This window comes from Citrobacter sp. Cpa228, assembly GCF_030333085.1.
GTDB classification, from domain to species: Bacteria; Pseudomonadota; Gammaproteobacteria; order Enterobacterales; family Enterobacteriaceae; genus Citrobacter; species Citrobacter pasteurii.
Map to the genome: position 1 here is coordinate 285,028 of NZ_JAOWGQ010000056.1, position 51,318 is coordinate 336,345.

At 51.7% G+C, this 51,318-nt stretch carries 52 protein-coding genes (1 of these 52 only partly in view); 14 read left to right on the forward strand and 38 right to left on the reverse strand.

Annotated elements, in window-relative coordinates:
- The 6 genes from ruvB to aspS form a co-directional block, all read right to left on the reverse strand.
- Positions 1-519, reverse strand: partial view of a Holliday junction branch migration DNA helicase RuvB gene (gene ruvB, locus OGX91_RS23270; protein ID WP_005120696.1) — the 5' portion only. Its footprint begins 492 nt before the window's first position; 519 of the gene's 1,011 nt are visible here — the first part of the coding sequence; the start codon lies at positions 517-519; its stop codon lies off the left edge, out of view.
- An 8-nt stretch (positions 520-527) separates the two neighbouring features.
- On the reverse strand, positions 528-1,139 hold the full coding sequence (gene ruvA / locus OGX91_RS23275; RefSeq protein WP_005120694.1) for a Holliday junction branch migration protein RuvA: 612 nt from the start codon (positions 1,137-1,139) through the stop codon (positions 528-530).
- 80 nt (positions 1,140-1,219) lie between these two features.
- Complete coding sequence (gene ruvC, locus OGX91_RS23280; RefSeq protein ID WP_003034867.1) at positions 1,220-1,741, reverse strand: crossover junction endodeoxyribonuclease RuvC; 522 nt, start codon at positions 1,739-1,741, stop codon at positions 1,220-1,222.
- Positions 1,742-1,775: 34 nt separating this feature from the next.
- Positions 1,776-2,519, reverse strand: a complete 744-nt coding sequence (locus OGX91_RS23285) for a YebC/PmpR family DNA-binding transcriptional regulator (protein WP_003833836.1) — start codon at positions 2,517-2,519, stop codon at positions 1,776-1,778.
- Positions 2,520-2,547: 28 nt separating this feature from the next.
- A complete protein-coding gene (gene nudB, locus OGX91_RS23290) occupies positions 2,548-2,991 on the reverse strand; it encodes a dihydroneopterin triphosphate diphosphatase (RefSeq protein WP_286627428.1) in 444 nt (147 codons plus the stop codon).
- Position 2,992: 1 nt separating this feature from the next.
- Positions 2,993-4,765, reverse strand: coding sequence for an aspartate--tRNA ligase (gene aspS, locus OGX91_RS23295; RefSeq protein WP_061068079.1), 1,773 nt, complete (start codon positions 4,763-4,765; stop codon positions 2,993-2,995).
- Between the two features lie 285 nt (positions 4,766-5,050).
- Between aspS and OGX91_RS23300 the strand changes: the two genes are divergently transcribed.
- The 5 genes from OGX91_RS23300 to cmoB are packed head-to-tail and all read left to right on the forward strand — an operon-like array spanning position 5,051 to position 8,629.
- On the forward strand, positions 5,051-5,617 hold the full coding sequence (locus OGX91_RS23300) for a hydrolase (protein WP_005120683.1): 567 nt from the start codon (positions 5,051-5,053) through the stop codon (positions 5,615-5,617).
- Positions 5,614-6,432 carry a DUF72 domain-containing protein gene (locus OGX91_RS23305; protein ID WP_286627429.1) on the forward strand — a complete coding sequence of 273 codons (819 nt, stop codon included), beginning with the start codon at positions 5,614-5,616 and terminating at the stop codon, positions 6,430-6,432. The genes OGX91_RS23300 and OGX91_RS23305 overlap by 4 nt, the downstream gene beginning before the upstream one ends.
- A 52-nt stretch (positions 6,433-6,484) precedes the next feature.
- Positions 6,485-6,880, forward strand: coding sequence for an MAPEG family protein (locus OGX91_RS23310; protein ID WP_003833847.1), 396 nt, complete (start codon positions 6,485-6,487; stop codon positions 6,878-6,880).
- Positions 6,881-6,920: 40 nt separating this feature from the next.
- Positions 6,921-7,664 carry a carboxy-S-adenosyl-L-methionine synthase CmoA gene (gene cmoA / locus OGX91_RS23315; protein ID WP_005127669.1) on the forward strand — a complete coding sequence of 248 codons (744 nt, stop codon included), beginning with the start codon at positions 6,921-6,923 and terminating at the stop codon, positions 7,662-7,664.
- Positions 7,661-8,629 (forward strand): tRNA 5-methoxyuridine(34)/uridine 5-oxyacetic acid(34) synthase CmoB, encoded by a 969-nt coding sequence (gene cmoB, locus OGX91_RS23320; RefSeq protein ID WP_286627430.1) that lies wholly within the window; start codon positions 7,661-7,663, stop codon positions 8,627-8,629. The genes cmoA and cmoB overlap by 4 nt, the downstream gene beginning before the upstream one ends.
- Positions 8,630-8,784: 155 nt before the next feature.
- On the opposite strand, the gene cutC is transcribed toward cmoB, so the two are convergent.
- Both cutC and OGX91_RS23330 read right to left on the reverse strand, forming a co-directional pair.
- Entirely contained in the window at positions 8,785-9,531 is a 747-nt protein-coding gene (gene cutC, locus OGX91_RS23325; RefSeq protein ID WP_286627431.1) for a copper homeostasis protein CutC, read from the reverse strand.
- A gap of 3 nt (positions 9,532-9,534) precedes the next feature.
- Complete coding sequence (locus OGX91_RS23330; protein ID WP_005127672.1) at positions 9,535-10,101, reverse strand: VOC family protein; 567 nt, start codon at positions 10,099-10,101, stop codon at positions 9,535-9,537.
- A 238-nt stretch (positions 10,102-10,339) separates the two neighbouring features.
- On the opposite strand from OGX91_RS23330, the gene argS reads away from it, so the two are divergent.
- Together argS and mrdA2 are read left to right on the forward strand one after the other, a co-directional pair.
- Entirely contained in the window at positions 10,340-12,073 is a 1,734-nt protein-coding gene (gene argS / locus OGX91_RS23335; RefSeq protein WP_005127674.1) for an arginine--tRNA ligase, read from the forward strand.
- A gap of 287 nt (positions 12,074-12,360) precedes the next feature.
- Positions 12,361-14,289, forward strand: coding sequence for a peptidoglycan DD-transpeptidase MrdA2 (gene mrdA2, locus OGX91_RS23340; RefSeq protein WP_286627432.1), 1,929 nt, complete (start codon positions 12,361-12,363; stop codon positions 14,287-14,289).
- Here the strand turns inward: mrdA2 and bglB are convergent.
- The 10 genes from bglB to tar form a co-directional block, all read right to left on the reverse strand.
- On the reverse strand, positions 14,261-15,400 hold the full coding sequence (gene bglB, locus OGX91_RS23345; RefSeq protein ID WP_005127676.1) for a beta-galactosidase BglB: 1,140 nt from the start codon (positions 15,398-15,400) through the stop codon (positions 14,261-14,263). The two genes, mrdA2 and bglB, sit on opposite strands and share 29 nt — an antisense overlap.
- A gap of 329 nt (positions 15,401-15,729) precedes the next feature.
- The gene (gene flhE / locus OGX91_RS23350; protein WP_005127678.1) at positions 15,730-16,122 is read right to left on the reverse strand and encodes a flagellar protein FlhE; all 393 of its coding nucleotides are present in this window, start codon (positions 16,120-16,122) and stop codon (positions 15,730-15,732) included.
- Entirely contained in the window at positions 16,122-18,200 is a 2,079-nt protein-coding gene (gene flhA, locus OGX91_RS23355; protein WP_005127679.1) for a flagellar biosynthesis protein FlhA, read from the reverse strand. Before flhA ends, flhE begins: the two co-directional genes overlap by 1 nt.
- The gene (gene flhB / locus OGX91_RS23360; protein WP_005127680.1) at positions 18,193-19,344 is read right to left on the reverse strand and encodes a flagellar biosynthesis protein FlhB; all 1,152 of its coding nucleotides are present in this window, start codon (positions 19,342-19,344) and stop codon (positions 18,193-18,195) included. The genes flhA and flhB overlap by 8 nt, the downstream gene beginning before the upstream one ends.
- A gap of 168 nt (positions 19,345-19,512) precedes the next feature.
- On the reverse strand, positions 19,513-20,157 hold the full coding sequence (gene cheZ, locus OGX91_RS23365; RefSeq protein ID WP_040232409.1) for a protein phosphatase CheZ: 645 nt from the start codon (positions 20,155-20,157) through the stop codon (positions 19,513-19,515).
- Between the two features lie 10 nt (positions 20,158-20,167).
- A complete protein-coding gene (gene cheY / locus OGX91_RS23370) occupies positions 20,168-20,557 on the reverse strand; it encodes a chemotaxis response regulator CheY (protein WP_005127682.1) in 390 nt (129 codons plus the stop codon).
- Between the two features lie 17 nt (positions 20,558-20,574).
- Entirely contained in the window at positions 20,575-21,624 is a 1,050-nt protein-coding gene (locus OGX91_RS23375) for a protein-glutamate methylesterase/protein-glutamine glutaminase (RefSeq protein WP_005127683.1), read from the reverse strand.
- Positions 21,621-22,487 carry a protein-glutamate O-methyltransferase CheR gene (gene cheR / locus OGX91_RS23380; protein WP_005127684.1) on the reverse strand — a complete coding sequence of 289 codons (867 nt, stop codon included), beginning with the start codon at positions 22,485-22,487 and terminating at the stop codon, positions 21,621-21,623. The genes OGX91_RS23375 and cheR overlap by 4 nt, the downstream gene beginning before the upstream one ends.
- 19 nt (positions 22,488-22,506) lie before the next feature.
- A complete protein-coding gene (tap, locus tag OGX91_RS23385; protein WP_182290285.1) occupies positions 22,507-24,108 on the reverse strand; it encodes a methyl-accepting chemotaxis protein IV in 1,602 nt (533 codons plus the stop codon).
- 43 nt (positions 24,109-24,151) lie between these two features.
- Positions 24,152-25,813, reverse strand: a complete 1,662-nt coding sequence (gene tar / locus OGX91_RS23390; RefSeq protein WP_005127686.1) for a methyl-accepting chemotaxis protein II — start codon at positions 25,811-25,813, stop codon at positions 24,152-24,154.
- Positions 25,814-26,219: 406 nt separating this feature from the next.
- On the opposite strand from tar, the gene OGX91_RS23395 reads away from it, so the two are divergent.
- Positions 26,220-27,479, forward strand: coding sequence for a dicarboxylate/amino acid:cation symporter (locus tag OGX91_RS23395; RefSeq protein ID WP_005127687.1), 1,260 nt, complete (start codon positions 26,220-26,222; stop codon positions 27,477-27,479).
- A gap of 77 nt (positions 27,480-27,556) precedes the next feature.
- Here the strand turns inward: OGX91_RS23395 and cheW are convergent, their stop codons facing one another.
- From cheW to flhD, 6 genes are all read right to left on the reverse strand, one after another.
- The gene (gene cheW, locus OGX91_RS23400; protein ID WP_003034638.1) at positions 27,557-28,060 is read right to left on the reverse strand and encodes a chemotaxis protein CheW; all 504 of its coding nucleotides are present in this window, start codon (positions 28,058-28,060) and stop codon (positions 27,557-27,559) included.
- 21 nt (positions 28,061-28,081) lie between these two features.
- Entirely contained in the window at positions 28,082-30,130 is a 2,049-nt protein-coding gene (gene cheA, locus OGX91_RS23405) for a chemotaxis protein CheA (protein ID WP_040232412.1), read from the reverse strand.
- Positions 30,131-30,134: 4 nt separating this feature from the next.
- Entirely contained in the window at positions 30,135-31,064 is a 930-nt protein-coding gene (gene motB, locus OGX91_RS23410; protein ID WP_005127690.1) for a flagellar motor protein MotB, read from the reverse strand.
- Complete coding sequence (gene motA / locus OGX91_RS23415) at positions 31,061-31,948, reverse strand: flagellar motor stator protein MotA (RefSeq protein WP_005127691.1); 888 nt, start codon at positions 31,946-31,948, stop codon at positions 31,061-31,063. The genes motB and motA overlap by 4 nt, the downstream gene beginning before the upstream one ends.
- 124 nt (positions 31,949-32,072) lie before the next feature.
- Entirely contained in the window at positions 32,073-32,651 is a 579-nt protein-coding gene (gene flhC / locus OGX91_RS23420) for a flagellar transcriptional regulator FlhC (RefSeq protein WP_005127694.1), read from the reverse strand.
- A 2-nt stretch (positions 32,652-32,653) separates the two neighbouring features.
- Positions 32,654-32,995 (reverse strand): flagellar transcriptional regulator FlhD, encoded by a 342-nt coding sequence (flhD, locus tag OGX91_RS23425; RefSeq protein WP_040232414.1) that lies wholly within the window; start codon positions 32,993-32,995, stop codon positions 32,654-32,656.
- Between the two features lie 796 nt (positions 32,996-33,791).
- Between flhD and uspC the strand changes: the two genes are divergently transcribed.
- Positions 33,792-34,220 carry a universal stress protein UspC gene (uspC, locus tag OGX91_RS23430; protein WP_040232415.1) on the forward strand — a complete coding sequence of 143 codons (429 nt, stop codon included), beginning with the start codon at positions 33,792-33,794 and terminating at the stop codon, positions 34,218-34,220.
- On the opposite strand, the gene otsA is transcribed toward uspC, so the two are convergent.
- The 6 genes from otsA to OGX91_RS23460 all read right to left on the reverse strand — a co-directional run bounded on the left by otsA (position 34,221) and on the right by OGX91_RS23460 (position 41,082).
- Complete coding sequence (gene otsA, locus OGX91_RS23435; RefSeq protein ID WP_149691559.1) at positions 34,221-35,642, reverse strand: alpha,alpha-trehalose-phosphate synthase; 1,422 nt, start codon at positions 35,640-35,642, stop codon at positions 34,221-34,223.
- Positions 35,617-36,420 carry a trehalose-phosphatase gene (gene otsB, locus OGX91_RS23440; RefSeq protein ID WP_040232418.1) on the reverse strand — a complete coding sequence of 268 codons (804 nt, stop codon included), beginning with the start codon at positions 36,418-36,420 and terminating at the stop codon, positions 35,617-35,619. Before otsB ends, otsA begins: the two co-directional genes overlap by 26 nt.
- A 175-nt stretch (positions 36,421-36,595) precedes the next feature.
- Complete coding sequence (gene araH / locus OGX91_RS23445) at positions 36,596-37,582, reverse strand: arabinose ABC transporter permease AraH (RefSeq protein ID WP_005127703.1); 987 nt, start codon at positions 37,580-37,582, stop codon at positions 36,596-36,598.
- Between the two features lie 14 nt (positions 37,583-37,596).
- On the reverse strand, positions 37,597-39,111 hold the full coding sequence (gene araG, locus OGX91_RS23450) for an arabinose ABC transporter ATP-binding protein AraG (RefSeq protein ID WP_005127704.1): 1,515 nt from the start codon (positions 39,109-39,111) through the stop codon (positions 37,597-37,599).
- Positions 39,112-39,216: 105 nt separating this feature from the next.
- Entirely contained in the window at positions 39,217-40,206 is a 990-nt protein-coding gene (locus OGX91_RS23455; RefSeq protein ID WP_005127705.1) for an arabinose ABC transporter substrate-binding protein, read from the reverse strand.
- 318 nt (positions 40,207-40,524) lie between these two features.
- Positions 40,525-41,082, reverse strand: coding sequence for a DJ-1/PfpI family protein (locus OGX91_RS23460; protein WP_040232420.1), 558 nt, complete (start codon positions 41,080-41,082; stop codon positions 40,525-40,527).
- Between the two features lie 545 nt (positions 41,083-41,627).
- On the opposite strand from OGX91_RS23460, the gene OGX91_RS23465 reads away from it, so the two are divergent.
- Complete coding sequence (locus OGX91_RS23465; RefSeq protein WP_005127707.1) at positions 41,628-42,131, forward strand: non-heme ferritin-like protein; 504 nt, start codon at positions 41,628-41,630, stop codon at positions 42,129-42,131.
- 80 nt (positions 42,132-42,211) lie between these two features.
- Here OGX91_RS23465 and OGX91_RS23470 read toward each other — a convergent pair whose 3' ends face one another.
- Entirely contained in the window at positions 42,212-42,463 is a 252-nt protein-coding gene (locus OGX91_RS23470) for a DUF2766 family protein (RefSeq protein WP_005127709.1), read from the reverse strand.
- A 131-nt stretch (positions 42,464-42,594) separates the two neighbouring features.
- Here OGX91_RS23470 and OGX91_RS23475 point away from each other — a divergent pair, with 131 nt between their 5' ends.
- Entirely contained in the window at positions 42,595-44,016 is a 1,422-nt protein-coding gene (locus tag OGX91_RS23475) for an MFS transporter (protein ID WP_005127711.1), read from the forward strand.
- A gap of 33 nt (positions 44,017-44,049) precedes the next feature.
- Here the strand turns inward: OGX91_RS23475 and OGX91_RS23480 are convergent, their stop codons facing one another.
- The gene (locus OGX91_RS23480; protein WP_005127717.1) at positions 44,050-44,688 is read right to left on the reverse strand and encodes an RpiB/LacA/LacB family sugar-phosphate isomerase; all 639 of its coding nucleotides are present in this window, start codon (positions 44,686-44,688) and stop codon (positions 44,050-44,052) included.
- 269 nt (positions 44,689-44,957) lie between these two features.
- Here OGX91_RS23480 and yecR point away from each other — a divergent pair, with 269 nt between their 5' ends.
- Together yecR and ftnA are read left to right on the forward strand one after the other, a co-directional pair.
- Complete coding sequence (gene yecR / locus OGX91_RS23485) at positions 44,958-45,293, forward strand: YecR family lipoprotein (protein WP_040232424.1); 336 nt, start codon at positions 44,958-44,960, stop codon at positions 45,291-45,293.
- A gap of 192 nt (positions 45,294-45,485) precedes the next feature.
- Positions 45,486-45,983 carry a non-heme ferritin gene (gene ftnA, locus OGX91_RS23490; protein ID WP_005127719.1) on the forward strand — a complete coding sequence of 166 codons (498 nt, stop codon included), beginning with the start codon at positions 45,486-45,488 and terminating at the stop codon, positions 45,981-45,983.
- Positions 45,984-46,028: 45 nt separating this feature from the next.
- On the opposite strand, the gene OGX91_RS23495 is transcribed toward ftnA, so the two are convergent.
- Positions 46,029-46,268, reverse strand: coding sequence for a YecH family metal-binding protein (locus OGX91_RS23495; protein WP_005127720.1), 240 nt, complete (start codon positions 46,266-46,268; stop codon positions 46,029-46,031).
- Between the two features lie 233 nt (positions 46,269-46,501).
- Between OGX91_RS23495 and tyrP the strand changes: the two genes are divergently transcribed.
- Positions 46,502-47,713: a tyrosine transporter TyrP gene (gene tyrP / locus OGX91_RS23500; protein ID WP_005127721.1), complete on the forward strand. Its 1,212-nt coding sequence runs from the start codon at positions 46,502-46,504 to the stop codon at positions 47,711-47,713.
- 93 nt (positions 47,714-47,806) lie between these two features.
- On the opposite strand, the gene OGX91_RS23505 is transcribed toward tyrP, so the two are convergent.
- From OGX91_RS23505 to OGX91_RS23525, 5 genes are all read right to left on the reverse strand, one after another.
- Positions 47,807-48,472, reverse strand: a complete 666-nt coding sequence (locus OGX91_RS23505) for a YecA/YgfB family protein (RefSeq protein ID WP_005127722.1) — start codon at positions 48,470-48,472, stop codon at positions 47,807-47,809.
- 207 nt (positions 48,473-48,679) lie between these two features.
- Positions 48,680-48,961, reverse strand: coding sequence for a heavy-metal-associated domain-containing protein (locus OGX91_RS23510; protein WP_005127723.1), 282 nt, complete (start codon positions 48,959-48,961; stop codon positions 48,680-48,682).
- Positions 48,958-49,314, reverse strand: a complete 357-nt coding sequence (locus OGX91_RS23515; protein WP_040232426.1) for a mercuric transporter MerT family protein — start codon at positions 49,312-49,314, stop codon at positions 48,958-48,960. The genes OGX91_RS23510 and OGX91_RS23515 overlap by 4 nt, the downstream gene beginning before the upstream one ends.
- Positions 49,292-50,434 carry a transglutaminase-like domain-containing protein gene (locus OGX91_RS23520; RefSeq protein WP_040232429.1) on the reverse strand — a complete coding sequence of 381 codons (1,143 nt, stop codon included), beginning with the start codon at positions 50,432-50,434 and terminating at the stop codon, positions 49,292-49,294. Before OGX91_RS23520 ends, OGX91_RS23515 begins: the two co-directional genes overlap by 23 nt.
- A gap of 131 nt (positions 50,435-50,565) precedes the next feature.
- Positions 50,566-51,263, reverse strand: a protein-coding gene (locus OGX91_RS23525) for an IS1-like element IS1A family transposase (RefSeq protein ID WP_103215986.1) whose coding sequence is annotated in 2 segments (ribosomal slippage) — positions 50,566-51,014 and positions 51,014-51,263 — 699 coding nt in all. Because the reading frame shifts where the segments join, the coding sequence is not laid out codon by codon here.
- Between the last annotated feature and the right edge of the window lie 55 nt (positions 51,264-51,318).

Here is a 51,318-nt window from a genome sequence, read left to right on the forward strand (position 1 = left end):
GTCACGCAACGGAGACGTTAACGAACCCGCACGCGTTGTGGCGCCGATTAGCGTAAACGGCGGCAGATCGATTTTAATTGAACGCGCAGCCGGGCCTTCGCCAATCATGATATCCAGCTGATAGTCTTCCATTGCCGGATACAACACTTCTTCCACCACCGGTGACAGACGATGGATTTCATCGATAAACAACACATCGTGTGGTTCAAGGTTGGTGAGCATTGCCGCCAGATCGCCTGCTTTTTCCAGTACCGGGCCGGACGTAGTGCGCAGGTTGACGCCCATTTCATTGGCAACAATATTGGCAAGCGTGGTTTTACCGAGACCCGGAGGACCAAAAATCAGCAGGTGATCGAGGGCATCGCCGCGCAGCTTCGCCGCCTGGATAAAAATCTCCATTTGCGAACGCACCTGCGGCTGACCAATGTACTCTTCCAGCAATTTAGGGCGGATCGCACGATCCACCAGATCTTCAGGGGTCGTGCTGACAGCCGAAATCAGACGGTCTGCTTCAATCATCCTCTACCTCACAGCGCAGCGCGAAGCGCTTCACGAATCAGGGTTTCACTGCTGGCATCAGGGCGGGCAATTTTGCTTACCATGCGGCTGGCTTCCTGTGGTTTATAGCCTAACGCTACCAGCGCAGCAACCGCTTCCTGCTCGGCATCATCGGTTACCGGACTGGCAGGTGATGTCAGCACCAGATCTGCCGCCGGGGTAAAGAGATCGCCATGCAGTCCTTTAAAGCGGTCTTTCATTTCGACGATCAATCGCTCCGCCGTTTTCTTACCGATACCCGGTAGTTTGACCAGCGCCCCCAGTTCTTCACGTTCTACGGCATTGACAAACTGCTGCGCTGACATGCCGGAGAGGATCGCCAGCGCCAGCTTCGGCCCCACGCCGTTGGTTTTAATTAGCTCTTTAAACAGCGTGCGCTCCTGCTTATTGTTAAAGCCATACAGCAGCTGTGCGTCTTCGCGCACCACAAAATGCGTGAAGATGATCGCTTCCTGCCCGGCTTCCGGCAGCTCGTAGAAACAGGTCATCGGCATATGCACTTCATAGCCTACCCCGCCCGTTTCCAGAAGGACCAGTGGGGGTTGTTTTTCAAGAATGATGCCTCTGAGTCTGCCTATCACATGACGCTCCTGCGTTAAGGGCTAAAAGGTAATGCGCTATCATAAAAAAAGGCTGGATAGATATCCAGCCTCATTTGTCACTAACGTAACCTACCGCGCGCTAAATTCAACCTCGACTCACTCATTTGCATGGCGTTCTGGCTGACATGGCAGTGGGTAATGGCAATCGCCAGCGCATCCGCAGCATCCGCCTGCGGGTTAGCCGGGAGTTTGAGCAGCGTACGCACCATGTGCTGTACCTGGCTTTTTTCTGCGCTGCCGATACCGACGACGGTCTGTTTAACCTGTCGGGCAGCATACTCAAACACCGGAAGATCCTGATTGGTCGCAGCAACAATCGCTACGCCGCGCGCCTGTCCCAGCTTCAGCGCCGAATCGGCATTTTTCGCCATAAAGACCTGCTCGATGGCAAAATAATCCGGCTGGAACTGAGTGATGATTTCCGTCACCCCCGCGTATATTAATTTCAGCCGTGACGGGAGATCGTCAACTTTGGTGCGAATACAACCACTGCCGAGGTAGGTCAACTGTCTGCCGACCTGACGGATTACGCCATAACCGGTAATGCGCGACCCCGGATCAATGCCGAGAATAATAGACATCACGCATCTCCTGTTATTTTATGGCTTAACCACATCATTCTAACGTAGCTGCAACCTCATCGGAGATTTCGCCGTTGTGGTAAACTTCCTGCACGTCATCGCAATCTTCCAGCATATCGATCAGACGCATCAGTTTCGGCGCTGTTTCTGCATCCATATCCGCTTTGGTGGATGGGATCATAGAAACTTCAGCCGCGTCCGCTTTCAGACCTGCCGCTTCCAGCGCATCACGAACTTTACCCATCTCTTCCCACGCGGTGTATACGTCAATCGCGCCGTCGTCGAAGGTTACAACATCTTCAGCACCGGCTTCCAGTGCCGCTTCCATGATGGCGTCTTCGTCGCCTTGCTCAAAGGAGATCACGCCTTTCTTGCTGAACAGGTATGCGACGGAACCGTCGGTACCGAGGTTGCCGCCTGTTTTAGTGAATGCGTGGCGCACTTCTGCAACGGTACGGTTACGGTTGTCAGACAGACATTCAATCATCACGGCTGTACCGCCAGGACCGTAACCTTCATAGATGATGGTTTCCATGTTGGAATCTTCATCACCACCCACACCGCGCGCGATTGCACGGTTCAGAGTGTCACGAGTCATGTTGTTTGCCAGCGCTTTATCAACCGCTGCGCGCAGACGTGGGTTGGCATCCGGATCGCCACCACCCAATTTAGCCGCCGTCACCAGCTCACGAATGATTTTGGTGAAGATCTTACCGCGCTTAGCATCCTGCGCTGCTTTACGATGTCTGGTGTTGGCCCATTTACTATGACCTGCCATAAATAATCTCTCCAAAAAGCGCGCCTTCTCAGGCGACGTTAATTACAAACTCTTCAATCGCCTGCCGGTTACTCCACGACTTGGTTAACTGTGCAGCCTCGTGCGCATTAACCCAACGGTAGGTCAAATGTTCGGTGAACACGATCTCTCGTTCAGTGGGCAGTGCCAGGCAAAACCAGGACTCCGTATTACGTACAATTCCTGGCGCATAGCGATGACGTAAATGACTAAAAATCTCAAACTCCACCGTGCGCAGGCAGTCAATTAAGGTCAGCTGCTCACGCGCAACATCAATGGCGACCTCTTCCTTTACTTCACGCAGGGCGGCTTGCGACGCGGTTTCACCTTCTTCAAGGCTGCCGGTGACCGACTGCCAAAAATCAGGATCGTCGCGTCGCTGTAACATCAGCACTCTCCCGGTGTCCTTTGCATAAATCACGACTAACACCGAGACAGGCTGTTTATATGCCATATCAGTTATTCTCGGCCTTCTTAACAACCTGAATACTCAGTTCCGCCAGCGCAGCTTCGTTGGCCAGGCTCGGCGCTTCGGTCATCAGACACGCGGCAGCCGTCGTTTTCGGGAAAGCAATAACGTCACGGATGTTATCAGTACCGGTCAGCAGCATGGTCAGACGATCCAGACCAAACGCCAGGCCCGCGTGCGGCGGCGTACCGTATTTTAACGCATCGAGCAGGAAGCCGAATTTCTCGCGCTGCTCTTGTTCGTTGATACCCAGAATACCGAATACGGTCTGCTGCATATCACCGTTATGGATACGTACAGAACCACCGCCTACTTCGTAGCCGTTGATAACCATATCGTACGCATTGGCAACCGCATCTTCGGGCGCAGCTTTCAGCTCAGCCGCCGTCATGTCTTTCGGCGAGGTGAACGGGTGGTGCATCGCGGTCAGACCGCCTTCACCATCGTCTTCAAACATTGGGAAGTCGATAACCCACAACGGCGCCCATTTGGATTCGTCGGTCAGGTTCAGGTCTTTACCCAGTTTGAGGCGCAGAGCCCCCATCGCGTCGGCAACCACTTTCTTGTTGTCGGCACCGAAGAAGATCATATCGCCGTCTTGTGCGCCAGTACGTTCCAGAATGGCTTCAATGATTTCAGCATTCAGGAACTTGGCCACCGGGCTGGTTACCCCTTCCAGACCTTTCGCACGCTCGGTGACTTTAATGTATGCCAGACCTTTCGCGCCGTAGATCTTAATGAAGTTACCGTAATCGTCGATCTGCTTACGGCTAAGTGCAGCGCCGCCAGGTACGCGCAGAGCCGCTACACGCCCTTTCGGATCGTTAGCCGGGCCAGAGAACACGGCGAATTCAACAGATTTCAGCAAATCAGCAACGTCCACCAGCTCCATCGGGTTACGCAGATCCGGCTTATCGGAACCGTAGCGACGCTCAGCTTCAGCAAAGGTCATGATCGGGAAATCGCCCAGGTCCACACCTTTTACTTCCAGCCACAGATTACGCACCAGCGCTTCCATCACTTCACGCACCTGCGGTGCGGTCATGAAGGAGGTCTCAACATCGATCTGAGTAAATTCAGGCTGGCGGTCAGCACGTAAGTCTTCGTCACGGAAGCATTTTACGATCTGGTAGTAACGGTCGAAGCCAGACATCATCAGCAGCTGTTTGAACAACTGAGGAGACTGTGGCAGCGCGTAGAATTTACCTTTATGTACGCGAGACGGTACCAGGTAGTCACGCGCACCTTCTGGCGTCGCTTTCGTCAGCATCGGCGTTTCGATGTCGAGGAAGCCATGGTCGTCCATAAAACGACGCACCAGACTGGTAATTTTGGCACGCGTTTTCAGGCGCTGCGCCATTTCAGGGCGACGCAGATCGAGGTAGCGATACTTCAGACGAGCTTCTTCAGTATTTACGTGGTTAGAGTCGAGCGGCAGTGAATCTGAACGGTTGATAATGACCAGATCGGAGGCCAGCACTTCAATTTCGCCAGTCGCCATATCGGCGTTGACGTTTTTCGCATCACGCGCACGCACGGTGCCCGTAACCTGGATGCAGAACTCATTACGCAGTTCGGAGGCCAGCTTTAACGCGTCCGCACGGTCCGGATCGAAAAATACCTGCACGATACCTTCGCGGTCGCGCATATCGATAAAGATCAGGCTACCAAGATCACGACGACGGTTGACCCAACCACACAGAGTCACCTGCTGCCCCTCGTGGGACAGACGTAGCTGTCCGCAATATTCTGTACGCATGAGATATCCCTTAACTTTGCCGCAGGCGGATTGTCACCTGCCCGGCAGATGACGAAGTCGCAGCTTTAGCTGAATGTCACAACTGAATGAAAAAAGGCGGCTATTATACTGGAAATTCTGCCGCACGATAAGAGCCTACTGGGATAGACTCTCAGTCCGGTACTGACTGTACGCATGTTTCCTAAGCGGGTATTGCGTAATCTCACAAAAAATAACAAAAATTGTCGCCCCTTTCACACAGATTCGCGATTAAGGTGTAACGGAAATCTTTTTACTGGAGTCACCATGCTGGAACTGAACGCAAAAACAACCGCTCTTGTCGTCATCGATCTACAGGAAGGGATCCTGCCTTTCGCGGGTGGACCTCATTCGGCAAACAACGTGGTCGAGCGCGCCGCACAACTGGCGGAAAAATTCCGTACCAACGGTTCACCGGTGGTGATGGTTCGTGTCGGCTGGTCTGCGGATTATGCCGAAGCGCTAAAACAACCGGTTGATGCTCAGACTCCGGCCAAAGCATTACCCGAAAACTGGTGGGAATACCCGCAAGCGCTGGGAAAATGTGCGACAGACCTGGAGGTCACCAAGCGCCAGTGGGGAGCATTCTACGGTACTGACCTGGAACTGCAATTGCGCCGTCGTGGTATCGACACCATCGTCCTTTGCGGGATCTCCACCAATATCGGCGTCGAGTCCACCGCGCGTAATGCCTGGGAGCTGGGTTTTAGCCTGATCGTTGCCGAAGACGCCTGCAGTGCCGCCAGCGCCGACCAGCATCAGGGCAGCATGACGCATATTTTCCCACGTATTGCCCGTGTACGTCGCGTTGACGAGATCCTGCAAGCGTTATGATCTATATCGGCTTACCTCAGTGGTCACACCCGAAATGGATGCGTCTGGGGATCACCAGCCTTGAAGAGTATGCCCGCCACTTTAACTGCGTGGAGGGCAACACCACGCTGTACGCCCTGCCAAAAGCCGAGATTGTTGCGCGTTGGCATGCACAGACCACCGATGCGTTTCGATTCTGTTTTAAGTTTCCGGCCACCATTTCACATCAGGCTGCGCTGCGTAATTGTGATGACCTGGTACTGGAATTTTTCGCGCGCATGTCGCCGCTGGAATCACGCATTGGACAATACTGGCTGCAATTACCCGCGACTTTTGGCCCGCGTGACCTCCCTGCCCTGTGGCAATTCCTCGATGCCCTCCCTAAAACGTTTACCTACGGTGTCGAGGTTCGTCATCCGGATTTCTTTGCGAAAGGTGAATCAGAGATCCAGTTCAATCGGGGTCTGCATGAACGCGGGATTAATCGGGTCATTTTAGACAGTCGTCCGGTCCATGCCGCGATCCCACACACGGAAGCGATACGCGATGCTCAACGTAAGAAACCGAAGGTCCCGGTCCATGCGGTAGTCACGGCAAACCACCCGATGGTCCGTTTTATCGGTAGTGATAACATGACACAAAATAGGCAGTTCTTTGCCGCCTGGCTGGAAAAGTTGCCACTCTGGCAACAGACCACCACGCCATATCTGTTTTTGCACACGCCGGATATCGCACAGGCTCCTGAGCTGGTAGACACGCTATGGGCAGATTTACGTAGTGCCCTGCCAGAGATCGGATCAGCGCCCTCGATTCCACAGCAATCTTCTCTTTTCTGAAAATGCCACCTATCATAGTCAATGCCAGCAGCCATTTTAAAAGGGAGTTTGTATGGTAAGCGCGCTTTATGCCGTCCTGGGTGCGTTATTGTTAATAAAGTTCTCCTTTGACGTCGTTCGCCTGCGCATGCAATATCGCGTTGCCTATGGTGATGGCGGCTTTAGTGAGCTGCAAAGCGCCATCCGCATTCACGGTAATGCAGTGGAATATATTCCCGTTGCATTAGTGCTGCTGCTTTTTATGGAAATGAACGGCGCAGAAACGTGGATGGTGCATATTTGCGGGCTGATGTTGATTGCCGGGCGACTGATGCATTATTACGGATTCCACCACCGGCTTTTCCGCTGGCGCCGTTCCGGCATGAGCGCCACCTGGTGTTCACTGTTGCTCATGGTGCTGGCGAATCTTTGGTATATGCCCTGGGAGTTGGTTTTCTCCCTGCATTAGCGCACAATACGCCACTTTATTTTTCCCGGATTTTTACGTTATGTCTCACCGCGACACGCTTTTTTCTGCGCCTATCGCCAGTCTGGGTGACTGGACCTTTGATGAACGGGTAGCTGAAGTCTTCCCGGATATGATCCAGCGTTCCGTTCCGGGCTACTCCAACATCATTTCGATGATTGGTATGCTGGCCGAACGTTTCGTGCAACCCAACACGCAGGTCTACGATCTGGGCTGTTCTCTGGGCGCGGCGACGCTCTCGGTGCGTCGCAATATTCATCATGAGAATTGCAAAATTATTGCCGTCGATAACTCCCCGGCCATGGTTGAGCGCTGCCGTCGTCACATCGATGCCTATAAAGCCCCCACGCCTGTTGACGTGGTCGAAGGCGATATTCGCAACATAACTATCGAAAACGCCTCGATGGTGGTGCTGAATTTTACCCTGCAATTCCTTGAACCACCTGAGCGCCAGGCATTGTTGGATAAGATTTATCAGGGGTTAAACCCCGGCGGTGCATTGGTGCTGTCAGAGAAGTTCAGCTTCGAAGATGCCAAAGTTGGCGAACTGCTGTTCAACATGCACCACGACTTCAAACGCGCCAATGGCTATAGCGAACTGGAAATCAGCCAGAAGCGCAGCATGCTGGAAAACGTGATGCTCACCGATTCGGTCGAAACGCATAAAGCGCGACTGCATCAGGCAGGTTTTGAGCACAGTGAACTGTGGTTCCAGTGCTTCAACTTTGGTTCTCTGGTGGCATTGAAAGCTGAGGCTAGCGCATGATCGACTTTGGTAACTTTTATCAGCTGATTGCCAAAAACCATCTTTCCCATTGGCTGGAAACGCTGCCAGCGCAAATCGCGACCTGGCAGCGCGATCAGCACGGCTTGTTTAAGCAGTGGTCGAATGCCGTCGAGTTTCTGCCGGAACTGACGCCGCATCGTCTGGATTTACTGCATAGCGTGACTGCCGAAAGCGAGGAGCCGCTCAGCGAAGGGCAGATCAAACGGATTGATACGCTGATGCGTCATCTCATGCCGTGGCGCAAAGGTCCATATTCGCTGTACGGCGTCAATATTGATACCGAATGGCGTTCCGACTGGAAGTGGGATCGCGTTCTGCCGCATTTATCCGATCTGACCGGGCGTACCATTCTCGACGTGGGCTGCGGCAGCGGATACCACATGTGGCGCATGATTGGCGCGGGGGCACATCTGGCCGTCGGTATCGATCCTACGCAGCTGTTCCTGTGTCAGTTTGAAGCGGTGCGTAAACTGCTGGGCAATGACCAGCGCGCACATCTGTTGCCGTTGGGTATTGAGCAGCTTCCGGCGCTCAACGCCTTTGATACCGTATTCTCCATGGGTGTGCTTTATCACCGCCGTTCGCCGCTGGAACATCTCTGGCAGTTGAAAGATCAACTGGTAAAAGACGGAGAGCTGGTGCTGGAAACGCTGGTGGTCGAAGGTGATGAAAATACCGTTCTGGTACCAGGCGATCGCTACGCGCAAATGCGTAATGTCTACTTTATTCCGTCTGCGCTGGCGTTAAAAAACTGGCTGGAAAAATGCGGATTTGTCGATGTTCGTATCGCCGACGTGTGTGTGACCACTACCGAAGAACAGCGTCGCACCGAATGGATGATAACCGAATCGCTGGCCGATTTCCTCGCCCCGAACGACCACAGCAAAACGATCGAAGGCTACCCCGCCCCACTGCGTGCGGTATTGATTGCGCGTAAGCCGTGATGGTTTGCCCGGTGGCGCTACGCTTACCGAGCAGTAGGCCTGATAAGGCATCGCCGCCATCAGGCATAATAAGGATAAAAAAAGGCCCCTGTTGAAATTGCAGGGGCCTGGTACGAGCAAGCATCATATTGGGCGACATGATGCAACGGTAAAAATCAGCTGGCCTGGTGGTGCGCAATGATTGCCTTCATTTCAGCAACCGCCGCCCCGTCTACCGCATAGCGTGAATACTCATCCGCCTGCGAATCCGAAGACATCGACAACCCCGAATTGCGATACCGCATGGGTGAAGCCAGCCATACTCCGGCAGAACTGTGGACTTCCTGCACTCCGGCATTAAGGAACAGGGACAAATTCGCGGCGCGACCCCCCGCTCCGGCCATAATGATTGGAGCATCTGCCTGCGCAATAAGTTCCATTATTTTTGTTAAACCTTGCGCTGCATCTGATTTTTGCCCGGAAGTCAGCACTCTGGCGACACCTAAATCGGACAATTTATTCAGCGCATTTAATGGGTTGGCACACATATCGAAGGCCCGATGAAACGTGACATTTAGCGGGCCCGCAGCAACCATTATTTTTTCCATACGTGGCATATCGACATTCCCGTCCACATCGAGAATGCCGGTCACCAGCCCTGAAAAACCCAAATCTCTGACCATCGCGATATCATCAAGCATCGCGGCAAATTCACCGTCGGTGTAACAAAAATCGCCCCCACGCGGACGGATAATGGGATTAACGGGAATAGAGACATGCTGGCGTACAGAGCGCAACACCCCCAGCGACGGCGTTAAGCCTCCTTCTTTAGGCGCTGAACAAAGCTCAATGCGATCCGCACCGTTTTGCTGCGCGGTGCGTGCGCACTCCATGCTGTAACAGCAGATTTCCAGTAATGCCATCACTCACTCCTGTTGCTCGCTTGCGACAATCGCTTCAATTGACCACGGATGAAATTTGAGGGTGACGCAGCCATCACTGACCGCCAGCGTCGGATTCGGTAAACGCTCACGCTCTCCTTTTGGCGAGCTGGTTTTCACGAAAATCCCCGGCTGACTCAATCCTTCATCAGAAAGCAGCGCCAGCGCTCGTGCATTCAACGTCTCCACGTCACCCGGCAGTACTATTTCCACATGTTCCCAGCCTTCATGCGGATAGCGTTTTTCGCCCGGCCATGGCAGTTCTACGATCGTAAATTGCCAGTGTTGCACACAAACGGGTTCATCAAGCTTGAACAAGCAAATCGGTCGGCCATTAATGATATTTTCTGACAACAATTCGCCACACTGTTCAAAACCACGACGCCAGCGCTCTGCGGTGGTATTTTGATGACAGCGCAGAGAAATGTGATCGGCTTCAAGCGATGAGACATCCAGCCCAAGTCGAGTGGAAAGATCCGTTAACGCCTGAATGAAATGCGGTAAATCTGCGGAAATATCATGCAGTTCTGCAACTGCTTGCCAGTTCGCCATAATGAAAGCTCATATCCTTGTTCAAAGCGGCTAATTTACCCTGTTGCGCTGCCCCAACCAACAGCTGATTTTCTTAAGCGCGATATGAATAATTATACGTAATAACAATGTTTATATTTCAGGCTGCTGGCGGTACTCGCAATGCTGACGGCAACGGGCATTTGCAGTATACTCCCGCCCTTAATTCTTAAACTGGTGCGGTCAATTTTAAGCCGCTTCATAAATGTAAGGTATTCCGGTGAATATTCAGGCTCTTCTCTCAGAAAAAGTCAGTCAGGCCATGATTGCTGCAGGCGCGCCTGCAGATTGCGAACCGCAGGTTCGTCAGTCAGCAAAAGTACAGTTCGGCGACTATCAGGCCAACGGCATGATGGCTGTCGCGAAAAAACTGGGTATGGCCCCGCGACAACTGGCTGAGCAGGTGCTGACTCATCTGGATCTCAACGGGATCGCCAGCAAAGTTGAAATTGCAGGCCCGGGCTTTATCAACATTTTTCTCGATCCGGCATTTCTGGCGCAACACGTTCAGCAGGCGCTGGCCTCCGATCGTCTGGGCGTCACCCAACCGGCTAAACAAACCGTTGTGGTTGACTACTCCGCACCTAACGTCGCGAAAGAAATGCACGTGGGTCACCTGCGTTCCACCATCATCGGTGACGCTGCGGTGCGTACGCTGGAGTTCCTTGGCCACAATGTTATCCGCGCTAACCACGTCGGCGACTGGGGCACTCAGTTCGGGATGCTCATCGCATGGCTGGAAAAACAGCAGCAGGAAAATGCCGGCGAGATGGCGCTGGCCGATCTGGAAGGTTTCTACCGTGATGCGAAAAAACATTACGACGAAGATGAAGCTTTCGCAGAACGCGCCCGTAGCTATGTTGTGAAGCTGCAAGGCGGCGATGAGTACTTCCGTGAAATGTGGCGCAAGCTGGTCGACATTACCATGTCGCAAAACCAGTTAACCTACGATCGCCTGAACGTCACCCTGACCCGTGACGACGTCATGGGTGAAAGCCTGTACAACCCAATGCTGCCTGGCATTGTGGCCGATCTCAAAGCGAAAGGCCTGGCTGTTGAAAGCGAAGGCGCTACCGTCGTATTCCTTGATGAGTATAAGAACAAGGAAGGCGAACCGATGGGCGTTATCATTCAGAAGAAAGATGGCGGCTATCTCTACACCACGACCGACATCGCCTGCGCCAAGTATCGTTATGAAACGCTGCATGCCGATCGCGTACTGTATTACATCGACTCCCGTCAGCATCAGCACTTAATGCAGGCCTGGACCATCGTGCGTAAAGCCGGCTATGTGCCGGACTCCGTACCGCTGGAACACCATATGTTCGGTATGATGCTGGGTAAAGACGGTAAGCCGTTCAAAACGCGCGCTGGCGGCACGGTTAAACTGGCCGATCTGCTGGATGAAGCACTGGAACGTGCGCGTCGTCTGGTGGCAGAGAAGAACCCGGACATGTCTGCTGATGAGCTGGAAAAACTGGCGAATGCCGTTGGTATCGGCGCGGTTAAATATGCGGATCTGTCGAAAAACCGTACCACCGACTACATCTTCGACTGGGACAACATGCTGGCATTCGAAGGCAATACCGCGCCGTACATGCAGTATGCTTACACCCGAGTCCTGTCAGTGTTCCGCAAAGCAGACATCGACGAAAGCGCGCTGGCAAATGCGCAGGTGATTATCAACGAAGATCGCGAGGCCCAACTGGCTGCGCGTCTGCTGCAGTTTGAAGAAACGCTGACCGTTGTGGCACGTGAAGGTACGCCGCACGTGATGTGTGCTTACCTGTACGACGTTGCCGGTCTGTTCTCTGGCTTCTACGAACACTGCCCTATCCTTAGCGCTGAAAACGAAGAAATTCGTAACAGCCGCCTGAAACTGGCGCAACTGACGGCGAAAACCCTGAAGCTGGGTCTGGATACGCTGGGTATCGAAACCGTAGAACGCATGTAATCACCTCGAGTGATGTGAAAGCCTGCGCTATGTCGTGGGCTTTTTTATTTTCCCGAATGACCTCCCTCGTAGGCCTGATAAGCGAAGCGCCATCAGGCGGTCAGGCGCACCTTGCCGGATGGCGGCGTAAACGCCTTATCCGGCCTACGAGAAACGACTACGTTCACTGTAATTTGTAACAACTCACAAGGAATGACACATTTCCGTAGAGGGATGGAACATTTTTTGCCTGTCATCCCGTTTACGCCTCCGTATCATTAGGCGGCGAATTAATCGGGTACGGGTCAATGACATTCAGAGATTTTGAGGCGGAAGAAAAACTTTTCCAGCGGCGTGTAATGGTGGCCTTTGGCCTGGTCGTCATCTGTTTTGGCATCCTGATTTATAACCTCTATAACTTACAAATCCGTCAACACCAGTATTACACCACCCGATCGGATGCAAACGACATCAAAATGCTGCCCGTCGCCCCAACGCGCGGTATCATTTATGATCGCAACGGTATCCCGCTGGTACGAAATGTCACCTGGTACGACATTTCTGTTACGCCTTATAAAATCAGCGATATGGACGCCCTGCTGAAGCAACTCACACCGATTGTTGACCTCACCCCAGATGATATTGACCAGTTTCGCCATGAGCTGAAGGCCAGTAGCCGCTATCGCCCGGTGGTGCTAAAAAATGCGCTAACCGATGTAGAAATTGCCCGTTTTTCTGTGAATCAGTTCCATTTCAGCGGTGTGACCATCAATAGCTACGAAGATCGCCAGTATCCTTATGGGGCGGCGCTGGCACATGTACTTGGCTACGTATCAAAAATCAACGATAGCGATCTGAAAGCACTGGATAAAAAAGGGCTGGCAGAGAACTACGCCGCCGATCACAACATTGGTAAACAAGGCATTGAGCACTACTACGAGAATGATCTGCACGGCAAAACGGGTTATCAGGAAGTGGAAGTTGATAATCACGGGCGTATTGTACGTTTGATTAAAGACGTCCCCCCTGTCGCCGGCAAAGATATCCATCTGACGCTGGATTTACACTTGCAGGAATACATTGAAAGCCTGCTGGTGGGCCAACGCGCCGCGGTGTTGGTGGAAGATCCCCATGATGGCTCCGTGCTGGCAATGGTCTCAAATCCCAGCTATGACCCCAACCCGTTTGTCAAAGGCATCAGCTACCAGGACTACAACACGCTGTTGCAGGATAAAAACCTGCCATTAATTAACCGCGTCACCCAGGGGTTATATCCTCCTGCCTCAACGGTAAAACCGTACATGGCGATGTCAGCCTTACTGGACGGTGTGATCACGCCGCAGACCAGCTTCTTCGGCGCGGCCACCTGGACGCTCCCCGGCACCGAGCGACATTACCGCGACTGGAAAAAAACGGGTCACGGTATGCTGGATGTCACCAAAGCGATTGAAGAGTCTGCTGACACGTTCTTTTATCAGGTCGCGTATATGATGGGAATTGACCGGATTAACAGCATGCTCGGCCAGTTTGGCTATGGCAAACCGACCGGCATCGATCTTGATGAGGAGTATAACGGCCTGCTCCCGAGTCGCGAATGGAAGCAGAAAGTGCATAAAAAAGCCTGGTATCAGGGAGATACCATTTCGGTTGGCATCGGTCAGGGCTACTGGATTGCCACGCCGATCCAGATGGTAAAAGCCATGGTCGCGCTGATTAACAACGGCAAGGTTATTGCCCCTCACCTGCTACTTGATGAAGAGAGCGGGAAAGCCATCACGCCGTATCAGGCTCCCGAAGCACCCACACAAATTGCTTCGGCTTCATCACCCTATTGGGGACTGGTGCGTCAGGCGATGTTCGGCATGGCGAATGCACCAAACGGTACCGGGTATAAATTTTTCCATACGGCACCTTATGGCATCGCGGCCAAAAGCGGGACATCACAGGTCTTTAGCCTGAAAGAAAACCAGACTTACAATGCGAAGATGATCCCCATACGCCTGCGCGACCACGTATTCTATACCGCGTTTGCGCCGTATAAGAACCCAAAAGTCGCCATCGCATTAATTCTGGAAAACGGCGGCAGCGACGGGGTTACCGCCGCGCCGGTCATGCGCCAAATCATGGATCATCTGTTTGCGCCGCCCGGGCAACCCGATGCCGCAGAACAACCAGATCCGGTCAGTACAGCATCAGCGGGAGACACGATTAATAGTACTTACGCAAATATTCGGTAAGGCACAGCATTGCCATAGCCTGCCCGTAAGGCATAGAGGTGAGAGGGATGTTGTGGTAGAAATCGAGATTGTGCCCCATGCCGGTGCCAAACGAGGTATGCAGCAATTCACCTTCCGGTGAAATATGTTGCACAATACCTCTGATGGCTTTTTCGGCTACTGCTGCATAGTCTTGTCCGACATAGCGTTTACGTACCGCCTTGAGGATCCCATAAGCAAATCCGGCGGTAGCCGATGCTTCCAGATATGACTGCGGGTCGTCCAGCAAGGTGTGCCACAGCCCACTTTCATCCTGGCATTCCGCCAGGGCTGCAATTTGCGCATTCAGAACCTGCACCAGATAGCGATGCACGGCGTTGTTTGCCGGCAAATTCAGTAGTTCAAGGAAGTCCGGGATTACAATCGTAAGCCAACTATTACCCCGCGCCCAGCGGGCGTTGGCGAAGTTATGCTGCCCCACATAGCTCCAGCCGTGGAACCACAGCCCCGTTTTCTTATCCATCAGATTTTGTACATGCAGCAGAAACTGATACGTGGCCTCTTCGATATACTCAGGGCGATTGAGCAACTTGCCAATTTTCGCCAGCGGTAAAACCGTCATCATCAGCGTGTCATCCCACATCTGCTGATGATTTTCTTCCGCCAGCGTAATGTGCTGCATACCGCCGAAGTCAGTACGCGGCATATCATGCATTGCCCACTCAGCCCAACTGTCAAGCCACGGCAGATACGCCGGATTACGCGTCTCTTCATAGCGATACGCCAGCGTTAAAAACGGTGCCATGGTGTTAACGTTTTTGGTGGTTGCGCCTTCCGCAAAGCGTTCGGCAAACCAGCCGTCGATGATATCGCGCATCGTTGCATCGCCAGTTTGCTGATAATACTGATACATTCCGTACAAGCCGACGCCGTGCGTCCACTCCCATCCGGCCCAGCCTTTGGTATCGATAACACGTCCGTCATCCAGTCGCAGCAAGAACTCGCCCGTTTCATCATGAATATTGACCAGGTTATGCGTCACCTTTTTAATGAGCGTTTTTAATTCATCCCTGGCAATAAAATGTTCTGGTTGACGCAACAATGGACTGTGTTTAACCGGGTAAACAATCATTTCCTTAACCTCTGTCAGTGTCGAATTCAATGCTGCGCCCTGTTCCAGTTTCGGCGCGGCAGGTTTATTACGATTCGGAAAATCCTGTGTGTTGTTACCCTAAAGTGATTCGTCAACATTGGGTATCATTACCGGGTCACAGTAAAAGCTAATCACAGGGGAAGCCTTTTTGTTTCTGCCAGGGGTTTTTGCGAAATGGCAATAGCACAAAGAGTCCGATAACACAGGTCACTAATTTTATAAAACGGCGTTTCTTTTTGATCGGGATGGTCATTCAGAACTGCGAGGTGACCAGCAGTGTCGCCTGCTGGCCGACGTAAAGAAGGGAATTAACGGTAGTTCACAATCACCTGATTGCTCTGAACCTGCAAGGCAGGGATCAGGCGACCGCCACCAGGCACTTCCCAGACGAAGTGCATGGGTTCAATCGCAGGGACATTATTAAAGCCATTGGTGGTACCGCTTTGTCCATCCAGTTCGACGCAACGAGATTGAGAGCATAAGCGCACACGTAACCCCGCAGGCGTAGGCCCATTTAATTCATAGCGCCAGGCGACCAGCGTCATCAGGCCGGAAACCGGCTGGCTGGGAACCAAAGGCGAAGATGAAGCCGACTCCCCACGATAATTTAAGGTAATCCCCATACCGCTTGCCTGCCATGTTCCTTCCCCGGCGGCCTGTACCGCCAGAGGAAAAAGCAACAGCCAAAGAAATTTACGCATTATTTACCTCCAATGGTCGCGGTCATACGGATATGGCGGTTATCGGAAAGCTCCATATTCGACAACACCACCAACTGCGGAATACTGCGGCGTAAAAAACGCGCCAGGAGAGGTCGCAGCGCATGATTCACCAGCAATACTGGCGGCGCACCCAACATTTCCTGACGCGACAGCGCTTCCTGCGTCTGTGCCAGCAGTCGGTCTGCCAGACCAGGTTCAAGGCCCCCACCGCCCTGTAACGCCTGTAACAACAGACGCTCAAGCGGTGTATCGAGTCCGATAACCTGAACTTCCTCGTTACCCGGGAACCACTGTTGAGTAATCGCCCGTCCAAGCGCCACACGCACCACTGCGGTAAGTTCATGCGGATCAGTCTGTAACGGGGCATGTTCCGCCAACGTTTCAAGAATGGTGCGCATATCACGAATAGGGACTTTTTCATCCAGCAGGTTCTGCAGCACTTTGTGCAGTGTGGTCAGCGTGACCACACCCGGCACCAGATCTTCTGTCAGTTTTGGCATTTCTTGTGAAACACGATCCAACAGCTGTTGCGCCTCCTGGCGACCAAACAGCTCTGCGGCAAACTGGCCAATCAGATGGTTCAGGTGTGTGGCAACTACCGTACTGGCTTCAACAACGGTGAAGCCCTGAATTTGCGCCTGCTCTTTTAGCGCGCTTTCAATCCAGATAGCATCCAGACCAAAAGCAGGATCAACCGTTTTCTCCCCTGGCAGCGATCCGGCCGCGGTACCAGGGTTGATAGCCAGCCAGCGCCCTGGGTAAGCATCTCCACTACCAATCTCGACCCCTTTCATCAGAATACGATAGCGGGCAGGTTGCAGATCCATATTGTCGCGAATGTGTACCACTGGCGGCAGGAACCCCATATCCTGGGCAAATTTCTTACGAATGCTGCGAATACGCCCCAGCAATTCGCCGTCCTGTTGGAAGTCCACCATCGGAATCAGGCGATACCCAACCTCCATTCCCAGCGTGTCTTCTAGCTGAACATCACTCCACGTAGCTTCCACTACCGAGTTGTTTTCCGGCATTTTTACCGGCTGAGCTTCTTCTGGTGCTTTTTGCTCGCGTCCGCGCATCCACCAGGCCAGCCCCAGCAATGCCGCGGTAAACATCAGAAACACCAGGTTTGGCATTCCCGGTACCAGCCCCAGTAAACCGAGGACCGCCGCACTAAGCAGCATAACGCTTGGGTTGCTGAACAACTGGGTGACCATCTGTTCACCCACGTCCTGATCGGTACTCACGCGGGTTACAATAACCCCCGCCGCCGTTGAGATAACCAACGCAGGGATCTGAGCTACCAGCCCGTCACCGATGGTCAGCAGAGTATAGCTTTCTGCTGCGCTGCCCATGCTCATACCGTGCTGCAACACCCCAACCAGCAAGCCGCCCACCACGTTGATGACCATGATCAGAATACCGGCGATGGCATCCCCACGAACAAATTTACTCGCACCGTCCATGGAGCCATAAAAATCAGCTTCCTGTGTCACTTCAGAACGGCGTTTTTTGGCTTCATCTTCACCAATCAATCCCGCATTCAAATCGGCGTCAATCGCCATCTGCTTACCTGGCATCCCATCCAGCACGAAGCGCGCACCCACTTCAGCGATACGTCCCGCACCTTTGGTGATAACCATAAAGTTAATGATGACGAGAATGACGAAGACCACGATACCGATGGCAAAGTTACCGCCGACCAGGAAGTGACCAAAGGCTTCCACCACCTTACCTGCCGCCGCTGCACCGGTATGTCCTTCCATCAAAATGATACGCGTTGACGCGACGTTCAATGCCAGGCGCAGCAAGGTGGTGAACAGCAGAATCGTTGGGAATGCGGCGAATTCAAGCGTGCGCTGAGTGAACATCGCCACCAACAGCACCATGATCGACAGCGCAATGTTAAAGGTGAACAGTAAATCGAGGATGAAGGCCGGAAGCGGCAACACCATCATCGACAGGATCAGCAGAATGAGGATCGGCCCGGCAAGAATTTGCCATTGCGTGGATTTCAGGTTGCCGGGCAGACGCAGCATCGCGACCAGATTAGCCATCAGTATTCTTCTCGTTCATAAAATCCAGCGCTTCAGGCACCGGAAGGTTTCCAGGTTGTGGTGGCGGCGTGCCGCCAGCCAGACGCCAGCGTTTTAGCTGCCATACCCATGCCAACACTTCGGCAACGGCGGCATACAATTGGCCAGGTATTTGCTGACCGATCTCAGCATGGCGATATAACGCACGAGCCAGCGGCGGAGCTTCTAACGTTGGGACACGGTGCTCCGCGCCAATCTCTCGAATACGCAATGCCACCAGCCCGGCCCCTTTAGCCACAACTTTTGGCGCGCTCATTTTGTTTTCGTCGTACTGCAAGGCAACCGAATAGTGCGTCGGGTTGGTCACAATAACATCCGCCTTCGGCACATCCTCCATCATCCGGCGCTGTGCGGCCGCACGCTGCATCTGACGAATTTTGCCCTTAACGTGCGGGTCACCTTCGCTTTCTTTAAATTCATCACGGATATCCTGACGCGACATCCGCAGTTTTTTCACGTGGCTATAAATCTGGAAAAAGACGTCAAATCCCACCATCGGAATGACGCCAAGCACCACCAGTAATGCGCACATACCAACTAAATCCAGCGCATTTCCCATCGCCGTAATCGGGGATTCGGCCATCAGGCGCATCATCTCCGGCCAGTTATGCCAGAGATAGAAGCCCGCCACGCTACCCACCAACGTGGATTTCAATATGGCTTTGAGCAGCTCCGCCCCGGTTTGCGCCGAGAACATACGCTTAATACCCGGTAACGGATTCAGCTTTGAGAATTTGGGTTGCAGCGATTTACCGCTGAAGATCAAGCCGCCAAGCATCACCGGGGAGATCAATGCCACCAGCACAACCCCGGTAATCAGCGGCAACAACGCAATCATGGCGTCTTTAATCAACAGAATGATTTGACTCAGGATCAGGTTAGGGTCATTGACCATACTGTGGTCAAAGCGTAATCCGGTTGACAGCATGCCTGCCAACCTACGGGCGAGCGACTCTCCACCAATCCAGATAATGCACACGCCCACCAGCAAAATAAGCAGTGAGGTTAGCTCCTTGGATCGGGGTATCTGCCCTTCTTCCCGTGCTTTTTCAAGTCGGTGGGGTGTGGGGGCTTCTGTTTTGTCGTCGTCGCTTTCTTCTGCCACGCATCAGACCCTGGATAGAGATATAGGCGTGAATAATGCCAGAACAGCCATGCAACAATGGGGAGAGTAAGCGGTAAAAAAGACGGGATTTATGGCTTTAACGCCAATTGCCGATGAATAACATGTAAGCCGGATGAGAAGTTTCCTTCGGCATCCGGCAAATACACATCAGAAACCGAGGCTATCCAGCAGGTCGTCAACCTGATCCTGGCTTGCCACTACGCCGGCTTTGGAGGTGTCAACCTGCGGACCGTTCAGCAAGCTTTCGTTTTCACGTTTTGGACGAGCGCCCTGCTCCGGAATGTTTTCCAGCAGCACCATCAGCAGTTGACGCTCAATTTCCTGGATAACATCCATCATGCGCTTGATCACCTGACCGGTGAGATCCTGGAAATCCTGCGCCATCATGATGTCCAGCAATTGGGCATTGGTAAAGCTGGTATGGCCGGGGACATCACCAAGGAACTGGCGGGTATCAGTGACCAGTTCACGGGCATCGGACAGTTCAATCGGATTTTCGAACCATTCATCCCAGCGTTTGGTCAGGTCTTTTGCCCCTTTTTCCATGGCGTCCTGGTGCGGCTGTGAAGCTTCTACGCTGTTTAGCGCACGCTCTGCCGCCTGTGCAGTCATCTGTACAACGTAGTCCAGGCGATCGCGCGCGTCGGGAATGGCTTCCGCCGCTTCGGCAATGGCCTGATCCAGCCCCAGTTCACGCAGGCTGTCGCGCAGCATTCGGGTTAAACTACCGATGCGCGCAATGATGTCCCCTGCTGAGTGTTCGTCAACAGGTTTAATTTGTGGTTGCATCATCATCACATCCTCACATGCCCAGTTTCTCAAAGATCTTATTGAGTTTTTCTTCCAGCGTCGCCGCGGTGAACGGTTTTACAACATAACCACTGGCACCCGCTTGTGCTGCCGCGATAATGTTTTCTTTCTTCGCTTCTGCCGTCACCATCAGCACCGGCAGGGCAGACATGCTGCCGTCAGCACGAATGGTTTTCAGCAGTTCAAGACCGTCCATGTTAGGCATGTTCCAGTCGGAAATCACAAATCCGAATCCCCCTGCCTGCAGTTTGTTCAACGCGTCCACGCCATCTTCAGCTTCTTCAACGTTGTTAAATCCTAGTTCCTTCAGCAGGTTACGCACAATGCGACGCATGGTGGAAAAGTCATCCACAACCAAAAACCTAAGCTCTTTATCCGCCATAAAAATAAACTCCTGATTCAAATACGTATTGCCTGTCCGGCACTGATTTTCGCCAGCATTTGCTGGCTTACCTGGCTAAGATCGACCACTTCGCTTACGCCACCCATATTGATGGCCTCGCGCGGCATGCCGAACACCACACAACTTGCTTCATTTTGCGCAATGGTCCAGGCACCAGCCTGGTTCATCGCTAACATTCCGGCTGCCCCATCGTTGCCCATACCGGTCAGGATCACCCCGACGGCATTGCGCCCCGCATGTTTCGCCACCGAATGGAACAGCACATCCACTGAAGGCCGATGCCGGTTAACCGGCGGGCCATCATGAATTTTGATCTGGTAGTTCGCCCCGCTACGCGCCAGTTCCATATGCTTGTCGCCAGGCGCGATATACGCATGCCCAGGAAGCACACGTTCTCCGTCTTCAGCCTCTTTCACAGTTATCTGACACAGTTTGTTCAGACGTTCGGCGAACGAACGGGTAAATCCTGGCGGCATATGCTGGGTAATAAGAATACCGGGACTTGAAAGCGGCAATGGCTGGAGTACATGACGAATTGCCTCTGTTCCTCCGGTTGAGGCACCAATCACCAGCAGTTTTTCCGAACTGAGTAACGGCCCCGCCTTCAAGGTCGCTGGCGCTGCCGTGGGTTTGTGGGCGGCCAGTTTTGCGCGCGATGCAGTGCGGATTTTCTCCGCAATCATCTCGCTATATGCCAGCATTCCTTCGCGAATCCCCAGCTGAGGTTTGGTGACAAAGTCAATCGCCCCCAGTTCCAGGGCCCGCAGCGTGACCTCAGAACCTTTGCCTGTCAGCGAAGAGACCATCACCACGGGCATCGGACGCAGACGCATCAGCTTTTCAAGAAAATCGAGACCGTCCATGCGCGGCATTTCAACATCCAGCGTCAGAACGTCGGGATTAAATTTTTTGATGAGATCCCGCGCAACCAAAGGATCAGGCGCTGTCGCAACCATCTCCATATCGCTGTGGCTGTTAATAATCTCGGTCATGATTTGACGCATCAATGCAGAATCATCAACCGACAATACCCTGATTTTACTCATGCTTTATCCTTACCTAGCGCATACACCGTCTGCCCGCGCAGGCTAAACTCGCGCACGAGGTTGCTAAAGTTTTCTGAATGACCGGCAAACAGCAGTCCGTCAGGTTTAAGGAGTGGAACAAAACGGTGCAAAATGTCCTGCTGAGTCGTTTTGTCAAAATAGATCATGACGTTACGACAGAATATGGCGTCGAACGGGCCTGGCACGTTGTATTTTTTGTCCAGTAAATTCACGCTGGAAAACTCAACATGGCTTGCCAGTTCCTGCCGTACGCGCACCAGCCCTTCATGAGGCCCGGTACCGCGCATGAAATAACGTTGCAGCTGTTGTGGCGACAACGTCTTTAGCTCGTCAAGACGGTAAATACCGCTTCTTGCCTTTTCCAACACCTCAGTATCAATGTCGCTGGCAAAAACACGCCAGCGACCCGGCGCCATACCCAGGGTATCGGCCAGCGTAATCGCAATACTGTAAGGTTCTTCTCCGGTAGACGCTGCCGCGCTCCAGACGCGATATTCACCGCTGCGTCGACTGGCGTGGTCAGACAGCACCGGAAAGTGATGCCCTTCGCGAAAAAAAGCGGTCAGGTTGGTGGTCAGGGAGTTAATAAAAGCCTGCCACTCAGCACTGTTCTGGTTAGCTTCCAGCATGCTGAGATAGCGACCGAAATCATCCAGTCCCAGGGTCCGTAACCGGCGAACCAGGCGGTTATAGACCATGTCCCGCTTGTGGTCGGCCAGCACGATCCCCGCGCGCTGGTAGATTAATTGACATATCCGACGAAAATGCGCGTCAGACAGCGCGAGGCGCTGTGTCATCTGTAACAATAATGACGTTTGCCCGGAGGGCAGAGATGATGTCATAGCGCCTTCTCAATCACATTCAGGATACAACGGGCACAACCTGCGGCTGCGCCAATTCTTGTTGTGTTACGGTTTGTTCTTCAATTTTAAAAAACGCGACACAGGCGGAAAGATTATCTGCCTGGGTAGCTAACTGCTCAGTGGCGGCTGCCGCTTCTTCAACCAGCCCGGCGTTCTGCTGTGTGACAGAATCCATCTGGCTAACGGCTTGCGCCACCTGCTCAATGCCTTTGCGTTGTTCATCGGAGGCCGAGGCAATCTCCCCCATGATGTCGTTAACCCGGGTAACCGAGCTAACAATCTCTGTCATCGTGCGCGCCGCCATATCCACCAGCTGCGATCCCTGGTGAACGCGGGTGACGGACTCTTCGATCAGTCCTTTAATTTCTTTCGCTGCCTGTGCGCTACGGCTTGCCAGATTGCGAACCTCTCCGGCGACCACGGCGAAACCGCGCCCCTGCTCACCGGCACGGGCAGCTTCCACCGCGGCGTTTAACGCCAGGATGTTGGTCTGGAAGGCGATGCTGTCAATCACACTGGTGATGTCACCTATCTTCTGCGAGCTGGCAGAAATCTCATGCATAGTGCTGGCAACCTTAGCCGTCTGTTCCCCTCCTTTATGCGCCGTGTCAGCCGCACTTTTGGCAATGCCTGAGGCTTGTCGCGCGTTATCCGCATTTTGCCCCACGGTGGCGGTAAGCTGTTCCATACTGGCTGCCGTTTGCGCCAGCGATGCCGCCTGCTGTTCAGTTCGCGAGGACAGGTCGTTATTACCCATCGCGATTTCCGAGATCCCGGTATGCATTGCCGAGCTCCCCTGGCGTACCTCACTGACCGTCTCACGCAGTGCCTGTTGCATCGCTTTCAGGCTGGCAAAAATGGCTGAAATCTCATTGCGCCCATATACCGCTATCGGTCGCGCCAGATTACCCGCCGCAATGCTGTCGAAATGGCTACCGATGATCGCCAGCGGCTGTACAATCATTTTGCGCGACCAGTACAGCGCTGCGGTCGTTAATAGCGCCGCCAGTACCAGCATGGTGGCGAAAATCACCCCGGACATATGGTAACTACGCTGGCTGTGATCCTCTGCTTTTTGCAATACCTGGTTGATGTTGTTTTGCCACGCCGTAAAGTTTGTATCAAAGGCATCCTGTGAAGCCTGTACCGGGGCGGTCAAAAAATCTGACAGCTGATTATTTTCCAGCCAGGTTGCCTGGTGAACCAGATCGCTATGCCATTGACTGAAGCTTTTCTCGGTTGCGCTTTGCAGCGCCTTCCCCTCTTCTGCCGTCTCTGTCGTCGCCATAAAGCGTTTAAATATCGATTCGGACTGGGCCAGGCTGTCCTGTGCAATCGTCATCAGCGCTTTGATATCCTCTGGCGGATAGCTCAGCGCCGTCAGCGTGCCTGCTTTATTAAGTGCAGTACTGGCCTGTAATAACACAGCGCGGGTTTGCGCCAGCGCAGCGCGTTGCTGATTACTCTGTTCGACCTGGTTCAGGTTCTGAAAACCATCCCGAAATGCCCAGAAGGACAAGCCATTACTGCCAATCTGCAAAACGCCGCAGAGGATTAAAATCAAAAACAGCGTGGTCGAAATTCGCATACGATTAAACATCAACGCTCCCATCAGGCGGCGCAGGCCGCGGTTTAGCTGTCAGTCAAAATGTTTCCCAATGCGTATCTTGTTCGGTGGCTAGCTGGCGCGGTTGTGACGCCGGAGTCGCTGTTGCAGGTAGTCGTGTATCTCGCGTCTTTGATGATGCAGGACGTGACGCGAGGCGGAATGTCGACACCGACTGGGTCAGGCGACTGGCCTGCTCCTCGAGTGCGGCAGCGGCAGCGGCCGACTCCTGCACCAACGAGGCGTTTTGTTGCGTAACCCGGTCCATTTCAGACACAGCGAGCGCAACCTGATCTATCCCTCGACTTTGTTCATCGGATGCCGAGGCGATTTCCCCCATGATGTCGGTCACACGCGTGACTGCATTAACGATGTCATGCATGGTTTCCCCGGCGCTTTCTACCAATACAGAACCGGTATCAACCCGCGATACAGAATCTTCAATTAGCGCTTTAATCTCTTTTGCTGCCTGCGCACTGCGGCTCGCCAGGTTACGCACTTCACCGGCAACGACGGCAAAACCACGGCCTTGTTCACCGGCACGCGCAGCTTCCACCGCCGCATTCAGCGCAAGAATGTTTGTCTGGAATGCAATGCCATCGATAACGCTAATAATGTCGGCAATTTTCTTCGAACTATCGGCGATTTCGTGCATGGTATTCACCACGCTATCAACCACTTTGCCGCCATGTTGCGCGGTATCGGAGGCGCTTTTCGCCAGTTGAGAAGCCTGACGCGCATTGTCCGCATTTTGCTTCACGGTAGCCGTCAACTGTTCCATGCTGGCTGCTGTTTCTTCCAGCGCGGAAGCCTGTTGTTCAGTACGGGATGAAAGATCGGTGTTACCGCTGGCAATTTCACTGGTACCGGAATAAATCGCATCCGAACCTTCGCGCACCAGGGTTACCGTTTCGGTTAGCGAACGCTGCATATGATCGACCGTGCTGGCCAGCTCGCCAATTTCATTACGACCGCTGACAGCCAGAGTTGCGGTTAAGTTACCGCTGGCAATTTCACGGATATGCGCAATGACGCGAGACAAAGGGTTTAGCAAGGCATGACGAATGCCATACCACACCACCACCAGAATCAGTACCAGCACTACAGCCAGAATGCCGAGTTGCCATTGGGCAAAATGGTAATCGCTTGCGCTTTGATCAAAGGCCTGGCGGTAGAGTTTCTCGCTAACATCTGCATATTTACCTAACGCTGCGCCGAGGGCATTTTGCATGCCCTGAGTTGGCTGTGCGAAATAGGCATCCATGTTGCCGTTTTCAAGGAACTGGACAAGCTCCACCAGGGCCGCATGGTACTGCTGATATTTTTCATCGACGTTACCGCTGGCATCCGTCATATCAGGCAACGGCGTGATTTTTTTGAAATTAGCGTAATGCGCTTCGGCTTGCGCCAACGACGCTTTCGCATTCTTCAGCAGATCATTTTTCGCGCTGCTTTGCTGGTTGGACGCATCCATCATCATGCGCGCAGAGGAACGACTCAAATTGATGCGTGTTTGCAGCATCAGATCCCATGTTGAGGTGAGTTCGCTTTGCTGCTGTCGAAGATCATTAGAAATAACAAAACTTTGCTGATTCTGCTGCAATGAAGAAAACAACAGACCACCGGAAACAAGCTGTAGCAGTGCGAAAACCCCCAGCACCATCATCAGCATTGTGACAACGCGGATACGGTTAAACATAAGGCACCTTCCTGAAAACGAGTTATCAACATTATCGGCATGCACTGAGATAACTTTACGTTTGCAAAAAGGAAATCCATCAGGAAAGCAAGGCCCGGTGGGAGGAGGGAAAACCGGAGGCACAGAAACCACAACGCATTTACATAAAAACATAATAATTATCATGAAGATAACATTTTCAACTCGCCTTATTTTGCCGCTATTTGTATTCCCCGCCCCTTTTCGTGTGACACCGATCACATAACCATTCACTAAATACCACAACAAAATGGATAAAAAATTAAAAAAAGTTGTATCCGCTTACGCTTTAATTCAATTTATATGATGAATACTTCGTTACCACTTAATAAGTATAAAAAATGAGTAACCGAACAATAAATGTTAAATCCTTACTGAGGGCTTTTTAGTGGCAAATGCAAACAAACTCACGTTGTTTATTGTGATCTTCATGCTGGCGGGGATCCTGTCGGGTGCGGTGATCCACTCTTATGCCTCCCCCGGCGTCGTTACCGCCTGGGCCGATAATATTACGCTGCTTACCGACATCTTTTTGCGCCTGATTAAGATGGTCATTGCGCCTTTAGTATTCAGTACCCTGACCGTGGGTATTATGCGTCTGGGCGAAACCTCAACCATCGGGCGCGTGGGCGGCAAAGCGATGATCTGGTTTATCAGCTCTTCTATTCTGTCTATTCTGGTCGGTCTGTTTGTGGTCTCCCTCGAACAACCCGGCAGCGGTCTGAACCTGGCGATCCCGCTGGAAGCCACTGATACCGGCCTGGCCGTCGGTGGTATGAGCCTGAAAGGTTTTCTGACGCATACCATTCCCACCAGCATCGCCGAAGCGATGGCGAATAATGAGATCCTGCAAATCGTTGTATTCTCGATGTTCTTCGGAATCGGTGGTGCTTCGCTCGGCGAAAAATTTAACGCCCCGCTGGTTGCCGCGCTGGATGTGGTCTCCCACATTATGCTGAAAGTGACCGGCTACGTGATGTATGTTGCGCCGCTGGCTATTTTTGCCGCCATCTCTTCCGTTATCTCCACCCAGGGTCTGGGGATCCTGCTCAACTACGCATCGTTCATAGGTGGTTATTATGTGGCCATTTTGTTGACCTGTCTGGTTCTGCTGGCCGTGGGTTATATGATGCTGAAAAAAGAGGTGTTCCGCCTGGTCAGTATGCTCAAAGACCCGGTTCTGGTCGCCTTCACCACCAGCAGCTCCGAAGCCGCTTATCCGAAAACGCTGGAGCAATTAACCAAATTTGGTTGCTCGCCCAATATCGTGTCATTTGTACTGCCTATCGGTTATTCGTTTAACCTGGTGGGTTCCATGGTCTACTGCTCGTTCGCCTCTATGTTTATCGCACAGGCTTATAACATCCACCTTTCCTTCGCGGAAATTACCGTGCTGATGCTGACATTGATGCTGGCGTCAAAAGGGATAGCCGGTGTGCCACGTTCAGCGCTGGTGGTGCTGGCGGCAACCATTCCAAGCTTTAATATTCCGGTTGCCGGAATTTTGTTACTGATGGGTATTGACCACTTCCTGGATATGGGGCGCTCAGCGATCAACGTGTTGGGTAACGGGATTGCAACGGCGATGCTGGCACAGGATGAAGGTTTGCTGGAAGAAGAATCGGAGCTGGTTGAGCGGGAAGCGTAAAGGGAAAATCTGCCGGATAGCAACGCCTATCCGGCCTACAACAGCATTCATTGTAGGCCGGATAACATGCTTATGATTTATGCCACATGGGAAGCGGCAATATCCAGCAGCGCCATTTCTTCGCTGTTCAGCAGCTTCTCAATGTTGACCAGAATCAGCATCCGGTCTCCCAACGCGCCCAGTCCCGTCAGATATTCCGTTGACAGCGTAACCGCGAATTCCGGTGCCGGTCGGATTTGATCGGTCGTCAGCGACAGCACGTCAGATACGCCATCCACCACAATCCCAACCACCCGTTGTCCGAGATTCAGCACAATCACCACGGTGTTTTCGTTGTAATCCACATCGCTCTGGCTGAATTTCACACGCAGATCAACAATCGGCACAATCACGCCGCGCAGGTTAGTCACGCCTTTAATAAAGGCTGGCGTATTGGCAATACGCGTAACCTGATCGTAGCCGCGGATTTCCTGCACTTTCAGGATATCGATACCGTACTCTTCATCCCCCAGCGTAAACACGAGGAATTCCTGACCTGACGGTTCGCCGGCCAGTTTAGTTACATTACTCATACCGGTCATATTCTTCCCTTTCTTACTCTATCAGGCGGCTGTGATTGCCACACGTTGTTCGCGGTTTAACCCCTGCAATGCAGAGACATCGACAATCAGCGCGACGCTACCGTCGCCGAGGATCGTTGCTGCGGAAATGCCTGGCACTTTGCGGTAGTTGCTTTCCAGGTTTTTTACCACCACCTGGTGTTGACCAATTAACTGATCGACCAGCAACGCGTAGCGACGCCCTGCACTTTGTAAAATCACTACAATACCCTGAGTTGCTTCGGTTTTTGCACCTTCAACTTCAAAGACTTTCCACAACTCAACCAGCGGTAGATACTCACCACGCACTTCCAGAACACGCTCTCCCCCGGCCAGCGGATGGAGATCCTCTTCACGAGGTTGCAGAGATTCCATCACCGCATTCAGCGGCAGGATAAACACTTCATCGGCTACACGTACAGACATGCCATCAAGGATAGCCAGCGTCAGCGGCAGCAAGATACGGATGGTCGTGCCCTGACCCTGTTTCGACTGGATCTCAACATGACCGCCCATCTCCTGGATATTTCGTTTCACCACGTCCATACCGACACCACGCCCGGAAACATCCGTCACCTGCTCGGCGGTCGAGAATCCCGGGGCGAAGATCAGCATGCCGACTTCGTCATCGCTCATATTTTCGTGGATCGGCATCCCCTGGGAAATAGCCTTCGCCAGGATACGTTCGCGGTTCAGACCCGCGCCATCATCGGTCACTTCGATACAAATATTCCCGCCCTGGTGTTCGGCAGAAAGTGTCAGATTACCAATCGGACTTTTCCCTGATTCGATGCGTTTTTCCGGCAATTCAATACCGTGATCGAGGCTGTTACGCACCAGGTGCGTCAACGGATCGATAATGCGTTCGATCAGGCTCTTATCCAGTTCGGTGGAGCTACCGACCTGGGTTAGTTCAACCTGTTTCCCCAATTTACCCGCCAGATCGCGCACCAGACGCGGGAAGCGGCTAAAAACATACTCCATTGGCATCATACGAATCGACATCACCGACTCTTGCAGATCGCGGGCGTTACGTTGTAACTGCCCCATGCTGGTGATGAGATCGCCATGGTTTACCGGATCCAGTTCGTTCGAACGCTGAGCCAGCATTGACTGCGTGATGACCAGTTCACCCACCAGGTTAATCAGTTGATCGACTTTCTCAACCGCCACGCGGATACTGGTTGATTCGCTGGCCCGGGCAGGTTTCTCACGCTCTGCTCGTCCATGCGGCGCTTCGTTGGCGGTCGCTTTGGCCACTGGCGCAGGTGCAGCAACCGGCAGCGGCTGTGGTTCGGCGACATCTGCGACGGCTGGCGTTTCTGCAGCAGTCGGCGCGGCAGTGATGGTTTCGAACTCAATCTGATCCGCTTCAATGACGAAGCAGAGCACTGCAATAATGTCATCTTCGGCAAGGCTACCGTCGATCGTTGCCGACAGCGTATCGGCACCTTTGACCACATCGCTTAAGGTCGCCAGATTCCCCAGTTCCTCTTCCAGTAAATCGACTTCACTGGCTTTCAGGCGCGAGAGAATGATCCGCTTTTTGATCTCTTCAGTGACAGGGGCGGCTTCTTGTGCACCCACCTCCTCTGCTATCGCCGTGCCATCAACAACGCTCAGTTTGGCGCTATTGACCACCGCGGGCGCGGTTTCACCTTTTGCTTCGAGCGCTAACTGTCGTAACGCATTACAAATGTACTCAAAGCTGGCGGCATCTGGCTCCTCTGAGTTTTTATAGGCGTCGAGCTGTTCCTGCATAATATCTTTCGTTTCCAAAAACAGGTTGATAATGTCGGCATTGAGCTGCATCTCGCCACGCCGCGCTTCATCCAGCAGGTTTTCCATCAGATGGGTCGTTTCCTGCAAAATGGTAAAGCCGAAAGTGCCCGCCCCGCCCTTAATCGAGTGCGCTGCACGAAAAATGGCATTCAGCTGTTCGGAGTCCGGGGCTTCAGGCACCAAATCCAGCAGGTGTTGCTCCATGTCAGCCAACAGTTCGTCAGCTTCATCAAAAAATGTCTGATAAAAATCGCTAATATCCATGCTCACGCTATCACCTCGGATTGGCTGGTGGCGATGTGGGAACGCTTGCCGGCGGCAGCGCCACTGGCTGTTGTAAGACACTTACCGGCTCATTCTGGCTTTCAGCGTTTTCATGCAAAATGGCCTCTTCGGCCTGCTTATTCAGAACCAGCAGGCTTATACGGCGGTTGATGGCGTCCTCAGGACCGCGATCGCTCAGACGCATCGTGGCGGCCATACCTACCACCCGTAATACTTTTCCATCATCCAGTCCACCGCTGACCAGCTCGCGACGCGATGCATTGGCGCGATCGGCAGACAGTTCCCAGTTGCTATATCCCTTCTCACCGTTGGCATAGGGATAATCATCCGTATGACCAGAAAGACTGATACGGTTTGGGATCCCGTTCAGCACCGGCGCAATCGCCCGCAAAATATCACGCATGTAAGGTTCAACCTCTGCGCTTCCGGTTTTAAACATCGGGCGGTTCTGACTGTCGATAATCTGTATCCGCAGCCCTTCCTGAACCAAATCAATTTTCAGATGTGGGCGTAGTGCACGCAGCTTAGGATCAGATTCAATCAGTTGATCGAGATCGCCACGTAACTTGCTCAAACGGCTTTGCTCCATGCGCTTTCTCAGATCATCAATGTTGGGCTGCTTGTTCACTTCCCCCTGCTGCTGGGTGTAATCATCACCCCCACCAGGAATTGGGCTTTGGCTGTTCGAGATCCGATTTCCGCCCGTCACCGCAGTGGCCAGCGGAGTACGGAAATATTCGGCAATTTGAATCAGTTCTTTAGGGCTGGAGATGGAAATAAGCCACATCACCAGAAAGAAGGCCATCATCGCGGTCATAAAATCGGCGTAGGCAATTTTCCACGAACCATGCGCCCCACCACCGTGATTTTTATGTTTGCGTCGCTTTACGACGATAATGGGATGGGCCTGATTTTTCATGCGTCCTCGGTCGTCTGCTGCGCTGCTGGATTCCTCACCGCACGAACATGCTCTTCCAGTTCGATAAACGAAGGACGCTCGCTGGAATACAGCGTCTTACGACCAAACTCGACCGCAATCGGTGGCGCGTAGCCATTCAGATTGGAGAGCAGAGTTATCTTCACACACTGCATCATCTTGGTTGTTTCAGCGCTCTTCTGTCGCAGGACGCTGGCGAGTGGGGAAATAAATCCATAGGCCAGTAAAATACCGAGGAATGTCCCTACCATGGCATGTGCAATCAGGGCACCCAGTTCAGCAGCGGGACGATCGGCAGAAGCCAGCGCATGTACAACCCCCATCACCGCAGCCACGATCCCGAACGCCGGTAATGAGTCACCGACCATCGCAAGACTGTTAGCCGGAACTTCGGCCTCACTTTCATGCGTCTCAATCTCTTCGTCCATCAGCGCTTCAATTTCAAACGTATTCATGTTGCCGCTGATGATCAGACGCAGATAATCGACAATAAAATCAAGCATCACTGCATCCGCAAGAATACGCGGATAGCTGGCGAAAATTTCACTCTCTTTTGGATTTTCGATATCGCGTTCCAGCGAGAACATGCCTTGCTGACGTGACTTGGCCATCAGGCGGTAGAGTAAGGCCAGCAGGTCCATATACATGGCTTTGGTATATTTCGAACGACGAAAAAGCAACGGGATCGCTTTCATCGTCCCTTTGATGGCTTTACCGTTGTTACCAACGATAAATGCCCCGATACCTGCGCCACCGATGATCACCAGCTCAGCCGGTTGATAGAGTGCCCCAAGGTGTCCGCCGGTCATCATGTAACCGCCGAAAACTGTACCAATAACAACCAGGTAACCTAATAAGATAAGCACGACATCATCCTTTCGCAATTGACTATGACAGGATGCGCAGTCGGGCAGTTAACTCATGGTCAGGACAAAAAAAAGCAGCGGTAATCGCTTACCGCTGCTGGAGTGTTTATCCACACCGTTTCAGTTAAACAGCCTGTTCGATCTGTTCATCCAGCAGTTGTGGAATAATATCGGCAGCATTCTGGGAAAGTTTACGTCTTTTTACGGCTCGCGATGGCGGCTGACATAAACTGCAGGCAAAGCTGCCTGCGGGTTGGTGCGCGTGGGTAATGAAATTTCCGCCGCAGCAGTTACAGGCGGACAATTCAAGTAAACCACTGTCAACAAAACGGACAAGGGTCCACGCACGAGTAAGCGCCAACAATGGCCCTTCTTCTGGCTGCGGACACTGCTCAAGATATAACCGATACGCTTTAATCACGGCATCCACGCCGCTGCACAAACCGGTTTTAAGCAGAAATTGCCATGCATTACAAAACATCGATGCATGAATATTTTGTTCCCACGTCATAAACCAGTCGGTGGAAAACGGAAGCATCCCTTTTGGCGGAGGACTACCGCGTAATTCTTTGTACAGCTTGATGAGTCGGCCACGGCTTAATTGCGTTTCGCTTTCCAGCATTTGCAAACGGGCGCCCAATGTGATTAATTCCATCGCTAACTGGATATCACGCGCTTCCTGAACAATGCTTTTTTCGCTCATCATCAAGCCCTTTTCTTACGCGCTGCGTCATCGATATCGTTAAGCAGGCGTGTTGAAAGCATAATACCGGTATGAATTTGCTGAAGATCGTCAACGCGGGAATCTTGCGTCAAACGCGTTACAGTCTGATGATCGTCGAAACGGAAATGGCATACCAGTTGATTGGTTTCAGCCAATTTGACCATTTGAGGAAGTGTTAATGTTGCCAATGTATCTGCCATCTCCTCGCTGATACCCAAGCGGAACATTGCAGACGCTTTGTCCTGAACGATCAAACGCTGTGCTAGCAATAAATACGACAAATTGATGTCATAAATGTGTTTCAGCAACTCGGATGTATGCATTATTTGCATCCATAATAACCAACATTATTTTCATGCGGCAGAACCGCACCCCGTGATGTCGCCGGGAAGGCCCGGTAAAAAAAAAAGCAAAAGGTCAAATACATAGCAACGTGATGGCGCTTACGCGTTGTCTTAACATTCCTTTCTTAGAATGCCGCGCCCCTTACAAGCTCACATCATTTCTTACAAATGTCTAAGATTTTTCCTAATTCGACGCAACTCTACCCGCCCCCCGTTACACATACAACGTAGCCATGCTGCGAATTTAAAGAATATGTGACGCAGATCACATAATCAAGCTGAACACTTAACATAAATCCATCAGCACAGCTTTTATTTTGGCTATTTTTTAAACCACCATTATCTTTTTCGATTCCAGCCATACGAATAATCTTGCAATAAAATCGAATAGTATTCTGTTTACGAACGTTAATATCACGCGCTAAAATAGCGAGCTGGCTCACAGATTTAATATGAAATAACACTCCGCATTAAATTCTTTATAAACAAAGACTTAAATATTAAGACTGATTAATTAATACCGGGCTGTGATAACCGTTTAAATGTTAAATGATGTATACTTTTTATTAACAAATTGTTTTTATTAGAGATGAGTTTAACTTAAATCATCCGAACAGATTTACAGCTTATATGAAGTGATTATTCTATTTATAAGAATAATTAATGAATAATCATGATGGCATTCACACAATTACCGTACGAAACGTAGCAGTATGGCGTTATACGATCAAAACTGAAGAGTTCTCTCATAATTCATGAACAAAAGGAGCGAGTTATGAGCTATGCGCACATTCTTGTCGCTGTTGCCGCCACCCCCGAAAGTCACCAACTGTTAGCAAAGGCTGTTTCAATCGCTCGCCCTGTCAACGCCCGCATTAGTCTGATAACCCTGGTTTCAGATCCTGAACTGTATAACCAGTTTGCCGCCCCAATGCTGGAAGATCTGCGGGAAGTCATGCAAGAAGAGACCCATAATTTTCTCGATCAGTTAAGCAAAGAGGCACAGTACCCCATTGAGCACACGTTTATTACCTATGGGGCATTGAACGACCACATTCTGGATGTATGCCGCAAACACGAGGTTGATCTGGTGATTTATGGCAACCATAACCACAGTTTCTTTTCGCGAGCCTCCTGCTCAGCGAAAAGCGTGGTCAGCGCAAGCCAGGTTGATGTGTTGCTGGTGCCGCTTGCCGGCGATTAATCACGCCAGTTTGCTGCAGGCTGTCTGCGGGTCAGGCGACAGGTTTTCCGTATGACGCGATGCGATGTTCTTCAGATCGCAAATAAATCTCGCCTGCCAGTTGTTGATATCATTTTTAACGATAGTCTGCAGCATTGCCGCATGACGGGAAATGCGCTCGGCAAGCGGCATCGTCAGAGCCAGGTTTAATGCGCCTGCGACGTCATCCCGATCATAAGGGTTTACAATGAGTGCAGAAGTCAACTCATTCGCAGCCCCGGCAAACTGCGAGAGCACCAGAACGCCGGGGTTAGCAGGATCCTGTGCGGCGACAAACTCCTTGGCCACCAGATTCATGCCATCGCGCAGTGGCGTCACCAGTCCAACATCTGAGTAACGGAAGACCTTCATCAGTAATTTACGGTCAAAATACTGATTCAGGTAGTACAGCGGCGTCCAGCCCAGTTGCCCGTATTTACCATTGATCCGCCCGGCCTCGGTCTCTAACTGATGACGAATATCCTGATAAGCCTGTACCTCCTCACGCGAGGTCGGTGCTATCTGCGTATAACGAATCTTACCGTGATGCTGGGGAAACTGTTCCAACAGCGCCTCGTAGGCCTGAAAGCGCTCCGGCAGGCCTTTGGAGTAATCCAGTCGCTCAACAGAGAAGATATTTTTCACATTTTTAAGCTCTGCTTTTAACTGCGCCAGTTTCGGCGGTAGCGATCCTGATGCTTGCCGTGCAATCTCTTCAGGTGCAATACCAATAGGATAAACTTCCGTGCGGAACGCTTTACCCCAGGCCAGATGTTGTTTCTCGCTGGGCGTAGTTACCTGAGTTTGCGCCGTCAGACAGTCAAGAAAAGCCTGGCGATCGTTGTCGGTTTGAAAGCCCAATAAATCAAAGTCGCACAGTTGCTCAAGCAACGCCTGATGTGGCGGCAACGCATTGAAAATTTCGGGTGTCGGAAAAGGAATATGCAGAAAAAAACCGATGCGATTATTCACACCACGTTTGCGTAGCTCGCAGGCAAAGGGTAACAAGTGATAATCGTGAACCCAGATGATATCGTCATCGCTAAGCAGTGGCAGCAGCTTATCAACCAGTAAGGCATTAACCCGCTGGTAGCCTTCCCAGGCACTACGCTGAAACTGTACCAGGTCCAGTCGATAATGGAACGCAGGCCATAACACGGCATTCGAAAACTGGCAGTAATACTCCTCGTAATCCTGTTCACTCAGATTAAACGATGCCCAGGTGATGTTGCCACGGGTAACCTTTTTTAACGGTTGTTCCTCATTGCCTGTATCACCGCTCCAGCCGAACCACAGGCCGCCAGCCGCCTTCAGGGCGTCCAGCACACCTACAGCAAGGCCGCCAGCACTGCCTTTGTCATCCGGTGAGGCGATGCGGTTAGATACTACGACTAAACGACTCATAGCCACCTCTCCTGTCATTCGTTGCTTCTTGTTCCTGCTGCGGACAGTTGATTTGTTCCAGCCAATGCCAGACGTTCCTGACAGCAGCCAGGCGCCATGTCGCCTGAGTCTCCCCGCTTCCCACTTTTACCGAGATACCACCGGCGCGATTGACCACGGCAAAACCTGTTTCATCGGTCAGATCATCACCAACAAAAACAGGGGTCCGTCCGACAAATGGCGCTTCCTGCATAAATGCCGCAATTGCGTCTCCTTTATTGGTGTCCTGTGATTTGATTTCCACCACACACTTCCCGGGCTGCAATGCCAATTGCGGCCAGATATGGGTAATACGTTCAGCCAACGCCAGCAGCGCGGCCTCATGCTCAGGCGCCTGCCGGTAGTGCAGAGCGAAAGCCATGCCTTTAGTTTCAAGCGTTGTCCCCGGTAACGTCGCCAGCGCCGCATGCAATAACGCCCCCGCTTCGCGCTCGACCGCCGCAGGCAAATGCACAATATGGGTTTGACCATTGATGTCACGGCGTTCTGCCCCATGCACCCCGGCGAGCGGGAAACGATAAGGGGTGGTGAGTGCGTCAAGCTCTGCCATTGAGCGCCCTGAAATCAATGCCACAGCACCCGCATTTTGCGTGGCCAGGCGATGTAATAACTGCAGAATGGTCTGTGGAACAACAACCTGGTCAGGATGCGGTTTGATTTCAGCCAGTGTGCCATCGAGATCGAAAAAATAAGCACAGTTTGTGGGATGCTCAGGGGGTAAGGTTAGCGATGCTGTCACCCGATTCTCCTCCTCGTCATGGTCTGTACGCCGCGCGGATCGCGCCGTATATAGGATGTATGACGGGTATAAGTATAGACAGTGTGACCGTGTTCGCCATTTAGAAAAACAATCGCCAGCCGGGTAGCGGCTGGCGATAAGCGGAAGCTAGACTAAAAAGTTGGGATTTAAATCATTAAACAGTACGCTTAGCTTTTTGTTTGTAGCGGTCGAAGATCACCGCTGCCAGCAGGATCAAACCTCGCACCACATACTGTGCGAATGGAGAGATATTCAGCAGGTTCATCGCGTTCTCAACCGTCCCCAGAATCAACACCCCTGCGACGACATATGAGATTTTTCCGATGCCGCCTTTGAGCGAAACGCCGCCTAACACACAGGCAGAAATCACGATCAGCTCATAACCGATAGAGGTCATTGGCTGGCCGCTGGTCATACGTGATGCCAGGATAATCCCCGCCACGGCGGATACCAGACCGGAAAGGATAAAGATAATAATCTTAGTGCGAACGACCGGCACCCCAGCCAGACGAGCCGCCTCCTCATTGCCCCCAATCGCCAGCGTATTGCGACCAAACGTGGTTTTATTCAACAGCAGGCCAAAAATAATAAAACAGCCCACGGTTAACCAGATCGGCGCCGGCAGTCCTAACCAGTTGGCATAGCCAAGCGTAAAGAAGCGCTCGTCTTCGATTCCCACCGCTTTACCGTCGGAGATAATGTAGGCCAGACCACGAACAATTTGCATGGTGGCGAGTGTCGTGATCAACGCGTTAATTTTTAAGCGTGCAATCACGAAACCATTCACCAGACCGCACAGAACGCCGAGCAACAACCCTGACGCCACGCCAATCCACAGGCTTTCGGTCATATTAATGACCACGGCCGTCGTCACCCCTGCGCAGGCAATAACAGACGCTACCGAGAGGTCAAAGTCGCCGGATGCCAGGCAAAATAACATCCCGCACGCAACCATACCCGACATAGATACCGCCAGTCCCAGCCCCTTCATGTTGATGAAAGTCGCAAAGTTTGGCACAAAAATAGCGCAAACCAGGAACAACACGGCAAACACCACCAGCATCCCGTACTGATCCCAAATTCGGCCAAGATTTAGCGCCGACTTCGCAGCGCCTGAACCCGATGTAGAAACGGAAGACATCATATTCTCCTTATTCAGGCAACTGCCTGGCTGACTTTAGGCATAGCAAGGCTCAACGCCTGGCGTTCATCCGCCTGTTCATGAAGTAATTCACCTGCGATCTCACCTTCTCTCATCACCACAATGCGGTCGGCGACACCAAGAACTTCCGGCAGGTCACTGGAGGCAAACAGCACGGCAACACCGCGCGCAGCCAGGGCATAAATCACGTTATAAATTTCATGCTTCGCACCGACATCAATGCCGCGGGTGGGCTCATCCAGCAAAATCACTTTCATCTCTTCCGATAACCAACGCCCCAAAATGGCCTTTTGCTGATTACCGCCAGAGAGGTTCATGATCAGTTGCTCTGCACCCGGCGTTTTAATGTTAAGTGAACGGATATGATGGTCAGCATTGGTCTCTTCCCAGCCGTTGTTGATCAGACATCCCCCCATGACATGTTTACGGCGCGCACTAATATTGATGTTGTTACGTACCGAATGGACCGGGATGATCCCTTCGGCTTTACGATCCTCCGGACACAGCATCATGCCTGCTTCAATGGCGTGACTGGGTTTGCGGATATCTATCGCCTGTTCGTCAATAAACACCTGGCCTTGCGTGATACGCGTCCCGCCAAACAGACCTTTCATTAATTCGCTACGTCCGGCACCAACCAGGCCGAACAGTCCGACAATTTCGCCGCTACGCACCGATAAGCTGATCGGGGTGCGCACGCCTGGCGCTTTTACCTCATGCAGACGCAGACGCTCCGCGCCATAAGGTCTGGCTTTCCAGCCATAGATGTCCCCAAGATCACGCCCCACCATCGCCTGTACCAGTGCGTCGTGATCAACCTGCTGCATATCCGTAAACGTTTTGACGTATTGCCCATCCTTAAACACCGTTATGGCATCGCTGAGGGCGAAAATCTCCTCCATGCGGTGGGAAACGTACAGAATGATGCGGCCCTCATTGCGTAGCTCACGAATTACGCGAAACAGATTGTCAATCTCCCTGGCGGAAAGAGAGCTGGTGGGTTCATCAAAAGCGATAATCTTGGCATTACGCGCCAGCGCCTTAGCAATCTCCACCATTTGCCACTGACCGATGGAGAGATACTTCAACGGAATATCAGGATCGATATCCATTCCCAGATGCTTTAACTGCAGCCCCGCCTCGTAGTTCAACAACGAGCGGTTCACAATCCCACCCTTATGCGGAAGCTGACCTAAATAGATGTTCTCGGCGACGGTCATTTCCGGCACCAGATGCAATTCCTGGTAAATAATGGCGACACCGGCATTCAGCGCAGTGGTTGTGTCCGCAAACGAAACTTCCTGTCCGCGGATCGCTATAGATCCCGTGGTTGGCGCGTAGTTACCGCTGAGAATTTTTAATAATGTTGATTTCCCTGCGCCATTTTCACCCATCAGTGCATGCACCTGACCGGCATAGCAGTCGAAACTAATATCCGTTAGCGCTTTTACGCCAGGGAAGGTTTTGCCGATGCCGCGAAATGAGAGATACGGGGTAGACTGTTGCATAACGTCTCCGTGGATCTAAACGGTTGCCGGATGGCGGCGTAGCCTCATCCGGCCTACTAAGGGCGTTATTTGTAGGCCGGATAAGATCGTTTTACGGCAGTTGAGTTATTTGCCGCCTAAGCCTTTTTTCGCCAGTTCTTCTTTGAAGTTGTCGCGGGTAATCAACACCACATCGGTAACTTCAGTAAACACCGGCGGTTCTGCGCCTTTGGTGACCCAGTTGTAGAGCATTTCGCTGGATTTATAACCGTGAACGTCCGGGCTAGGCAGCAGTGAACCGTAGAATCCGGTGGCTTCCGCTTTTGAGAGTTCGCTAATTGCATCAACACCGTTAATACCGATACCAATCACGTTTGCTGCTTTAAACCCCTGCCCTTCGGTAGCACGCACGCCACCCAGCACGGTGTTGTCGTTCATACCGACAATCAGCCAGTGTTTAACTTCAGGATGTTGCACCAGCATGGAGTTTGCGGCGTCGAATGCGCCAGGGATATCATTAGATTTGGTTGGGACCTGATAGATCTGTTTTTCCGGGAAGCCTGCAGCTTTAAGCGCTTCCATCGAACCCGATGTACGACGGCGCGCGGTATCCAGTTCGTTTGCGGTAATCGCCATTACAGCGGAAGATTTCACATCCCAGCCACGTTTCTGCATCTCTTTGTACAGTTCCTGGCCCTGGCGTTCACCAATTTTGGTTGCTGCCATCATCACCAATGGCACAGTATCCATCGGCTTACCTTTCGCATTGGCGAACTGATCGTCAACCGCGATGACTTTCATGTCATAGCCACGTGCCTTTGCCATAATAGCAGGCCCAAGTTTTGGGTCCGGCGTACAAATTACAAATCCTTTTGCACCGCTTGCCGCCAGGCTGTCGATGGCATTCAGGGTTTTCTCGCCGTCTGGAACGGCAATTTTAATCACCTCAAACCCAAGGTCTTTACCGGCTTTATCAGCAAACTTCCACTCTGTCTGGAACCAGGGCTCTTCCGGTTGTTTGACCAGGAAACCGAGCTTCATGGATTCTGCGATAGCGGATTGTGACATAATGGCAGCCAGACCGATGGCCGCCAGCGCTTTAGTGAATTTGTGCATGGTTAACTCCAGCTTTAACGTTCTTTTATGTAGGGTAAAATCAAACGATTTTTTGTAATCCGGACGTAAAACAAGGCATTACCTTTTATTGATAAGATCAATGCCAGTGCTGAGAGTATTTTTAGCGGGAAATTGATTCTCCATAAGAGAGCGGCATCACACCCTGAAATTACAGTAGTTGCGTACATAAATTCAGCGGGAAATGACATAAAAAAACACAATTTTCAGAATGGAAAAAATAAGAAATAGCAGATTAATCCATAACATCAGCCAGTGAATCCTTGTTCCCGAATATCGAAACATCCGGGAGTCCAATGATTACCAGGGGTAATAAATATGGTCAGCGTGATCGCGCACAGGGATATCGTCGTCTAACAGACGAGCAGAAAGCGTAAACGCAAAATCAAAAATATGGCCCAGCCCTTTGCCACTGATAAGATTGCCATCTTCAACAACAGCCGCATCGACATACTCGCCGTCAGTGATGGTTTGCCACAGCTCACCTGAACACACGTAGCGCCGTCCTTTCAACAACCCATTACCCGCCAGCACCCGCGCGGCTGCCGAACAAACCGGGCAAATCAGTTTTCCTGCATCGTCATGGCGAGAGACAAACTGGACGACTGCAGCACTGGCGGCAAGATTTACGCTACCCTGTGGTCCTCCTGGCAACACGATCGCATCGTAAAAGGCATCCCGACGGGCCTCCAGCGTATTGTCGGTCACCATAGGCACGTCATGATAGCTCACCACCGCCCGAGACTCAGCGCAGGCCAGCGTCTCAACCTCAATTTGCAGGCGACGTAGAATATCAATAGTAACAATGGCTTCAGCTTCTTCAAAACCGGGTGCCAGCAACACCGCCACCTTCTTCATATACAACTCCTCGATTTATCCACCGATATCCAACAAAAAATGCCGAATAATTCATTCCATTAAATTTATTAAAAATGATCTGGCGCAAGAAATTAGGTTGCAGATAATTTCCAGACACATCACTTCACCGGGAAATTCCCATCAAAACCCACAGTGATAATCACCAGATGTCATAGAATACCGCGGCATGAAATTTAATTTTGAGAATTGAAACGTCATTTCACTATCTGCATTTTAAATAAATACATTATAAATCATCAAATTACATTCACATCACTTATATATCGAAACGACATGGCTAAGCATATTGTTATGCCAATATGTAAAAAAACATAAATAGGTGGTTTTAAGGATTCTCTTGATGCCAGGCACGCGCTATGCTGAATCACGATCGGAAGCGAATATAATTCGTGATCATCTAAAGGACCGGCGGAACGGATTTATTCTGCTAACAGTATTACTCGTACGTAGATGTGAAGTACAACGGCAGCCCGTTGTACTGGCGTTGGTGACGTACTTCACCTTTCTGAAATAAGGATATTGATATGGCTGCAGTTGGAATTGTTCACAAACTCAACACGCAAATGAATCTTGAGTTTTACGCATCGAATCTCTACCTTCACCTCAGTGAATGGTGCTACGAACACAGCCTGACAGGTACCGCGACGTTTCTGCGCGCTCAGGCGCAGGGTAACGTGACGCAAATGATGCGTATGTTTAATTTTATGAAAAGCGCAGGGGCTAACCCCATCGTCAAAGCCATCGATGTTCCCGGTGATGACCTAACGTCCCTTGAAGAGCTGTTTCAGAAAACGCTGGAAGAATATCAGCAGCGTTCCCGTACGCTGTCGCGTCTGACGGATGAGGCAGAAGCGTTGAACGACGCGTCAACCGTTGATTTTCTTCATGATCTGGAAAAAGAACAGCAGCAGGATGGCGTGCTGCTACAAACGATTCTTGATGAAGTTCGTAGCGCTAAACGTGCTGGACTGTGTATGGCGCAAACGGATAAGCATTTGCTAAACGTCGTAAACTACCAACATCACTGATATCCGATCGCGACAAATCTGCGCCTCCCGTTCTGAGAGGCGTAAAAAAACCTTTCTAAAACCTGAAACAACGGTTTATTTTAGTGAGACTCATTCTGCGGGGTGAATTTCAGCTCGATCAACGCAACCGCTTTTTGAATTGCGCGCATCGTAACGGGATCAGCGCCCGCTGGATGGCTGGAAAAGTCGATGCTTTTCAGTTGACTGGACATTTTTTCCCGAACTTCTACCGGGGCAATAACATCAATAACATCCAGAATTTGCTTGATAACCAACTGGCAGGCAACAACGTCCGAGAGCAGTTCCTGATCGGCATTCAGTGTTTGGGACATAATGAGCTCCTTATAGAAAGGTCGTCATAGTACCTATTCAGCGCTCGAAACGGTAGCGGTGCAAGCAGTACAACCGCGCTGAAAATAAAAAAACAGACCCAGTTAATTTCGTTTGAGATGGCAAGCACAACATGAGTGAACATTTAGCGGTTGAGAATAAGCGGGGTCTTTCTCCGGCTGCACTACTGGTCGCTGGGGCCTTCTTTATGGAGTTCATCGATGGCACGGTGATTGCGACGGCCTTGCCCGATATGGCAAAAAGTTTCGGCGTGCAGGCCGTTGATCTGAACATCGGCATCAGTGCTTATCTGATCACGCTGGCGGTTCTCATCCCTGCCAGTGGCTGGATTGCCGATCGTTTTGGTGCCCGAAAAGTGTTTACCCTGGCACTGGCGATCTTTACCTTCGCCTCAGTTTTATGCGGACTCGCCACCAGTATTGAAGTCTTTGTGGCAATGCGCATTTTACAGGGTGTCGGAGGGGCACTGATGGTGCCGGTCGGCCGCCTCGCCGTTCTGCGTACCACGCCTAAACATCAGTTGATCACCGCGATCGCCACCCTGACCTGGCCTGCCTTAGTGGCACCAATAATTGGCCCCCCCTTGGGCGGATTTATTACCAGTTATGCCAACTGGCGCTGGATCTTCTTTATTAATGTGCCACTGGGGTTGCTGGCGATAGCGCTGGCGCTGCGTTTTATCCCGGATATTCATGATGACGAGCGTCGCCCGTTCGATTTTCCCGGCTTTATTGCCACATCGGTCGCGATGGTCAGTCTGGTCTATGCGATGGAACTGCTGGGAACCCAACAACCGCAAGGCTGGTTAACAGCAGGACTTCTGACACTTGGAATAGCCACGTTCCTGTTCGCCCTGCACCATTTTCGCCAATCCGCGTGGCCAATGATTCGTCTGGATGCCATGCGTGTGCCTACATTTCGTGTCACGATGTACGGAGGCTCGCTGTTTCGTGCCTCTATCAGTGCGGTACCCTTTCTGTTGCCACTGATGTTTCAGGTTGGGTTTGGTATGAATGCTTTCCATGCCGGTTCGCTGGTGTTGGCCGTGTTTGTTGGCAACCTGACGATTAAACCCGCTACTACGCCGTTAATACGTTGGTTAGGCTTTAAAAAACTGCTGTTGATAAATGGCGCGCTTAATGTGCTGGCGCTATTGGCCTGTGCGCTGATCACGCCGCAAACTCCCGTATGGGTAATTTTACTGGTGCTGTATCTGGGCGGCGTTTTTCGCTCAATTCAGTTTACCGGTGTCAGCACGTTGGCATTTGCGGATGTTCCTGCATCGCAGATGAGCTATGCCAATACGCTGTTTAGTACAGCGACGCAACTGGCTGTTGGATTAGGGATTTCGTTGGCGGCTATCGGGATCCGTATCGGGGATCAAGTGAGTGAATGGTTGTCACTGGGTGCAATACCCGGCATCAGTTTCCGGCTGGCATTCGTCGCTATCGCCATGATTTGCCTGATAGGAATGGTTGATACCCTGCGACTTACCCGCGATGCGGGAAGCGCAGTGTCAAATAAGCGTCGATAAGCCCGATAGTCCACGCCATCGGGCCAACCGGGTTTAGCCAATAACTTCACGGACAAAGGCTTCAATCGCTTTATCCTGGCAGTTTTCAAAGAAACACTGCTGGAAACGTGGGCCGGAAACGGCGGTTTTCACCAGTTCAGGATCGATAGCGCGCAGGGTATCAAGATAATTTTCTTTTACTACTGCCGCTTTCACCTGGTTTAAAATCCCCGCATTACGCACCTGCGGGTCTTTACGCTCCGGCGGATAACCTTCACCATTACGACCGGTAAACGCTTTTTCAAACATATACCGGACGTTCAATTCAGCCCCCCAGCCAAACCCTTTCGCAAAGGCCAGCGAGAGCGCATTACCGTTGTTTATCTGCGCAAACAGGAACGCATCCGCGGGATCAAGGCAGTAGCCACACACAACGCCTGGGTGAATATTCAGTGACATCATTGCCCCCTGACCCGTACCGCAGCCCGTGACAACGAAATCAATCGCTTTTGAATTGAGCAGAATGCTGGCCATGATCCCTAAATGGATGTAAGTCAGATGGTGATCGTTTTCGTCGCTCATCCCGACATTGAACACAGGAAAACCTTTTTCATCCGCGACAGACTTAAGCTCATGGTGAATTATCGCGTTTTTGCTTGCCTGGCTGTTTTCCATCATCAGTGCAATTTTCATTGTGTATTCTCCTGAATGCGTCGCGGAGGTTCCGCCGTAACTCATGACATTTCAGTCACATTACTATTTAGCAAATCAGCTTTCAAATTTTATGAAATTAAGTTTCATAAAATATCGAGATGCTCACGGTTTTTGCGCCAGCCTTCAGATTTAACTCATAAACAGGGTGTCGTTGTGATTAATCGCAGGTGATCTTCTGGCTATTCAGGCCATTGACTAGCCGTGATGTATGTCAGGATAGCGTATCACCGATTTTTCAGAGCGATTTCATGAAGACCTTTATTCTTGCCCTCTTACCGCTCATGCTGACGGGATGCACTATCACTAAGCAGGCTCAGGTCAGCGAAGCCAGCAACATTACCGGCGTGGTTCGTCTGACTTACAACCAGGCCATGCTACAAACAGCACGTACCGACGACTATGTTGCTCAGGGAACTGCGACAAAAGCATGTCAGCGCATGGGTTATGCCAGTGCAGTCGGATTTGGCCAGCCGGTTGCGACCTGCAGCGTTTATGCGGGTTCTCTGTGTTTGAATACCAAAATCACGCAGTCCTGGCAGTGTCACGGTGTTGCCGTACCACAAACTTCTACTTTCCATTATTAATCATTCCGACCAGCACTTCTGCTGGTCATCTATTCTATTTTTATTTATATCATCAATTTAATAGCGCTAATGCGTTTTATTCCCATTCGCATTTTTAATAATTAAATTTATTATTTTACCTTTTGCAAATAATTAAATAACAACTTATAGTGGCGCCACGTCAATATATAATACCGTTCGTGGAGCAGAACCATGCTGAAAACAGAAATGATCGATAAACTGAATGAGCAAATGAATCTTGAATTATATTCGTCCCTGCTCTACCAACAGATGAGTGCGTGGTGCAGCTATCACAGCTTTGAAGGTGCCGCCGCGTTTCTGCGTCGCCACGCCCAGGAAGAGATGACGCATATGCAGCGTCTGTTCGATTACCTGACGGATACCGGCAGCCTGCCGCGTATTAATACCGTTTCTTCACCGTTTGCAGAATATGCGTCCTTGGATGAACTGTTCCGTGTCACCTATGAGCACGAACAATTGATCACGCAGAAAATTAATGAACTGGCGCATGCGGCAATGACCCACCAGGATTATCCGACCTTTAATTTCCTGCAATGGTATGTTGCTGAGCAGCACGAAGAAGAGAAATTATTTAAATCCGTCATCGATAAGCTATCGCTGGCCGGTAAAAGTGGCGAAGGTCTTTATTTCATCGATAAAGAACTGGCAACCCTTGATACACAGAATTAATGTTGTTGGGTAACGGTGGCCGTTTGCCACCGTTATTCGAGAATCTTAGTGGCGGCAGATCTTGCTTTCATGCGTAGAGAAGCCGTCTTCTTTGGCAATAAACTTCCCTTTCGCCGCTAAAAACGCGACCAGTTCGCCCGCCGTCATGCCTTCTGCTGAACAGGTGTGAAAACGTGCCTGCTCGCCAAAACGCGCGGTAATCGCCGCCTCAAGGCTGGCATGTGAATACTGCTCACCAGATTCAATCATCATGTTGAGCACCTCGTGACCGTGAATAGATTCCATACTACCTCCTCAATAAAGCCCGTAGCCTAATGTGAACCGTACAATGCTGCTTTGCGCTAACGCAGGTTTATGCGGGCAGAGCGCAGATAAATATCATTTTTAATACATCTTAACCCCAGCCATCTGTAAATATTAATATACAGCGATTGTAACGGTGATTTGACGAAAATAGCGTTATGCCTTAACCTGCGCCGCAGATATAACCGTTGATTATCTCTGGGACAGAGGAAAGCGTGAAAAACAGAACCCTGGGTAGTATTTTTATCGTGGCGGGAACCACGATTGGTGCCGGTATGTTGGCAATGCCGCTGGCGGCGGCAGGCGTGGGGTTTAGCGTCACGCTGGTGTTGTTAGTTGGGCTATGGGCCCTGATGTGCTATACCGCACTGTTGCTGCTTGAAGTGTACCAACATGTACCGGCAGACACCGGGCTTGGCACACTGGCAAAACGCTATCTTGGTCGATACGGGCAGTGGGTAACGGGCTTTAGCATGATGTTCTTGATGTATGCCCTGACCGCCGCCTACATCAGCGGTGCAGGCGAGCTGTTGGCCTCTAGCATCAGCGACTGGACCGGAACCAGCATCTCGCCCACCACAGGCGTATTGCTGTTCACCTTTGTTGCCGGTGGCGTAGTGTGCGTCGGGACTTCACTGGTTGATTTGTTCAATCGTCTGTTGTTCAGCGCCAAAATCATCTTCCTGGTGGCAATGCTCGCGCTGTTGATGCCGCATATTCATAAGGTGAACTTGCTTACCCTGCCGCTTCAACAAGGCCTTGCGCTTTCCGCGATCCCGGTTATTTTTACCTCATTTGGTTTTCACGGTAGCGTGCCCAGCATCGTCAGCTACATGAACGGCAACATCCGTAAACTGCGCTGGGTGTTTATCAGCGGTAGCGCCATCCCGTTAGTGGCTTATATTTTCTGGCAACTGGCCACGCTCGGTAGCATTAACTCGTCAACGTTTATGGGGCTCTTAGCCAATCACGCTGGCTTAAACGGTTTGTTACAGGCATTACGTGAAGTCGTGGCTTCGCCGCACGTCGAACTGGCTGTGCATCTGTTTGCCGATCTCGCACTGGCAACCTCTTTCCTCGGTGTCGCACTGGGATTATTTGATTACCTGGCAGATCTCTTTCAGCGCCGTAATACTGTGGCTGGCAGGATGCAAACTGGCGTCGTGACGTTCCTGCCACCGCTGGCATTTGCTCTTTTCTATCCGCGAGGTTTTGTCATGGCGCTGGGATATGCAGGCGTTGCTCTGGCCGTTTTGGCTCTGTTGATCCCCTCCATGCTGGCCTGGCGGAGCAGAAAGCACAACCCACAGGCAAACTACCGCGTAGTGGGCGGCACGCCAGCGCTGGCGCTGGTCTTTATTTGCGGTATCGTGGTGATAGCCGTGCAGTTTTCTATTGCCGCAGGGCTGCTGCCTGAAGTGGGTTAACGGGGATTTTGCCTGATGGCGCTTCGCTTATCAGGCCTACCATTGACTCTGCCAGAAGCGCATTAAAGTAAAAGGGGCTTACGCCCCTCTCCCTTAATGCAGGCAGCACTGTTTATATTTTTTACCACTGCCGCACGGGCATGGGTCGTTGCGCCCCACTTTGGCATCAACTTTTACCGGGACGCTAACCGGTGCTTCCTGCGGATGCGCCATCCAGTAAGCGTGCAGATCCAGAGCCGCCAGACGAATGGCATCCACGCTCTCTTCAAATGCCTCTGGCGTCAGTTTCTCCACCACCTCGAAGTTTTCTTCTGTCCCATGTAGCGCAATAGCATCGAGAGCGGGTTTCAGTGAATCAGGTAGCGTTGACCAATCCGACAACGCGACGCCTCGCATATAGCCAAAGCACCACTCTTCTACAATAGTCAGCTCATGCTCTTCAATTTCACGCAGGCCGAACAGCGGTTCAAACTGCTCCGGGAACTCATCCAGACGATCGGCCGTATCCGCCATATGCTGGAACGCCAGATTCATGAAACGCGCCATTTCTTTTTCGGAGGACCAGCGCGGAACATACTGTGCACCGCCCCAGATAGCGACCAGCCACTGCTCCGGCTCGATCTCATACGGTGAACTGAGCACCGCCGTCAGTAAGCCATCCAGCTCTGACACATCCAGAATAGACTTGTCCGTATTGTACTTAGTCAGCACATCATCCAGCCATTCCAGCTCGCTCTCGTTTAGTGGTCCCGTTTTCATAACGCTTTTCCTTAGTAAAAATTCTCGCCTGTGATTATCTTACATGGCTGGGGGGATAACAGATCCAAATGGGCATGAGCGGCTTACAGGTACCGCCAATTCAGGTTAACAGGAAACGAGGGTAATTCCGGTAGTTAACGCACAAAAGGCAGCATCAGCCGCCGGGCATCATACGCGGAAAACAGAACAAAACCACCCGAAGGTGGTTTATTGTGGCTCAATACGGTTCAACGTTGCGGTATATCCCGTTTTCGCCACCGCGTTAAGTAGCGTGTCGGTGGAAAATCCCTCCGGGACGATAGCCTCTGCCTGCCGGGTCTTGAGCGAAGATTTGGCCTTAATCACCCCATCAGTTTCACGTAGCGCCTGATTGACCGAAATGACACATAACGAGCAGGTCATATTTTGGATATCCAGCACCACTTTCTGATTGGCAGCCAGAGTCCACAATGGCAACAGCAAACATGCGATTAACGTAATAATCTTCACTCAAACACCTCATAAAACCAGGCCACGATCGTGGGGTAAAACAACACGGGCAGAATCAGCGCCAACGCACACCAGTAGATAACGCGCGCTTGCTTCAGGGACAACCATCCGGAGCACCATAGCTTTTTTGAAAAGTAGAGTCGCCAGAAAACACGTAATAATAGCCCTAAGGACAGCAACATCAGGGGAACGCGCAGAAACTCAAACTGAGTGAACACGGCAAAGCTCGCCGCCGAAATACCAAACAGCAGATACAGCAGCGGTCCGACGCAACATAAGCCAGCTGTGACGGCAGCCGCGGCGGCCGTCAGCAGGGTCAATCCCGCCCCTTTAGCGTTGTTCTGTTGCGACATAGTGGTAAGAGAACGCTTTCGGGTCATAGAAATTGATGGGGTCACCGTCTACTTCAGCATAAGGATAACCAAAGTTGTTCATTGCTCCCTGCTCAGTAGCCGGGTACAGTTCAAAGTCACGACCATAGTTGAAGCCAACCCAGTTCATTTCCCAGTTGCCAAACAGATAGGTATTCACCGCCTGGACGTCCGCATCCTGATGCGTTTTTTTCTCCGCCAGACGCATTTTGGTCACATCGGCCGGATCGCACGGTAACCAGCCGTAACCCGCCAGGTAGAACTCCGCACGGCAGTGCTGACCCCCGCTAACATCAGCAACACCTGCACTGTCGGCTTTGCCAAATGCGCTTTTTGAGTAGCGCTCCAGTTTGTTTGCTTTCCCCAGACGAATCCCGAACAATTCACGAGCAGGAATGCCGCTGGCTCGGGCCAGGGCGACAAAAACGGAGCTCATATCGGTGCATTTGCCCTTGAGCTTCCCGCTTTTCAAAATCTCCGCTACATCCCCGGTTCCGCAGCCGATAACGTCATTATCACGCTCCATATGACTGCTCACCCACTCATATATCAGGCGAGCTTTTTTCAGCGGATCTTGTTCATTACCGGTAATTTTACGCGCTGTTTCCAGAACCAGCCCATCAATCGGGGTGTGCGTTGTTGGCAGCAGATACGGTTTTGCATCCAGCGGATAAGTAATCTGTTCCGGTGCTTGCCAGTTTTTTAACGCGTCATGCTGCAGTGGTTCCCAATCGGCTGTCTCAATGTCGAGATCAACCTTGATCAGCAACTCTCCCTGCGAGTCAGGCCAACTTGCAAACAACGTTTTTGCGCCATAGACATTGTTGGTTGTGACATACGCCTGTTTATAATTGCCGCTAAAAGCAAGACTTATCATTTGCTGGAATGCGGTATCGACCGGCAAAGGGATCCACAACTTCACGACACCATTCGAACCCTTTGGTGGGTTGAGCTTATACGTTTGCGTTAGCACAAAGCGCCGACGAGTGGCTGGCGCGACTGAAAGTTCTGCGGCCCTTACCGTCTGGCTGATAACCGCTGGGCCGACTAAACCGGCGGCGGAAAGGAGAACGCTATTTTTGAGAAATTGTCGACGTTGCATTGGTGTCTGTCCATGTTGTAAGAGTTGTGCTACGGAAACCGTATGCGATCATCACAGTAGACAGACGCTGATAAAAAAGGTGAATCGATGGAGGCTATTCACCAATAACAGACCTGGGTAATGACTCCAACTTATTGATAGTGTTTTATGTTCAGATAATGCCCGATGACTTTGTCATGCAGCTCCACCGATTTTGAGAACGACAGCGACTTCCGTCCCAGCCGTGCCAGGTGCTGCCTCAGATTCAGGTTATGCCGCTCAATTCGCTGCGTATATCGCTTGCTGATTACGTGCAGCTTTCCCTTCAGGCGGGATTCATACAGCGGCCAGCCATCCGTCATCCATATCACCACGTCAAAGGGTGACAGCAGGCTCATAAGACGCCCCAGCGTCGCCATAGTGCGTTCACCGAATACGTGCGCAACAACCGTCTTCCGGAGCCTGTCATACGCGTAAAACAGCCAGCGCTGGCGCGATTTAGCCCCGACATAGCCCCACTGTTCGTCCATTTCCGCGCAGACGATGACGTCACTGCCCGGCTGTATGCGCGAGGTTACCGACTGCGGCCTGAGTTTTTTAAGTGACGTAAAATCGTGTTGAGGCCAACGCCCATAATGCGGGCGGTTGCCCGGCATCCAACACCATTCATGGCCATATCAATGATTTTCTGGTGCGTACCGGGTTGAGAAGCGGTGTAAGTGAACTGCAGTTGCCATGTTTTACGGCAGTGAGAGCAGAGATAGCGCTGATGTCCGGCAGTGCTTTTGCCGTTACGCACCACCCCGTCAGTAGCTGAACAGGAGGGACAGCTGATAGAAACAGAAGCCACTGGAGCACCTCAAAAACACCATCATACACTAAATCAGTAAGTTGGCAGCATCACC

What these genes read in the sequence shown, in the direction of transcription:
- ruvC (WP_003034867.1), bottom strand. Translation starts at nt 1,741, where the DNA reads ATGTCTATTATTCTCGGCATTGATCCGGGGTCGCGCATTACCGGTTAT.
- OGX91_RS23285 (WP_003833836.1), bottom strand. Translation starts at nt 2,519, where the DNA reads ATGGCAGGTCATAGTAAATGGGCCAACACCAGACATCGTAAAGCAGCG.
- nudB (WP_286627428.1), bottom strand. Translation starts at nt 2,991, where the DNA reads ATGGCATATAAACAGCCTGTCTCGGTGTTAGTCGTGATTTATGCAAAG.
- aspS (WP_061068079.1), bottom strand. Translation starts at nt 4,765, where the DNA reads ATGCGTACAGAATATTGCGGACAGCTACGTCTGTCCCACGAGGGGCAG.
- OGX91_RS23300 (WP_005120683.1), top strand. Translation starts at nt 5,051, where the DNA reads ATGCTGGAACTGAACGCAAAAACAACCGCTCTTGTCGTCATCGATCTA.
- OGX91_RS23305 (WP_286627429.1), top strand. Translation starts at nt 5,614, where the DNA reads ATGATCTATATCGGCTTACCTCAGTGGTCACACCCGAAATGGATGCGT.
- OGX91_RS23310 (WP_003833847.1), top strand. Translation starts at nt 6,485, where the DNA reads ATGGTAAGCGCGCTTTATGCCGTCCTGGGTGCGTTATTGTTAATAAAG.
- cmoA (WP_005127669.1), top strand. Translation starts at nt 6,921, where the DNA reads ATGTCTCACCGCGACACGCTTTTTTCTGCGCCTATCGCCAGTCTGGGT.
- cmoB (WP_286627430.1), top strand. Translation starts at nt 7,661, where the DNA reads ATGATCGACTTTGGTAACTTTTATCAGCTGATTGCCAAAAACCATCTT.
- cutC (WP_286627431.1), bottom strand. Translation starts at nt 9,531, where the DNA reads ATGGCATTACTGGAAATCTGCTGTTACAGCATGGAGTGCGCACGCACC.
- OGX91_RS23330 (WP_005127672.1), bottom strand. Translation starts at nt 10,101, where the DNA reads ATGGCGAACTGGCAAGCAGTTGCAGAACTGCATGATATTTCCGCAGAT.
- mrdA2 (WP_286627432.1), top strand. Translation starts at nt 12,361, where the DNA reads ATGACATTCAGAGATTTTGAGGCGGAAGAAAAACTTTTCCAGCGGCGT.
- bglB (WP_005127676.1), bottom strand. Translation starts at nt 15,400, where the DNA reads ATGATTGTTTACCCGGTTAAACACAGTCCATTGTTGCGTCAACCAGAA.
- flhE (WP_005127678.1), bottom strand. Translation starts at nt 16,122, where the DNA reads ATGCGTAAATTTCTTTGGCTGTTGCTTTTTCCTCTGGCGGTACAGGCC.
- flhA (WP_005127679.1), bottom strand. Translation starts at nt 18,200, where the DNA reads ATGGCTAATCTGGTCGCGATGCTGCGTCTGCCCGGCAACCTGAAATCC.
- cheZ (WP_040232409.1), bottom strand. Translation starts at nt 20,157, where the DNA reads ATGATGCAACCACAAATTAAACCTGTTGACGAACACTCAGCAGGGGAC.
- cheY (WP_005127682.1), bottom strand. Translation starts at nt 20,557, where the DNA reads ATGGCGGATAAAGAGCTTAGGTTTTTGGTTGTGGATGACTTTTCCACC.
- OGX91_RS23375 (WP_005127683.1), bottom strand. Translation starts at nt 21,624, where the DNA reads ATGAGTAAAATCAGGGTATTGTCGGTTGATGATTCTGCATTGATGCGT.
- cheR (WP_005127684.1), bottom strand. Translation starts at nt 22,487, where the DNA reads ATGACATCATCTCTGCCCTCCGGGCAAACGTCATTATTGTTACAGATG.
- tap (WP_182290285.1), bottom strand. Translation starts at nt 24,108, where the DNA reads ATGTTTAATCGTATGCGAATTTCGACCACGCTGTTTTTGATTTTAATC.
- tar (WP_005127686.1), bottom strand. Translation starts at nt 25,813, where the DNA reads ATGTTTAACCGTATCCGCGTTGTCACAATGCTGATGATGGTGCTGGGG.
- cheW (WP_003034638.1), bottom strand. Translation starts at nt 28,060, where the DNA reads ATGACCGGTATGAGTAATGTAACTAAACTGGCCGGCGAACCGTCAGGT.
- motB (WP_005127690.1), bottom strand. Translation starts at nt 31,064, where the DNA reads ATGAAAAATCAGGCCCATCCCATTATCGTCGTAAAGCGACGCAAACAT.
- flhC (WP_005127694.1), bottom strand. Translation starts at nt 32,651, where the DNA reads ATGAGCGAAAAAAGCATTGTTCAGGAAGCGCGTGATATCCAGTTAGCG.
- flhD (WP_040232414.1), bottom strand. Translation starts at nt 32,995, where the DNA reads ATGCATACATCCGAGTTGCTGAAACACATTTATGACATCAATTTGTCG.
- uspC (WP_040232415.1), top strand. Translation starts at nt 33,792, where the DNA reads ATGAGCTATGCGCACATTCTTGTCGCTGTTGCCGCCACCCCCGAAAGT.
- otsA (WP_149691559.1), bottom strand. Translation starts at nt 35,642, where the DNA reads ATGAGTCGTTTAGTCGTAGTATCTAACCGCATCGCCTCACCGGATGAC.
- araH (WP_005127703.1), bottom strand. Translation starts at nt 37,582, where the DNA reads ATGTCTTCCGTTTCTACATCGGGTTCAGGCGCTGCGAAGTCGGCGCTA.
- araG (WP_005127704.1), bottom strand. Translation starts at nt 39,111, where the DNA reads ATGCAACAGTCTACCCCGTATCTCTCATTTCGCGGCATCGGCAAAACC.
- OGX91_RS23455 (WP_005127705.1), bottom strand. Translation starts at nt 40,206, where the DNA reads ATGCACAAATTCACTAAAGCGCTGGCGGCCATCGGTCTGGCTGCCATT.
- OGX91_RS23460 (WP_040232420.1), bottom strand. Translation starts at nt 41,082, where the DNA reads ATGAAGAAGGTGGCGGTGTTGCTGGCACCCGGTTTTGAAGAAGCTGAA.
- OGX91_RS23465 (WP_005127707.1), top strand. Translation starts at nt 41,628, where the DNA reads ATGGCTGCAGTTGGAATTGTTCACAAACTCAACACGCAAATGAATCTT.
- OGX91_RS23470 (WP_005127709.1), bottom strand. Translation starts at nt 42,463, where the DNA reads ATGTCCCAAACACTGAATGCCGATCAGGAACTGCTCTCGGACGTTGTT.
- OGX91_RS23475 (WP_005127711.1), top strand. Translation starts at nt 42,595, where the DNA reads ATGAGTGAACATTTAGCGGTTGAGAATAAGCGGGGTCTTTCTCCGGCT.
- OGX91_RS23480 (WP_005127717.1), bottom strand. Translation starts at nt 44,688, where the DNA reads ATGAAAATTGCACTGATGATGGAAAACAGCCAGGCAAGCAAAAACGCG.
- yecR (WP_040232424.1), top strand. Translation starts at nt 44,958, where the DNA reads ATGAAGACCTTTATTCTTGCCCTCTTACCGCTCATGCTGACGGGATGC.
- ftnA (WP_005127719.1), top strand. Translation starts at nt 45,486, where the DNA reads ATGCTGAAAACAGAAATGATCGATAAACTGAATGAGCAAATGAATCTT.
- OGX91_RS23495 (WP_005127720.1), bottom strand. Translation starts at nt 46,268, where the DNA reads ATGGAATCTATTCACGGTCACGAGGTGCTCAACATGATGATTGAATCT.
- OGX91_RS23505 (WP_005127722.1), bottom strand. Translation starts at nt 48,472, where the DNA reads ATGAAAACGGGACCACTAAACGAGAGCGAGCTGGAATGGCTGGATGAT.
- OGX91_RS23515 (WP_040232426.1), bottom strand. Translation starts at nt 49,314, where the DNA reads ATGTCGCAACAGAACAACGCTAAAGGGGCGGGATTGACCCTGCTGACG.
- OGX91_RS23520 (WP_040232429.1), bottom strand. Translation starts at nt 50,434, where the DNA reads ATGCAACGTCGACAATTTCTCAAAAATAGCGTTCTCCTTTCCGCCGCC.